This is a genomic window from Pandoraea captiosa (assembly GCF_902459775.1).
GTDB classification, from domain to species: domain Bacteria; phylum Pseudomonadota; class Gammaproteobacteria; order Burkholderiales; family Burkholderiaceae; genus Pandoraea; species Pandoraea captiosa.
Genome location: NZ_CABPSQ010000008.1, coordinates 173,015 through 229,816 on the forward strand (window position 1 = coordinate 173,015; position 56,802 = coordinate 229,816).

Consider the following 56,802-nt stretch of genomic DNA (forward strand, 5'->3'; position numbering starts at 1 on the left):
CTGACACGCGTCGAGGACATTCTGCGTGAACTCGGCACGAACCTCGAAAAACTGGAGTCGCAGGCTGTCGTTGCCAATCGATTCAAGGACTTGCAGCGCGACGGCGAAGAAAAGCAGCAACTGCTCTGGTTGCTTCGCAAGAACGAGGCGCAGAACGAACAGGAACGCCAGCAACGCGCGATCGAATCGGCGCAGGTCGATCTCGAAGCGCAGATGGCCCGTCTGCGCGGTTCGGAATCCGATCTCGAAACGCTGCGCGCGGCGCACTACACTGCGACCGACGCCGTGCAGGCCGCGCAAAGCGCGATGTACGAGGCGAATTCGGAAGTCAGCCGTCTCGAAGCGGAGATTCGCTACGTCGTCGAGTCCCGCAATCGCGTGCAGGCGCAACTGGCAGCGCTGACCTCGCAACGCGAGCAGTGGCAGGCCCGCTCGGCGCAGTCGGAAGAGGCCCTGGCGCTCGCGGAAGAAGAACTCATCATCGCGGAAGAGCGTGCCGCGACCGCACAGGATCAGGCGGCCGAGCAGAACGAGGCGCTGCCCGCGCTCGAAGCCGGGTGGCGCGACGCGCAAAACCTGCTCAACGAACAACGTAGCGAGATCGCTCAGGTTGAGCAGAGTCTGAAACTGGAAGCTGCGCATCAACGCAATGCCGATCAGGCCTTGCAGCAGTTGCAGCAGCGTCAGGAGCGCCTGCAGGGCGAAGCGCGCGGGCTCGACAAGCCCGACGAGGCTGAACTCGAGATGCAGCGCGCCGAGCTCGCCGAACATCAGGCCATGCTCGAAGACGCGCAGGCCGAGCTCGCCGACGCGCAGGAACGCTTGCCTCGGCTCGAAGCCGAGCGAGCCGAAGCGCAGGCGCGCGTGCAATCCGAAGCGGCGACCATTGCGCAGCTCGAAGCGCGTCTGGCGGCGCTCAAGCAACTTCAGGAAAGTGTCCAGACGGAGGGCAAGGTTCAGCCGTGGCTCGACAAGCACGAGCTGGGCCAATTGCCGCGTCTGTGGAAAAAGCTGCATATCGAGCCGGGCTGGGAAAACGCGCTCGAATCCGTGCTGCGCGAGCGTCTGGCGGCACTGGAGATCAGCAATCTCGATTGGGTCAAGGCCTTTGCGAGCGATGCGCCACCGGCCAAGCTGGCGTTCTACTCGCCGCCGCCGGCCGCCCGTGCACAGGAAGTTCCGCCTTCGCTGCGTCCGCTGCTGTCGTTGTTGCGCATTGACGATCCTGGCCTGCGTGCCGTATTGCAGGAATGGCTGGGTCAGACCTTCGTTGCCGACGATCTGGCGCAAGCGATGGTCGCGCGTGCGCAGTTGCCCGAAGGCGCGTCGATCGTCGTCAAGGCGGGCCATCAGGTCACGCGCGTTGGCGTGCAACTGTATGCTGCCGATTCCGAGCAAGCCGGTTTGCTCGCCCGCCAGCAGGAAATCGAGAATCTGGGCAAGCAGCTTCGCGCACAGGCGTTGCTCTCGGACGAGGCCAAGTCGGCTGCGGTTCGTGCCGAAGCGGCCTACAGCCAGGCCGCACAGTCGCTGACGGAAGTGCGCGGCCGTGCCGAGCGCGCCACGCAACGTGTGCATGCGTTGCAAATGGACGTGCTCAAGCTCACGCAAGCCCACGAGCGCTACAACGCTCGTAGCACGCAGATCGACGAGGAACTGCGTGAAATCGCAGCGCAAATCGAAGAGCAGCTGGCCATGCGCGCCGAATCGGAGGCCAACTTCGAGCAGAGCGATGCGCGTCTGGCCGAGTTGCAGGCGACGTTCGAAGACGGCCAGCTCGAATTTGAATCGCTCGACAGCCAGTTGTCCGATGCGCGCAACCGCGCACGTGAGCTTGAACGTCTGGCGCAAGAAGCGGCGTTTGGCCAGAAAGGCATTGCGAACCGGATCGACGAGCATCGCCGCAACATTCAGACTGCGCTGGAACAGGCGGAACGTCTGGTCGTCTCCATCGAGCAGGCGCAGGCCGAACTGGCGCAGATCACGGAACAGACGGCGGAAAACGGTTTGCAGGATGCGCTCGAATTGCGCGCCGAAAAGGAAGAGATTCTGGGCGCCGCGCGTATCGAGCTCGATGCCCTGACGCAGAAGCTGCGCCAGAGCGACGAGGAGCGTCTGGCCGCAGAGCGCGGCCTGCAGCCGCTGCGCGATCGCATCACCGAATTGCAGTTGAAGGAGCAGGCGGCGCGCCTGAACCGTGAGCAGTTCGTCGAGCAGCTCACGGCTGCCGAGGTCGACGAAGCGGCGCTCAGCGAGAAGCTCACGCCGGACATGAAGCCGTCGTACCTGCAGGGGGAAGTGACCCGCATCAACAACGCGATCAACGCGCTTGGCCCGGTCAATATGGCGGCGCTGGAAGAGTTGGAGACGGCGCGCGAGCGCAAGGTCTTCCTCGATGCGCAATCCGCCGATCTGAACGACGCAATCGAAACGCTCGAAGGCGCCATCCGCAAGATCGACGAAGAAACGCGTGTACTGCTCCAGGGCACGTTCGACGAAGTGAACAAGCATTTCGGCGAACTGTTCCCGATGCTGTTCGGCGGCGGACAGGCGAAGCTCATCATGACCGGCGACGAAATTCTCGATGCCGGTGTGCAGGTCATGGCGCAACCGCCGGGCAAGAAGAACTCCACCATTCATTTGTTGTCTGGTGGAGAGAAGGCGCTCACCGCCATTGCGCTGGTGTTCGGTATGTTTCAGCTCAACCCCGCGCCGTTCTGTCTGCTCGACGAGGTGGACGCGCCGCTCGACGATGCGAACACCGAGCGTTACGCCAAGATGGTGGCGCGCATGTCGGACCGTACCCAATTCGTATTTATTTCGCACAACAAAATCGCGATGGAAATGGCCAATCAGCTCATCGGCGTCACCATGCAGGAACAAGGGGTGTCGCGGATCGTGGCGGTGGACATGGAGTCTGCGATCAATCTGGCCGAGATCGCCTGACCCCGCGCCCACGATGGAGAAGAGAGAGGAACGCCGCGCATGAATGAACTGCAGCTGAGCTTGATTGCCGCAGGGGTAGTGGTACTGCTGGGAGTAGTGGCTTATAACGCCTGGCAGGGCAGCAAGGCACGCGCGCGCATACCGCGCCGCATGCCGGTCGATGGCGCCGGTATCGACGCGACCGCCGGCACGCCCGACGCCGATGACGACCGCCCGTTCATCGAACCTACGCTTTCGCCGCCGCGCGTGCCCGCGCAGTCGGGAGAACGTCGTGAGCCGACGCTCGGACCGGCGTCGTCGGGCACGTCGGGAACGTCGGTACAGGACGCCTTTGCAATCAACGAAGACGCATGGGATGCGCCGCCGGCAGCGCGCAAGCGCGCGGCTCAGGAAGCCGCCGCGCGGGCGGCAGCCGAAGGCGCCGACGCCGATGCGGCTGAAGTCGCCACGGCGCCTCGCGACGAGACGGGCGAGGAGCACGCACACCAAGCCCGCGATTTGCAGGACACCGCAACGGCAAGCGCCGTTGCGCGAGTAGACGCCGAACTGGCCGCCGACGACACGGTGGATGCCGCCACGGCAGGCGCTGCCGCAGCGGCCGCCGGGGCGCCCGATTTGGAGAGCGCGACGCCGAAGGCCGACGGTGTGCCGGCCGCTGGGGCGCAGGCATCGACGTCGGTCGCCTCGGCAGCTGCCGTCGAGTCAGTTGCCACCCCACCGGTGGCTGCGGCGCGACCTGCGGTGCCGAGCGGCCCGCCGCCGGTCATCGACGAGCGTATCGACTGTATCGTCGAAATGCCGTTGGCCAATATGGTGGCAGCGGAGCGGCTGATGCCGCTGACCGTGCGTATGCGTCGCGCGGGCAGCAAGCCCGTGAACGTGGAGGGGCGTCTGGATGAACACTCGTCCTGGGAGCCGATTCGCACGGGCGGACGTTATCAACAACTGCGCATGGCCGTGCAACTGGCCAATCGTGCCGGTGCGCTCAACGAAGTCGAGTTCTCGGAGTTTTCGAATCTCGTGCAAACGCTGGCCGATGCCGTCGACGCTTTGCCGGAGTTGCCCGACATGATGGAGACGGTCGCCCGCGGTCGCGAGCTCGATGCCTTCGCTGCACAGTGCGACGCCCAGTTGTCGGTCAACGTGCTGTCGGACGGTGCGCCATGGTCGGCCAACTACGTTCAGGCGGTTGCCACGCAAGACGGTCTGCTGCTCTCTCGCGACGGTATGCGTTTCGTCAAACTCGATGCGCGTCAGAACCCGGTGTTCATGCTGCAGTTCGGCGACACCAACTTCCTGCGCGACGATTTGACGTACAAGGGCGGCGATCTTATCACCATGCTGCTCGATGTGCCGGTCGCTGACGAAGACCTTTTGCCGTTCCGTCTGATGTGCGACTACGCGCGTTCGATCGGACAGCGAATCGGTGGTCGTGTGGTGGACGATCAACGCCGCCCGCTTTCCGATGCTGCATTGCAAAACGTCGACAAGCAGTTGCTCAAGCTTTACGAACGCCTTGAGGCACGGGGCCTGCCCGCCGGTTCGCCGGTCACGCGTCGCCTGTTCAGCCAGTAAATTCAAGGCAGTGCGCGGCACCGGGCAGTATCGGGTCGGCCGCGTTCGATGCACGCCGTTCACCGTCGGGTGAGCGGCGTTTTTGTTCCGATTGATTACGCCTATCGACGGCGCGCAGACGCGCACGTCGAAGGCATAATGTTCTGACTTCTCGTATCCCGAGTCTTGCACGCATGTCCCAAACTTCCGTTCCGGGTCAGGGCGCGAACGCCCATACGGCGGCCGACGCTACGGCCGCTGCACAACGCGCCGCAGAGCTGCGCATCGAACTGGCGCGTCACAATCGCGCCTATTACGAAGACGACGCGCCGCTGATTCCCGATGCCGAATACGACCGCCTGTTCGGCGAGCTCGTCGCGCTGGAAAATGACTTCCCCGAATTGCAGCGTCCGGACTCGCCGACGCAGCGCGTAGGGGGCAAACCCGTCGAGGGTTTCGCGCCTGTGGTTCACCGCGTGCCGATGCTCTCACTCAACAATGGCTTCGAAGACGAGGATGTCGAGGCGTTCGATCGCCGCGTGTCCGACGGGCTGCGCGATGCGACGCGCGCCGCCGCGCCGTCCGACGATCTGTTCGGACCCCAGGATGCGCCGGTCGAGTACGCTGCCGAGCTGAAGTTCGATGGGCTGGCAATCGCGTTGCGCTATGAGCAGGGGGTACTGGTGCAGGCCGCGACACGAGGCGATGGCACGACGGGGGAAGACGTTACGGCCAACATCCGGACCATCAAGAAGATTCCGCTGAAGCTCAGGTCGGACAATCCGCCCGACGTGCTGGAGGTGCGTGGGGAGGTGTTAATGTTCCGCGCCGACTTCGACAAGCTGAATCAGGCGCAGGAGGCGGCCGGCGAAAAGGTGTTCGTCAATCCGCGCAATGCGGCGGCGGGGAGCTTGCGACAGCTCGACTCCAAGATCACGGCTAAGCGCCCGCTGTCGTTCTTCGCCTATGGCGTAGGGGAGCTTGTTGGCGTGCCGATGCCCGAGACACATTCGGCGTTGCTCGACTGGTATGTCACGCTCGGCATTCCGGTGAACGACCGACGCGAAGTCGTGAAAGGGGCGGCGGGACTGCTGAAGTTCTATCGCGAAGTCGGCGAAGCACGGGTATCGCTGCCCTATGACATCGACGGTGTGGTCTACAAGGTCAATCGTCGCGACGAGCAGGATCGGCTCGGCTTCGTTTCGCGAGCGCCGCGCTTTGCCCTGGCGCACAAATTTCCGGCGCAAGAAGCGTTGACTACGCTGCTCGATATCGAGGTGCAGGTCGGGCGCACGGGAGCGATCACCCCGGTAGCCCGCCTGGCGCCGGTGTTTGTCGGCGGCGCAACGGTGACCAACGCCACGTTGCATAACGAGGACGAGATTCGCCGCAAGGACGTGATGATTGGCGATACCGTCATTGTGCGTCGAGCCGGTGACGTGATTCCCGAGGTCGTCGGGTCCGTGCTGGATCGTCGTCCGGCCGATGCCCGGGCTTTCGTCATGCCGGCGGCGTGTCCGGTGTGCGGGTCCGCCATCGAGAAATTGCCGGACGAGGCGATTGCCCGTTGCACGGGCGGATTGATTTGCGCGGCACAGCGCAAACAGGCGTTACTGCACTTCGCGCAACGGCGTGCGCTCGATATCGAGGGACTGGGCGACAAGTTGGTCGAACAACTCGTCGATCAGCAGATTATTCGGACGCCCGCAGATTTGTTCAAATTGGGCGTAGCGAAGCTGGCGGCACTCGACCGGATGGCGGACAAGTCGGCGACCAATCTCGTCGCCGCGCTGGACAAGGCACGTCATACGACGCTCGCACGCTTTATCTTCGCGCTGGGTATTCGTCATGTGGGCGAAGCGACGGCGAAGGATCTGGCGCGGCACTTCGGCAAGCTCGACAACCTGATCGGGGTGTGCAAACGTGACTCCGATCTGGCGGAACTGCTTGCGGTTCCGGACGTCGGACCCATTGTGGCCGAGTCGATCAACAATTTCTTCTGCGAAGATCATAATGTCGAAGTGATCGAGCAACTGCGTGCCGCCGGTGTCACATGGCCGGAGTCCGAGCCTGCCGCTGCAGCGCCGCTGCCGCTGGCGGGCAAAACGTTTGTGCTGACCGGCACGTTGCCGACACTGTCTCGCGACGAGGCGAAGGCCATGCTCGAAGCGCAGGGAGCAAAGGTTGCCGGCTCCGTTTCTGCAAAAACCGACTATGTCGTGGCGGGCGCGGAGGCGGGCAGCAAGTTGGCGAAGGCAGAGGCACTGGGCGTGCCGGTGCTCGACGAGGACGCTATGCGCGCGATGTTGGCCGCGCTTTGATGTGAGGACCCAACCCATGATTCGCGACATTCTGAAGATGGGCGATCCGCGCTTGCTGCGCATCGCCAAACCCGTCGAACAATTCAATACGCCTGAGCTCGACGAGCTCATCGCCGATATGTTCGAGACCATGAAGCACGCCAACGGCGCCGGGCTCGCCGCGCCCCAGATCGGTGTCGATCTGCAAGTGGTGATCTTCGGTTTCGAGCACAACGAGCGCTATCCGGACGCACCGGAAGTGCCCGAAACGGTGCTCATCAACCCGACGATCACGCCGCTTACGCAGGACATGGAGGAGGGCTGGGAGGGTTGCCTGTCCGTGCCCGGACTTCGCGGTGTGGTCAATCGCTATTCCATGCTGCGTTATGAAGGTTTCGATCAGCATGGGCACGCGATCGATCGCGTGGCGGAAGGGTTCCACGCGCGCGTGGTGCAGCATGAGTGCGATCACCTGATCGGCAAGTTGTATCCGATGCGCATTACCGATTTCAGCAAGTTCGGATTTACCGAGATCCTGTTCCCGGGACTTGACCCGAACAGCGACGATTGATCGTGCTGTCCCGAGCTTGGCTGACCGTGATGCGGCGCCTGGCCGTTCGATGAAAAAAAGCCCGCCTGAATGGCGGGCTTTCTCGTTGCATCGGCGCCGGACGTCTGTGCGCCAGTGCCTTAAGTCGGGGGAGGGATCAGAAGCCTTCGCCCGCACGCAGGTAGCGCCATTCGCCCACGGGAAGATTGCCAAGCGTAATGCGCCCCATGCGCACGCGCTTGAGGCCGGTCACGTGCAAGCCGACCAGTTCGCACATGCGGCGAATCTGGCGCTTCTTGCCTTCCTTGAGGACAAAGCGCAGTTGCTCCGGGTTCTGCCAGTCGACCTGGGCAGGCTTGAGCGGCTGATCGTCAAGTTCGAGGCCGTGGCGAAGCAATGCGAGACGATCCTCCGGGAAGTGAGCTTGCACGTTTTGCGTATGCTCGTTGTACGAGACGCGAACGAGGTACTCCTTCTCGATATCCGAATCTTCGCCAATCAGTTGCTTGGCAATGCGACCGTCCTGGGTCAGCACGAGCAGGCCGGTCGAATCGATGTCGAGGCGTCCTGCGGGGGCGAGACTGCGCAGATGCGACGGTGAAAAACGTACACCGGCATCGTCTTCGGCCCAATGGTGCTCGCTGGTGACGAGCACGACGGCGGGGTCGTAGCCGTCTTCTGCTTGCCCGGAAACATAGCCGACGGGCTTGTGCAGCAAGATGGTGACGCGATTGGCCTGTTCCTTTTGCGCGGCCTGGACGACGGTAATTTCCTGCGTCGGCAGAATCTTTGTGCCGAGTTCCTTCACGACCTTGCCGTCAACACGGACCCAGCCCTTGGCGATCCATTCGTCTGCCTCGCGACGCGAGCAGAGGCCAAGTTCCGACATGCGCTTGGACAGGCGAAGGGATCCTGCGGCGTCGTGATGAATCTTGATGTCGTCATCATCGTCGCGCTCCACGCGCGGTGCGCGAACCGAGCGGGTGGCGCGCTTCGCCTGATTGTCACGGTCATCGAAATCTCGCTTTGCCGGACGCGCGAAATCGCCACGTGCCCCGCCTTCGGTATTGCGACGCGGACGGTCTTCGTCAAAGCGACGCGGAGCGCGGTTGTCGAAGTCGCGCTTCACAGGACGCGCGAAATCGCCACGTGCCCCGCCTTCGGTATTGCGACGCGGACGGTCTTCGTCAAAGCGACGCGGAGCGCGGTTGTCGAAGTCGCGCTTTACGGGGCGTGCGAAGTCGCCACGTGCCCCGCCTTCGGTATTGCGGCGTGGACGGTCTTCGTCAAAGCGACGCGGTGCGCGGTTGTCGAAGTCACGCTTCACGGGACGCGCGAAATCGCCACGTGCCCCGCCTTCGGTATTGCGGCGTGGACGGTCTTCATCGAAGCGGGCAGGGCGCGCGCCGGCAACGCGTTCACGCTGACCGCGGGCGGGTGGGCGCTCTCCCACCGACCGCTTCTCGTAGGGGGCGCCGCCACCCACCGGCTTGCGCGGCGCCGCACCGCTACCGGAAGGGCGGCGGGGACCACCCGGCGTTGCGGCATCATCTGCCGGACGTGGACGCGCCGGCTTGCCGGAGGGCTTCTTCTTCGCGCCGCTAGCGTCGAGCATCGACGCGGGCACCGACTTGGTCGGCCGACGCAGCGCGCCAGCCGAGCGCACGGGCGCGCGAGTCTTGTCGAGGGTACGGGGGTGTTTGGCGCTCAGTTTGGCGCGCGGGGTATCGCTCATGGTTCCAATGCTTCGAGTAATTCGGTCTCAACGGCAATTTGCAGGCGGTTGTCCTGCAAGCGGCTGCCGTCGAGCAGGAACGTGTCTTCGACACGTTCGCCGAGGGTATTGATGCGGGCGGTTCGCACGCTCACGCCGTGACGCGCAAGCACGCGTGCGACCGCGTAAAGCAAACCGGTGCGGTCGTTGGCCGACACCGACAGCAGGTAATACTGGCCACGCTCGTCCGGACGCAGGTCAACACGAGGTGTCACCGGGAAGCTGCGCGAGCGCCGTGGCAGGCGGCCTTTGCTCGGCTCCGCCAGGGGTTCCGCGCGCGTGAGCAGCGACACCAGTTCGCTTTCCACCAGGTTGATGATGTCTCGATAACTGGTGTCCAGTCCGGGGTCGGTCAGCAGAAAGCTGTCGAGCGCAAAACCCTGACTGGTGGTGTGCACCTTGGCGTCGAGAATCGACAGCCCCTTGCGCTCGAAGTAGCCGCAAATGCGCGCGAACAAATCGACCTGATCGCGAACATAGACGAGCACTTGCAAGCCTTCACCGATCGGCGAGGGACGCGCCTTGACGATCGGTGAGGCGCTATCGACATGACGCCACAGATGACGCGTCTGCCAGGCAACGTCCGCAGGATCGTTGCGCAGGAAATACGCCACGTCCAGGGTGTTCCAGAGTGCCTCCTGGGCGCGCTCCGGAACGGTGTACAACCGCAAGAGCCCGAGTGCTTCCTCTTTGCGGGTTTTCAATTGCGAATGCGGATCCGGGCTGGCGCCTCCGAGCACTTGCAGCGTGACGCGGTAAAGATCCTCGAGCAACTTGCCCTTCCAGGCGTTCCACACCTTGGGGCTCGTGCCGCGAATGTCGGCCACGGTCAGAAGATACAGTGCCGTCAGACGTCGCTCGTTCTCGACCTTGTCCGCAAAACGGCGGATGACCTCCGGGTCCGTGGTGTCCTGCTTCTGCGCGACAGTACTCATCGTCAGATGCTCGCCCACCAGCCAGACGATCAGTTCCGTATCCTCTCTTGCGATGCCGTGACGCACGCAGAACGTGCGCGCGTCCACCATGCCGAGCGTCGAGTGGTCGCCGCCGCGTCCTTTCGCGATGTCATGGAAAAGCGCGGCGATCGTCAGCACCCATGGCCTGTCGAAGTTGGCGATCAACTGGCTGCAAAACGGATATTCGTGCGTATGTTCGGCCACGGCAAAGCGGCGGATGTTGCGCACGACCATCAAAATATGCTGATCGACGGTGTAGACGTGGTAAAGATCGTGCTGCATCTGACCAACGACGCGGCGGAAGTTGATCAGATAGCGTCCCAGTACACTTGTCTGATTCATCAGACGCAGCGCATGCGTAATGCCCTGCGGTTGCTGAAGAATCTCTAGGAACGTGCGACGGTTTTGCGGGTCGGAACGCCACTGCGCATTCATCAGCTCGCGGGCGTTGTACAGCGCGCGGAGTGTGCGCGCAGACAGGCCTTTCACACCGACGACCTGCTCGTACAGCAGGAACGTTTCGAGGATCGCATTCGGGTGACGCTCGTAAAGCTCGTCGTCCACGATCTCGATCATTCCCTGCTTTTCAACAAAGCGCTCGTTGATGACGCGCGTCACGCCACTGGTCTGCGGGAACAGCCGTGCTTCGACATTCAGCAACAACACCGTATTCAACTGTGAGACCGCTTTCGCTGCCCAGTAGTAACGTCGCATGAGCTGTTCGCTCGCGCGCTTGGTCGTCGTGGCGTTGAATCCGAGGCTTTGCGCAAGTGCCGTCTGAAGGTCGAAAACGAGCACATCCTGACGACGTCGCGCCAACAGGTGCAATCGCGCGCGCAGACCCTTCAGGAATTGCTCGTTGCGACGCAACTCCTTGAGTTCTCGATCGGTCAGCAGGTCGCGTGCGGACAATTCGGCCCAACTGTTGCCAAGACCTGCGGCCTTGGTCATCCACAGAATGACCTGCAAGTCGCGCAACCCGCCCGGACTTTCCTTGCAATTCGGCTCCAGACTGTAGGGGGTGTCCTGATACTTCGCGTGGCGCTGGCGAATCTCGAGTTGCTTGCTGCGGAAAAAGGCGAGCGGGTCCAGATCCGCGGAAAAGCGCTGCTGGAACGCCTGGAAGAGCGCTTCGTTTCCCGTGAGCAGGCGCGCTTCTAGCAGGCTGGTTTGCACCGTGATGTCCGCGTGTGCCTCCGAAATACACTCGTCGACGGTGCGCACCGACGAGCCGATTTCAAGGCCGATATCCCACAGAAATCCGATGAAGGGCTCGACGTGCGACGTCAGCGCGTCGCCGTCGGCGTTTTGATGCAACAGCAGGATGTCGACGTCCGAATAGGGATACAACTCGCCCCGACCGTACCCACCTACCGCCACCAGTGCAAAGTCGTCCGGCATCCGGCACTCGGCCCACGCGTCTTTCATGGACTGGTCGACGGCGTGACACAGGCCATGCAGAAGGGTGTCGATCTTGCCATGCGCGGTAAAGCGCTCGACGAGTTCGGCCTTGCGGTCCTTGAGGGCCTGACGTAGCGGAGACGGGGCGTGTGCACGTGCGTGCATGGCGGTTTCCAGGATAGGGTTGGACGAGTCAGGCCGGTACGGCCGGGTGCCTGCAGGCTAGGTGCCGAATTCAGGCGGCCGTGGCAAACGATGTGACATACGACGAACCGGGCGGCGGCGGCGGCGTCAGCGCCGAGTGCGTGAGCACCTCGTGACCGGTTTCCGTCACCAGCACCGTGTGCTCCCATTGGGCCGACAGGCTGCGATCGCGCGTCTTGACCGTCCACTGGTCGGGCATTGTGCGAATTTCACGCTTGCCTGCGTTGATCATCGGCTCGATGGTGAAGATCATGCCAGCCTGTAACTCAATGCCCGTTCCCTGACGGCCGTAATGCAGAATCTGGGGATCTTCGTGGAATACCTGACCGATGCCGTGGCCGCAGTATTCGCGCACAACGCTGTATCCCTGGGCTTCGGCATGCGTCTGGATCGCGTGACCGATGTCGCCCAGGTGCGCGCCCGGGCGAACCTGGTTGATGCCGAGCCACATGCATTCATACGTTACCTGCGCCAGGCGCTTCGCGAGAATCGTACCGTCGCCCACGATGAACATGCGGCTCGTGTCACCGAAATAGCCGTCCTTGATGACCGTGATATCGATGTTGAGCGCGTCGCCGTTCTTGAGCGTTTTGTCGCCGGGAATGCCGTGGCAAATCACGTCGTTCACGGAGATGCACGTCGCCTTGGGGTAGGGAGGGTAACCGGGGGGCTGGTAATTGAGCGGCGCTGGTACCGTGCCTTGCTCCTTGACCATGAACTCGTGGCAAAGACGGTCGAGTTCCCCGGTGGTCACGCCTGCACGCACGTGCGGCGTAATGAAATCAAGCACCTCGCTTGCCAGGCGGCAAGCAACGCGCATCATTTCGATGTCGTGGGCATTCTTGAGGGTGATGGCCATTGCGGAGTCGGGCAAATTGCGTAAATAGTGACGCATTATCGCATCAATGAGGGGTTTTGGCCTTGTCCGACGAGGATTTCGGAGCGTTCCGACGCTGAATTGCCGTGAATCCGATGACGTGCGTGAAACCGGTGCTGCGCACGCGCGCAGGCCGCGCAGATAGGGCATTCACGGTCTGTCATCGCAAGTTCACGTGCCGCTTGAGTGCCGGCGCACCCCGATGCTATAATCTCGGGCTAAGTCGAGGACGAGTTGTCAATAAGGTCAAGGGTTTCCCCTTGGTTTTTTGCGAGATTCGCCGAAGTTTTGGGGTGTTTAGCCCCAAAGTGGTGCCGAAAGGCGCCATTTTCGGTGGTCTTGAGCGGCAAGTCCGTCATCGGCTTGGAATTTTTGAAATCGCGGGCCGGCGCACCCAGGGTGTCCGATCTTCGCAGGCGGGTCATGCAAAGCTGTATGACAGTCTGACGAAACGGGTACGGCAGCCGGTCTAAGACCTAACCCTCACGGAGAATCACATGTCTGTCACGATGCGTCAGATGCTGGAAGCGGGCGTCCACTTTGGTCACCAAACCCGTTTCTGGAACCCCAAGATGGCCCCCTATATCTTCGGCCATCGCAACAAGATTCACATCATCAACCTCGAAAAGACGTTGCCGATGTACCAGGATGCACTGAAGTATGTGCGTCAACTGGCAGCAAACCGCGGCACGATCCTGTTCGTGGGCACGAAGCGTCAAGCGCGTGACATCGTTGCGGAAGCCGCAGCACGTGCCGGTATGCCTTACGTCAACAACCGTTGGCTGGGTGGCATGCTGACGAACTTCAAGACCCTGAAGTCGTCGATCAAGAAGCTCAAGGACATGGAGCAGGCTCTGGAAGCCGGCGAACAAGAGCGCATGAGCAAGAAGGAAGCGCTGCTGTTCGATCGCGAAATGGCCAAGCTGCAAAAGTCGATCGGTGGCGTGAAGGAAATGGGCGGCATGCCCGACGCCATTTTCGTCGTCGACGTCGGCTACCACAAGATCGCCATCACGGAAGCCAACAAGCTGGGCATTCCGGTGATCGCAGTGGTCGATACGAACCACTCGCCGGAAGGTGTGGATTACGTGATTCCGGGCAACGACGACTCGAGCAAGGCTGTCGAGCTGTACGTGCAAGGCGTTGCCGACGCGATCCTCGAAGGCCGTGCAAACGCCGTCAAGGAAGTCGTTGAAGCCGTTCGCGGCGAAGGCGACGAGTTCGTCGAAGTGAACGAAGAGGCGTAAGCGGCCACCGCTGCGTAACAAAAGGGGCTGCTTGTGGCGCCCCTTTTTTTTAGTCCGATTTCCCCGTGTGGGGTGTGCGGGCGCCAGGGGCGGGCAATGAGGCCGTCCTAGTGAAGCCCCCTCCCGACTGATTCGATATACAGGAGTAATGATATGCCGGCAATTACTGCAGCAATGGTGGGCGAACTGCGCGCCAAGACCGATGCGCCGATGATGGAATGCAAGAAGGCGCTGACCGAAGCCGACGGCGACATGGTCCGTGCTGAAGAAATCCTGCGTGTCAAGCTGGGTAGCAAGGCCAGCAAGGCCGCTAGCCGCATCACGGCTGAAGGCGTGATCTCGGCTTACATCGACGGCGGCAAGGGTGCCGTGGTCGAAATCAACTGCGAAACCGATTTCGTCTCGAAGAACGACGACTTCCTGAAGTTCGCCAACGACCTGGCCAAGCTGGTCGCCGAGAACAACCCGGCTGACGTCGCTGCCCTGTCGGCACTGCCGCTCGACGGCAAGACCGTCGACCAGGTGCGTGCCGACCTGATCGGCAAGATCGGCGAAAACATGACGATCCGTCGCTTCCAGCGCTACGAAACGTCGGGCAAGCTCGCCGCTTACCTGCACGGCACGCGCATCGGCGTGGTCGTCGAGTACGAAGGTGCGGACGCCGAAGTCGGCAAGAACGTCGCCATGCACATCGCCGCCATGAAGCCGGTGGCCGTGTCGGGTGACCAGGTGTCGCCGGAACTGATCGAAAAGGAACGCAAGGTTGCCGCAGAAAAGGCCGCCGAATCGGGCAAGCCGGCCGAGATCGTCGCCAAGATGGTGGAAGGCAGCGTGCAGAAGTTCCTGAAGGAAGTCTCGCTGTTCAACCAGACGTACGTGAAGGACGACAAGGCAACCGTCGAACAGATGCTCAAGGCCAACAACACGACGGTCAAGGGCTTCACCATGTACATCGTCGGCGAAGGCATCGAGAAGAAGCAAGACGACTTCGCTGCTGAAGTGGCTGCTCAGGTGGCCGCTGCAAAGCAGTCGTAATTCGCGCAGTACCGTAGTATCCGGGGGCGGCTGTGCCGTCCCCGTTGTTTCATCCAGAATACCCCCACAGTGCCCGACCAGACTCCTTAAGGACCGCCATGTCTACTCCTTACAAACGCGTACTTCTCAAGCTTTCTGGTGAAGCCCTCATGGGTGACGATTCGTTCGGCATCAATCGTGCAACCATCGAACGCATGGTTGGCGACATCGCCGAAGTCGTCCGCCTGGGCACGCAACTGGCCGTCGTGATCGGCGGTGGCAATATCTTCCGGGGTGTGGCAGGCGGCGCCGCCGGCATGGACCGGGCAACGGCCGACTACATGGGGATGCTTGCCACCATGATGAACGCGCTGGCGCTGCAAGACGCCATGCGTCACGCAGGCATCGAGGCGCGTGTGCAATCCGCGCTGCGCATGGACCAGGTCGTTGAGCCGTACATCCGTCCGCGCGCAATCCGTCAGCTCGAAGAGGGCAAAGTCGTGATCTTCGCCGCCGGTACGGGCAACCCGTTCTTCACGACCGACACGGCCGCCGCGTTGCGCGGCTCGGAAGTCGGCGCGGAAGTGGTGCTCAAGGCGACCAAGGTCGACGGTGTGTACTCGGCTGACCCCAAGAAGGATCCGAACGCTGTAAAGTACTCGACCATCAGCTTCGACGAGGCGATCTCGAAGAACCTGCAGGTCATGGACGCGACGGCTTTTGCCCTGTGCCGCGACCAGAAGATGCCGGTGCGCGTTTTCTCGATCGTGAAGCCGGGCGCGCTCAAGCACGTCATCCTCGGCGAAGACGAGGGAACGCTCGTCCACGTTTGAGTTCAAATTGCGGCGTCGGCGTGCATTGGCGCGCCGACGCCGTATCATTTATGTTTGCGTAACAAATTTCAAGGTTTGGAGGTTGCCATGAGCGTTGCTGACGTCAAAAAGAATGTCGAGCAGAAGATGACCAACTCGATCGAGTCGTTCAAGGGCCAACTGGCTAAAATCCGTACCGGTCGTGCACATACCGGGCTGCTCGACCACGTGCAGGTCGATTACTACGGTTCGATGGTGCCGATCAGCCAGGTCGCGAACGTGACGCTCGTCGACGCGCGTACGATCGGCGTTCAACCGTGGGAAAAGAACATGGTTGCCAAGGTCGAAAAGGCGATTCGCGAATCGGACCTCGGACTGAACCCGGCGACGCAAGGCGACCTGATTCGTGTGCCGATGCCCATGCTGACGGAAGAGCGTCGTCGCGAAATGACCAAGCTGGTCAAGAGCGAAGGGGAAGCCGCCAAGGTCGCCGTGCGTAACCTGCGTCGCGACGCGAACGATCAGGTCAAGAAGCTGGTGAAGGACAAGGAAGCGTCGGAAGACGATCAGCGTCGTTCGGATGACGACGTGCAGAAGTTGACCGACAAGTTCGTCGCAGAGATCGACAAGCTTGTTGCGCAGAAGGAAGCCGAGATCATGACGGTCTGAGTGCCTCGGCACTTACCGCAAGATCTCCGCAGACTTTCGCACTCGACTCCCGCGCCGTATCTCAATGGGTTTTCTAAGCTCTACGCTTTCTGCTCCCCAGACAGCGAGCATCCCGCGCCACGTCGCCATCGTTATGGATGGCAACGGGCGTTGGGCTACCAGTCGTAAATTACCTCGCGTCGCAGGGCACAAGCGTGGCGTCGATGCCGTGCGTGAAGCGGTGACGGCGTGTGCCGAACTCGGCGTCGAGTACCTGACCCTGTTCGCGTTCAGTTCCGAGAACTGGCGTCGTCCGCAGGATGAGGTCTCGACGCTGATGCAGTTGTTCATCCTGGCGCTCGAGCGCGAAGTGGGCAAGTTGCACAGCAACGGCATTCGACTGCGTGTGATTGGCGCACTCGAAGCGTTCGAGCCGCGTATTCAGGAACTTGTCCGGCGCGCGGAAGAACGTACCCAGGACAACAAAGGGCTGACCTTGACCATCGCTGCCAATTACGGCGGGCGCTGGGACATTCTCCAGGCAGCTCGAAAGCTCGCCGCCGCGCGTGTTGCGCAGGGCGGTGCAGCGGCGCTTGAGACATCGTTTTCTGAAGACGATCTCGCGCCTTATCTGAGCATGGCCTACGCGCCGGAGCCGGATCTCTTCATCCGCACCGGCGGCGATCAGCGCGTCAGTAATTTTCTGCTTTGGCAACTGGCGTACACTGAACTGTATTTCACCGAAGAATTCTGGCCGGACTTCAACGCCAACACGCTTAAACGGGCCGTCGCCGAGTTCCAGCAGCGCGAGCGCCGTTTCGGTCGTACCAGCGCACAAGTCCAGAACCCCTCGGGACAATCCGCCTGATGCTCAAGACACGCGTCATCACCGCTGTCGTACTTCTCGCCATTCTGTTGCCTGTGATCTTCGTCGGTACGCCGGCGCAGTTCGCGTTGCTCGCGGCCATTATTGTGGCGGCCGCCGGGTGGGAATGGGGTCGCCTTGTCGGGCTGAACGGCGCCGGCGCTATCTTCTATGGCGCACTCGCATTGCTGGGCGTCGGTATGACATGGGCTGGCGGGTGGACGCTGTCCTCGATCTGGCTCAAGCCCGCTGCGATTTTCTGGATTCTGGCCGGCCCATACACGCTTGCCCGCAAGCCGGCGACGCGAGGTGCCTGGCGCGGCCTGCTGCTGGTTGCCGGCCCCGTTCTGTTGATTGCGGCATGGCAAGCGCTTTGTCTCGCGCGTGAGCGCGGCGTGGCGTTTTTGCTGTCCGTACTTGTGATCGTCTGGTTGGCGGATACCGGTGCCTATTTTGCGGGCCGTGCCTTCGGCAAGCGCAAACTTGCACCGTCCATCAGTCCCGGCAAGTCGTGGGAAGGGGCGATCGGGGGATGGCTTCTGGTGCTTCTGGTTGCTGCGGTGGTATTCGTCAGCGGCCTGCAGGCCCCCACGATCGTGTCTTATCTCGCTGGCGCGCAAGGCTTGCTGGTCGGTGCTGTGACGCTGACGGTGCTGGTGGCCTTCTCGGTCGTGGGCGATTTGTTCGAATCTCAACTCAAGCGGCAAGCCGGCGTGAAGGATTCCAGTGCGCTGCTGCCCGGCCATGGCGGCGTGCTCGACAGAATCGACGCACTGCTTCCGGTGCTCCCGCTGGCTCTGCTCTTCGTCTGATCATGTCGCAACGTCTCTCCATTCTCGGCTCCACTGGCTCCATCGGCGTTAGCACGCTCGATGTCGTGGGTCGCCATCCCGACCGTTTTTCGGTCTACGCGCTGTCGGCGCACCGTAATCTGGACCGCCTTTTCGAGCAGTGTGTCGCCCATCGTCCGCAAGTGGCGGTCGTGGCCGATGCCGAAGGTGCGGCCGTATTGTCGGCGCGCCTGGTTCAGTCCGGTTTGAAGATCGACGTTGCCTACGGTCCGCAGGCACTCATCGATATCGCCGAGGCGGCGGAGCCGACGACAGTCGTCGCCGCCATTGTGGGCGCGGCCGGGCTTCAGTCGACGTTGGCAGCCGCGCGCGCGGGCAAGCGCATCCTGCTGGCGAACAAGGAGTCGCTGGTGCTCTCCGGTGCGCTGTTCATGGCGACCGCCGAGCGTGCCGGTGCAACGCTGTTACCGCTCGACAGCGAGCACAATGCCATCTTCCAATGCTTGCCGCAGGTTCCGTCCGAGAACCGCGCGACCACGCGCGGCGTGGAAAAGCTGGTGCTGACGGCGTCGGGCGGTCCGTTCCGCGAGCGCGAACTGGCATCGCTTGACGATGTGACGCCGGACGAGGCGTGCGCGCATCCGAATTGGGTCATGGGGCGCAAGATTTCGGTGGACTCCGCCAGCATGATGAACAAGGGGCTGGAAGTGATCGAAGCCCACTGGCTGTTCAATATGCCGCCGCAGAAGATCGAGGTGTTGATCCATCCGCAAAGCGTCATTCATTCGATGGCCACGTACACGGACGGCTCCACGCTGGCGCAACTCGGCAATCCCGATATGCGCACGCCGATCGCGCACGCGCTCGCCTTCCCTGATCGCGTAACGTCGGGCGTGGCTTCGCTCAATCTCGCGGATATCGGCAAGCTCACATTCGAGGCGCCGGATCTGCGTCGTTTCCCATGCCTGCGTCTGGCGTTCGATACGCTGCATCGCGGCGGCACCGCAGGTGCGCTGCTCAACGCATCCAATGAAATTGCCGTGGCGGCGTTCCTCGAAGGACGTATCCGGTTCACGGCGATCGCTCAGGTGGTCGAGCAGGTGCTCGACGCCTTGCCGGTGGGTGAGGCCACATCGCTCGATGTCGTGCTCGACGCTGACCGCCGTGCGCGGGAGCTGGCGGCGTCTATCGTCGCCCGGTTGCCCGCGCCGGCGCGTTCCTGACGCCGCTGATCATGTCGTAACCTCCCCGGGGCCTGTCCGCTCATGAATCTGCTGACCACGTTGCTTGCGTTCGCCATCGCCATTGGCGTTCTGGTGGTGTTCCATGAGTTGGGCCACTACACCGTCGCGCGGTTGTGCGGCGTGAAGGTGCTCCGGTTTTCTGTCGGGTTCGGTGCGCCGTTGCTCAAATGGACGATGGGCCGGGACCATACGGAGTGGACGGTTTGCGCGTTACCGCTCGGCGGTTATGTCCGCATGCTCGACGAACGCGACGAGACGCAGGTCGTGGCGCCCGAAGACCGCGCCAGGGCGTTCAACCGAAAATCGGTCTACCAACGTTTCGCCATCGTGGCGGCCGGGCCGGTCGCCAACTTCCTCCTTGCTATTGCCCTGTACGCCGGCCTGAACCTGGCAGGCGTGACCGAACCGGTCGCGCGCATTGCGTCGCCTGCGGCAGGAACCCTGGCCGCGCGTGCCGGCATGTCCGGCGGCGAGTTGATCACGGCGATCCGCGAGAGCGGGAGACATCCTGACGAGGCGGTTGGCGAAGAGGTCGCCGTCCGCTCCTGGGAGGACCTTCGCTGGCGTCTGGTCGACCCGATGATCGAAGGGCAGCGGGTGACACTGGTGGCCCGAACGCGCGATGGGCGAGCCGAATTCACGCTGGACGCAGCGGGACAACATTTCGACGCAGACGGCGAGCAGGACTTCATGCAGCGCCTGGGCCTCGTGCCGTCGGCGCGGGTCAAGGTCGGGCAGATCATGGCGGGCGGTGCGGCGGGCACTGCCGGGCTTCGCGTGGGTGACGAAATCACGGCTGTCGATGGGAGTCCCGTGACGTCGGCCAAGGGATTCGTGGATGCGGTGCGAGCCCATCCGGGTAAGCCGATGACGCTGACCGTGCGGCGAGACGGCAGCTTGCGCAGTGTCACGCTCACGCCGTTGGTGGACGCCGATCCGGCCGCAGGCGGTGCGCGTGTCGGCAAGATCGGGGCGGCGTTGGCGAGCCAGGTCGATTCGGTGACAGTTCGGTACGGGCTGTTCGAGGCGATCGGTCGAGGGGCGCAGCGTACGTGGGATGTGACGGCGTTCAGCGTTCGGATGTTTGGGAAGATGATCACCGGGCAGGCATCGCTGCGGAACTTGAGCGGGCCGGTCACGATTGCGGACTATGCCGGGCGTTCGGCGCGTCTCGGACTGGATTATTTCGTCGCCTTTCTGGCGCTTGTCAGCATTAGCCTGGGCGTATTGAATCTGTTGCCGATTCCGGTTTTGGACGGTGGCTATCTGTTATATTATGCGGTCGAAGCGATTACCGGTCGGGCAGTTTCCGAGCGGTGGCAGGGCGCGCTGCAACGAGTGGGCATCGTTTGCATCCTTGCGCTCTCTGCCGTAGCACTTTTCAACGACCTGTCGAAGTTGCTGCACTAGGACAGCGTCACGTGCCTGCCGGTCGCAGGCAAATCCGAGTTTTTACGATTCAATTGTTTCTTGGGGAAGCAAGTTGTCGAATAAATACCACCTTGTTCCGAAGACCCTGGTGATTGCGGTTCTGGCGGCACACAGTTTCCTGGCACGCGCCGTCGAGCCGTTCGTGGTCAAGGATATCCGAGTGGAGGGCTTGCAGCGCATCGAACCCGGTACCGTGTTCTCGTACCTGCCGGTCAAGCCGGGTGACAAGTTCAACGATGATAAGGGCACCGAAGCAATTCGTGCCCTTTATGCCACGGGCCTGTTCTCGGACGTGAGCGTTGAAGCGCAGGGCAGCGTGCTGGTGGTGCACGTCAACGAGCGTCCCGCAATTGCTTCCATTGACTTCCTCGGCATCAAGGAATTCGACAAAGACGGTTTGAAGAAGGCGTTGCGCTCGGTCGGCCTGACCGAAGGCCGCACCTTCGACCGCAACCTGCTGGACAAATCGGAGCAGGAACTCAAGCGTCAATATCTCACGCGCGGTTACTACGCTGCCGAAGTGAAGACGACGGTCACGCCGCTCGAGCGCAACCGTGTGGGCATCCAGTTCGCGGTGACGGAAGGCCCCAAGGCCACCATCCAGCAGATCAATTTCGTGGGTAACAAGGCGTTCTCCTCGTCGGACCTGATGTCCGAGATGGAACTGGGTACGCCGAACTGGCTGTCCTGGTATTCGAAGAACGATCTGTATTCCAAGGACAAGCTCACGGGCGACCTGGAAAAGCTTCGCTCGTTCTACCTGAATCGTGGTTACCTGGAATTCAACATCGACTCCACCGACGTCTCAATTACGCCGGACAAGGACGAGATGTTCCTCACCATCAATCTGCACGAAGGCGAGCCCTACAAGGTGTCGGATGTGAAGCTTTCGGGCGAGATGCTCGGCAAGCAGGACGACATCCAGAAGCTCGTGCAACTGAAGGCGGGCGATACGTTCTCCGCAGCCAAGCTGCAGGCCAGTACCAAGGCCATTTCGGACTTGCTCGGCAACTACGGTTTTGCGTTCGCGAACGTGAATGCGCAACCGACGATCGACCGCAACAACCACACCGTCGCGCTGACGATGACGATTGATCCGGGGCGTCGCGTGTATGTCCGCAAGATCAATATCGTGGGCAACTCGCGTACCCGTGACGAGGTGATTCGCCGTGAACTGCGCCAGCTCGAAAGCTCGTGGTACGACGCGGACCGTCTCAAGCTCTCGCAGGACCGTATCAACCGACTGGGCTACTTCACCGACGTCAACGTGACCACCGAGCCGGTCGCCGGATCGAACGACCAGGTCGATCTTCAGGTGAAGGTCGAAGAAAAGCCGACGGGTACCATCAACGTGGGTGCCGGCTTCTCGTCGACCGACAAGGTGGTGCTGCAGGCCGGTATCAGCCAGGACAACGTTTTCGGCTCGGGAACGTCGCTGTCGGTGAACGTGAACACCGGTAAGACGTACCGTACTCTGGCGGTCACGCAGGTCGATCCTTACTTCACGGTCGACGGTGTGAGCCGTATTACGGACATCTACTACCGCACGTATCAGCCGCTGCTGCTCACGAGCGATTCGGATTTCCGTATCAATACGCTCGGCGGCAACCTGAAGTTCGGTGTGCCGTTCTCCGAAGTCGATACGGTGTTCTTCGGTCTGGGCTTCGAACAGACGCGTCTGCACCTGACGAGCGACGGCACGACGCCGCAGCGTTATATCGACTACGCGAACCAGTTCGGCTATGTCAGCAACAACTATCCGCTGACGGTGGGTTGGTCGCGCGATTCGCGTGACAGCGCACTGATCCCGAACCGCGGTCATTATCAGCAAGCCAACCTTGAAATCGGTACGCCGATCGGGACGACCAAGTACTTCCGTGCGTACTACCAGCACCAGTACTACTACCCGGTGAGCCGCGGCTTCACGCTGGCGCTCAATGGTGAAGTCGGCTACGGTCACGGTCTGGGTGGCCAGCCGTTCCCGATCTTCAAGAACTACTTCGCCGGCGGTATCGGCTCGGTGCGTGGTTATGAACCGAGCTCGCTGGGTCCGAAGGATACCAACGGCGAACCGCTGGGTGGTGCATCGAAGCTGATCGGTAACATCGAACTTACGTTCCCGCTGCCGGGCACGGGTTATGACCGCACGCTCCGTATCTTCACTTTCCTCGACGGTGGTAACGTGTTCGATAACGGCCAGGCGATTACCTTCAATAACCTGCGCTATTCTTACGGTTTCGGTCTGTCGTGGATTTCACCGATTGGCCCGCTCAAGCTCTCGATGGGCTTCCCGCTCGTCAAGAAGACGGGCGACCAGTATCAGAAATTCCAGTTCCAGGTCGGTACGTCGTTCTAAAGACGACACGTCGACCGGTTCCGAACGTTTCATCGTTGTAAGGGGTAATACATTGAACGGTATCCGTAAGCATTGCCTTCGCGGCGTCGCCGCGGCGTTGCTGGCTGGTGCGGCTTTTGCTGCGTCGGCTCAGGATGCGCGCATCGCCGCTGTCAATTCGGATCGCATTCTGCGCGATTCCACGCCGGCCAAGGCTGCGCAGGCCAAACTCGAAGCCGAGTTCTCCTCGCGAGACAAGGCTCTGCAGGATATGGCCCAACGTCTCAAGGCGATGTCGGACAAGCTCGACAAGGACAATCCGACGTTGAGCGACGCCGAGCGCGCCAAGCGCCAGCGCGATCTGGCTGCGGCCGACACCGAGTTCCAGCGTAAGCAGCGCGAGTTTCGTGAAGACCTGAACCAGCGTCGCAACGAAGAACTCGCCGCAGTGCTCGATCGCGCCAATCGCGTGATCAAGCAAATCGCGGAGACGGACAAGTACGACCTGATCGTGCAGGAAGCGGTCTATGTCAGCCCGCGCATCGATATCACGGACAAGGTGCTCAAGACCCTGAACGCGAGTTCGGGCAGCACCAGCGGCAAGTGACGGGCGCGCAATCCAGGTCGGGAGCGTCGTCTGCCCCCGCCGTCACGCTCGCTCAGTTGATCGCTCGCTTCGGCGGCGATCTGGTGGGAAACGGCGAGGTTGCCATCGAAGGTCTGGCGCCGCTCGATCGGGCGGGCGCACGCCAACTCGCTTTCCTGTCCAATCCGCTTTATCTCGCGGAAGTGCCGAATTCAGGCGCCGCCGCGGTCATTCTCTCCAAAGCCGATTTCGACAAGCTACCGACGCATGAGGGCCGTGCGTGGATCATCGCGCCGAATCCCTACGCTTACTTCGCGCGTGTCGCGCAGATGTTTGCGCAGGCCGCAGCGCCGGTGCCGTCGGCAGGCGTTCATCCGAGTGCCACGGTCGATCCCTCTGCTGTGGTCCCCGCGTCGTGTGTGATTGGGCCGAACGTCGTGATCGAGGCGGGCGTGCGTCTGGGCGAACGCGTTCGGTTGATGGCCAATGTGTTTGTCGGTCGCGATACGACGCTGGGCGACGACGTACTCGTCTATCCAAACGTGACGCTCTATCACACGACCGTCATCGGTGCGCGCTGCGTGATTCACGCGGGCGCCGTGATCGGCTCCGATGGGTTCGGCTTTGCGCCGGATTTCTCTGCCACGGGCGGCGAGTGGGTGAAAATTCCGCAGGTCGGCCGGGCGGTGATCGAAGATGATGTCGAGATCGGGGCGTCCACGTCGATCGATCGTGGCGCCATGGCCGATACGGTCATCGAACACGGGTGCAAGATCGATAACCAGGTGCAGATTGCGCACAACGTGCGTGTCGGCGCCTTCACCGTGATTGCTGCATGCACGGGCATTGCCGGCAGTAGCACGATCGGAAAATTCTGCATGTTGGGAGGCAACGTCGGCATTGCCGGACACGTGACGCTTGGAGACAAAGTCATCGTGACCGCCAAGTCGGGGGTGTCCAAGTCGCTTCCCGGCCCGGGCACCTATACCAGCGCATTTCCGGCGATTCCGAACGCCGAATGGAACAAAAACGCGGCCATCATGCGCAATCTGGACAAGATGCGCGAGCGCGTGCGACAACTTGAAGCGAAGGTCAAGGACCTGCAAGACAAATGAGCGAGACCACTATCAATATCGACATCCACAAGATCATGAAGCTGCTGCCGCATCGGTACCCGATGCTGATGGTGGATCGTGTGATCGGGTTGGAGCCGCACAAAAATATCAAGGTCATCAAGAACGTCACGATCAATGAGCCGTACTTCACTGGCCATTACCCGCAGCGACCGGTCATGCCGGGCGTGCTGATCGTCGAAGCGCTGGCGCAGGCCGCTGCGCTGCTCACGTTCTCGGACGAACCCGTTCACGACGAAAACACGCTGTATTATTTCGTCGGTATCGAGAACGTTCGATTCAAGCGTCCGGTCGAACCGGGCGATCAACTCATCCTCTCGGTTGACTTCATCAGCCACAAGCGCGGCTTTTTCAAGTTCAAGGGTGTGGCAACGGTGGATGGCAAGCTTGCTGCCGAAGCCGAGTTCATGTGCATGGTCAAGAAAAACGGCGAATAACCGGAACCAAGACGCTCATGACGAACATTCATTCCACTGCAGTCGTCGATCCGAAGGCGCAACTGGCGAGCGACGTCGTCGTTGGTCCGTACGCGATTGTCGGTCCGAACGTGACGATCGGCGCGGGTTCGCAAATTCTCGCGCATACGGTCGTCGACGGTCACACGACGTTGGGCGAGGGCAACAAGATCGGCCCGTTCGCATCGATCGGCGGGAATCCGCAGGATATGAAGTACGCGGGCGAGCCGACCAAGCTCGTCATCGGTGATCGCAACACCATCCGTGAATTCACGACCATCCACACCGGCACGGTGCAGGACGGTGGCCTGACGAGTGTCGGCAACGACAACTGGATCATGGCTTATGTGCACATCGCGCACGATTGCCATGTGGCCAATCACACGGTGTTCTCGAGCAACGCGCAACTGGCCGGGCACGTTCATGTCGACGACTGGGCAATCATCGGCGGTATGACCGGCGTGCATCAGTTTGTGCGCATTGGCGCCCACTCGATGGTGGGTGGTGCGTCGGTGCTGGTGCAGGACGTTCCGCCATTTGTCATTGCGTCGGGCGACCGCGCCGTGCCCTACGGTATCAACGTCGAGGGGCTTCGCCGTCGTGGCTTCAGCGCCGATGCGATTACGGCGTTGCGCCATGCGTACAAGCTCCTTTACAAGAGCGGGTTGACACTCGACGAGGCGAAGGTGCAGATTGAAGCCTTCGGCAATGCCGGTGCACCGGACGTTTTCGAGGCGGTGCGCGCACTGCTCGACTTCCTCAACGCAAGCACGCGCGGTATCGTGCGCTGACCTATGTCGCCGACTCTTCCCGGCGCCGGCCAGCGAACCCTGGCGATGGTGGCCGGGGAGCTGTCAGGCGATCTCATTGCCGGCAACGTGCTTGCCGGTCTCAAGCAGAGCCTTCCCTCCGACATTGCATACGCTGGTGTCGGTGGCCCGCACATGGCGGAAGAGGGCTTCGATGCCTATTGGCCCATCGACAAGCTCTCCGTCATGGGCTACGTCGAAGTCATCAAGCATCTGCGCGAAATCCTTTCGATCCGCAAGCAACTGCGCGAGCGCTGGTTGGCTGAGAAGCCGCTGGCGTTCGTCGGTTTCGATGCGCCCGATTTCAATTTCGATCTCGAAATCAAGCTGCGCGAGGCAGGCATTCCCACGATTCACTTCGTGAGTCCGTCGATTTGGGCGTGGCGCGGCGGACGGATCAAGAAGATCAAGCGCGCGGTCGATCACATGCTGTGCTTGTTTCCCTTCGAGCCAGAGATCTATCACCGTGCCGGCATCGACGCGACGTTTGTCGGCCACCCGATGGCCGACAAGATTCCGATGGTGCCGGATGTCGTGGGGGCGCGAGCCAAGCTTGGGCTCGTCGGTGATGGGCCGGTCGTCGCGATTCTGCCGGGCAGCCGTACTTCCGAGGTGCAACGACTGACACCGGTGTTCTTCGCGGCCATGCGTTTGCTTGCTGCACGAAATCCCTCGATTCGGTTCGTATTGCCGGCGGCCACGCCGCGTCTGCGTACGTTGATGCAGCCGATTTTCGATGCACATAGCGACCTTCATCTCACGGTCATCGATGGACGTGCACCGCTCGCGTTGGAGGCTGCCGACAGCGTATTGCTCGCCAGCGGAACGGCAACGCTCGAAGCGGCGCTGTACAAGAAACCGATGGTGATCTCGTACAAGGTGCCCTGGCTGACTGCGCAGATCATGAAGCGGCAGGGGTATTTGCCGTACGTGGGTTTGCCCAATATTCTGTGCGGAGAGTTCGTCGTGCCGGAGCTGTTGCAGCATTTCGCAACGCCGCAAGCGCTGGCGGACGCCGTATGGCAGCAACTGACCGATCCCGCGCTTCGCGAATCTTTGCAGGCGCGCTTCACGAAGATCCATGAACAGCTTCGTCAGAACACGGCGGCACGTTCGGCAGAGGTGATCGAGCGCGTGCTGAGGGAAAAGGGGCGGATATGACCGAAGACGTTAAGGTGCGTCGTACCATGCGCAAATCGACGTCTGGCGATGGCGCATCACCTGCCTCCGCGTCGGGCACCCGTGCACGCGCGAAGGCGACACCGCCGCAAATGGTGTTCGACCTGTTTGCCGACGTCGCCCCCGAATTGACTTGCGGCGTGGACGAGGTCGGCCGCGGGCCGCTTGCCGGTCCCGTCGTCACGGCGGCCGTCATTCTCGATCCGTCGCGTCCGATCAAGGGGCTTGCCGATTCGAAGAAGCTGACGGCGCTGCGTCGCGAAGCGCTCTATGAGGAAATCGTCGAGCGGTCGCTGGCGTTTTGTATCGCCGAGGCGAGCGTGGCGGAGATCGATTCGCTGAATATCCTCCATGCCACCATGCTTGCAATGCAACGCGCGGTACGCGGGTTGTCGCGTGTGCCGACGCTCGCGCTCATTGACGGCAATCGTTGCCCGGTCTTGCCGATGCGTGCCGAGGCCGTCATCAAGGGCGACGACAAGGTGCCGGCGATTTCGGCGGCATCGATTCTGGCGAAGGTCGCGCGCGATCGTCAGTTGGCCGCACTGCATGACGAATTTCCGCAGTATGGTTTCGACGAGCACGTTGGCTACGGCACCCCCAGGCATCTCGAAGCCTTGCGTACGCATGGTCCGAGTCCACACCATCGGCAGTCGTTCGCGCCGGTGCGTGAGGCGTTTGAAATTTTCGGCACGCTTACGGTGTCACGCGCGGTCCGTTCGTCATGAAGCTCATCAGTTCCAAAGACAACCCGTTCTACAAGCGTCTGAAGCAACTGGCGCAGTCGAATCAGCAGCGTCGCAAGGTGGGGCAGACGCTGCTCGAAGGCGTGCACCTGGCCGACGCTTATCTCGGCACGCTGGGGCAGCCGCTAGTTTGCGTGGCGGCGGAATCGGCGTTGGAGAACGACGAGGTCGAGCAGATCTGGGCGCGCGTCGAGGCGGATCGCCGCGTATGCCTGCCTGCGGCGTTGTTCGAGCCGCTATCGACACTCGTCAACGGTGTCTCGCTGCTGTTCGTCGTGGAAATGCCGTCCGGCCATTTGCCCGCGTCGCAGACGACAGACTGCGTCATTCTCGACGCGGTGCAAGACGCGGGTAACGTTGGCTCCATTCTACGAAGTGCGGCAGCGGCGGGGGTGCGCGACGTGTACTGCATGTCCGGTACGGCGCTCACATGGTCGAGCAAAGTGCTGCGCGCCGGGATGGGGGCGCATTTCTCGTTGAATATCGTCGAGCATTGCACGCCGGATTCGCTTGCGCCGCGCCTTGCGGTGCCGTTGCTGGCGACCAGCTTGCAGGCGAGCACGTCGCTTTACGCGCAGGATTTGCGCACGCCGGTGGCCTGGGTGTTCGGTAACGAAGGGGCGGGGGTGTCGCCGCACTGGCTCGAACGGGTGCAGACACCTGTTCGCATCCCGCAGCCGGGCGGCATGGAGTCGCTGAATGTTGCGGCGTGTGCGGCGATCTGTCTATTCGAAGCGGTGCGTCAGCGCTTGTCCTGACCCTGCGTGCCGTGCTCAGCAAAAAGGGACGCCTTGGGCGTCCCTTTTTGCTTTCGGGTTTGGCGGTGCATCAGTAGACGTCGCGCTCCAACTTGATTTCCTGCAGGATCGTCGTTGCGATCTCTTCGATCGACTTGTGCGTAGACGACAGCCACTTGATGCCTTCGCGGCGCATCATCGCTTCGGCTTCGTTGACTTCATAGCGGCAGTTCTCCAGCGATGCGTACTTGCTGCCCGGACGCCGCTCGTTACGGATCTCGGAGAGGCGTTGGGGATCGATGGAAAGTCCGAAAATCTTGTCCTTGTACTGATCGAGCGTGGACGGCAGTTTCTCGCGCTCGAAGTCGTCCGGGATCAACGGGTAGTTCGCCGCCTTCACGCCGTATTGCATGGCGAGATACAACGTTGTCGGCGTCTTTCCGCTGCGCGACACCCCGACAAGAATGACATCGGCACTTTGCAGATTCTTGTTGGACTGCCCGTCGTCGTGCGCCAGTGAAAAGTTCACCGCCTCGATCCGGTTCTTGTACGCCTCGCTGTCTGCGTTCTGATGCACGCGGCCGATGGCATGCATGGACTTGAGCCCCAACTCCAGTTCCAGCGGTTCGATGAACGTCTGGAACATGTCGAGGATGACGCCCTGGCAATTGCGCAGAATCTCGTTCGCGCGCGCGTCCACCAACGTGCTGAAAATGATCGGACGGACGCCGTCGGTCCGATACATTTCATTGATCCGTTGCGCCGTTTCATAGGCTTTATCGACGGAATCCACGAACGGTACGCGAATCTGACGGAAACGCATCTCGAACTGCGCAAGAATCGAATGCGCGAAGGTTTCCGCCGTGATCCCCGTGCCGTCCGACACGATGAAAACGGGTCGTGCGGTGACCGGTTTGGCCGCGGCGGCGGGGGTGCCCGGGGCGGGCGTCGGGGAATTTCCGGGAGTGGAGGCTTCGCTCATGCGCAGAATCGCAAAATGGTGCATTGCACGGTAGAATAGCGGCAACTTGTTGGATAAGCAATTGCGCGTCCATCGCATTCCGTTCCCGGTCAGCCCCGTCTGACGGGGCGTTTCGGGAAGCGGCGATGGCTTGGCGCAGGTCGTCGGGCGCTAGCCCCTGGTACTCGACGATGCTCCGGCGTGAGCAAAGCGCGATTCCTTATCCAACAGGTCGACCGGCCCGTGTCAGTCCCAGCCGGTCCTCCGAGAATTTTTTTTCTTACCTTAGGGGCTTTTATGACTAACGCAGCACACAACGGCGCCTACGTGGTGCCGTTTGAGCATCTGCGCATGACCGACGTCGAGTCGGTCGGCGGCAAGAATGCATCGCTTGGCGAAATGATCAGCCAGCTGGCTAACGCAGGGGTTCGCGTGCCGGGCGGCTTCGCCACGACGTCTTTCGCATTCCGCGAGTTCCTCCAGCACAACAATCTGACCGAGCGTGTCGCCAAGCGTCTCGAGGGCCTCGACGTCGACAACGTCAAGGCGCTCGCAGAGGCAGGTGCCGAAATCCGTCAATGGATCGTCGACGCGCCGCTGCAACCGCAGCTCGAGAAGGAGATTCGCGAGCAGTTCGCGCGCATCAGCGCCGACCAGCCGGACGCCTCGTTCGCCGTGCGCTCGTCGGCCACCGCCGAAGACCTGCCGGACGCTTCGTTCGCCGGTCAGCAGGAAAGCTATCTGAACGTCGTCGGTATCGACGACGTGCTCGATCGCATGAAGCACGTGTTCGCGTCCCTGTACAACGATCGCGCGATTTCGTATCGCGTTCACAAGGGCTTCACGCACGCCGAAGTGGCGCTGTCGGCCGGCGTGCAGCGCATGGTGCGTTCGGACTGCGGCGCATCGGGCGTGATGTTCACGATCGACACCGAGTCGGGTTTCCAGGACGTCGTATTCATCACGGCCAGCTACGGTCTGGGTGAGACGGTCGTGCAAGGTGCCGTGAATCCGGACGAATTCTACGTCTTCAAGCCCACGCTCAACGCCGGCAAGTATCCGATCATCCGCCGCACGCTGGGGTCCAAGCTCGTCAAGATGGAATTCACCCAGCCGGGCGAACCGGGCCGTGTGAAGACCATCGATGTGCCGATGGAGTTGCGCAACCGCTACTCGATCACGGACGACGATTGCGTCGAACTGGCCAAGTTCGCGCTGATCATCGAAAAGCACTACGGTCGTCCGATGGACATCGAGTGGGGCAAGGATGGTAAGGATGGCAAGATCTACATCCTCCAGGCGCGTCCGGAAACGGTGAAGAGCCAGTCGGCCGGCAAGGCCGAGCAACGTTTCAAGCTCAAGGGCGATGCCCCGGTGCTGGCCACGGGCCGTGCAATCGGCCAGAAGATCGGCGCCGGTCCCGTGCGCGTGATCATGGATCCGAGCGAGATGGAACGTGTGCAGCCGGGCGACGTGCTGGTTGCCGACATGACCGACCCGAACTGGGAGCCGGTCATGAAGCGTGCGTCGGCAATCGTGACCAACCGCGGTGGCCGTACGTGCCACGCGGCCATCATCGCGCGTGAGCTCGGTGTGCCGGCCGTTGTGGGTTGCGGCGATGCGACCGAAGTCCTCAAGGACGGCGCACTCGTGACCGTTTCGTGCGCAGAAGGCGACGAAGGCAAGATTTACGACGGTCTGCTCGAGACCGAAGTGACCGAGATCCAGCGCGGTGAAATGCCGAAGATCCCGGTGAAGATCACGATGAACGTGGGCAACCCCCAGCTGGCCTTCGATTTCGCGCAACTGCCGAACAGCGGTGTGGGTCTGGCGCGTCTGGAATTCATCATCAACAACAACATTGGTGTGCATCCGCGCGCCATCCTCGAGTACCCGAACATCGACGCCGACCTGAAGAAGGCGGTCGAGTCGGTCGCTCGCGGTCATGCCTCGCCGCGCGCGTTCTACGTCGACAAGCTCGCCGAGGGCGTCGCCACGATTGCGGCGGCTTTCTACCCGAAGAGCGTGATCGTGCGTCTGTCGGACTTCAAGTCGAACGAGTACAAGAAGCTTATCGGTGGTTCGCGCTACGAGCCGGATGAAGAGAACCCGATGCTGGGCTTCCGTGGCGCCTCGCGCTACATTTCGGAAGACTTTGCCGAAGCGTTCGAAATGGAGTGCCGTGCCCTCAAGCGTGTGCGCGACGAGATGGGCCTGACGAACGTGGAAATCATGGTGCCGTTCGTGCGTACGCTGGGCCAGGCCGAGCGCGTGGTCAACATGCTGGCCGGGTATGGCCTGAAGCGTGGCGAGAACGGTCTCAAGCTCATCATGATGTGCGAAGTGCCGTCGAACGCGATTCTGGCAGACCAGTTCCTTGAGTACTTCGATGGCTTCTCGATTGGTTCGAACGACTTGACGCAGCTCACGCTGGGTCTGGATCGCGACTCGGGCATGGAGTTGCTGGCGAAGGACTTCGACGAGCGCGATCCGGCAGTGCAGTTCATGCTGAGCCGTGCCATCAAGGCGTGTCTGTCCAAGGGCAAGTACGTCGGCATCTGCGGGCAGGGCCCGTCGGACCATCCGGATCTGGCCGAATGGCTGGTGAAGGAAGGCATTGTGTCCATGTCGCTCAACCCGGACACCGTGGTTGAAACGTGGCAGCAGCTTGCCAAGGTGACGAAGTAATCGGTCACACGAAACGTCTGAAATAGGACGCGTCCGAGCAGCATCTCGGACGCAGCTGAAAAGTGCGGCAACCCTTGGGAAGCCCGCGCCGATCAGTGGGTTTCATGCTATAAACCCCGGTATTACACCGGGGTTTTTTTGTGTCTGGGTATCTGGGAGCGGCGATGGAACAGGCTTGGCTTTGGTTCGGCGTGGCCGGATTGATCGTGGTGCTGGAACTGGCGAGCGGGACGTTCTATCTCCTGATGGTGGCGTTGGGCGTGGCGGCGGGCGGTATTGCCGCGTTGCTGCGGGCGGATTGGCCGTTGCAGTGGGTGAGCGCGGCGATCGTGGCCGGTGTGGCCGTCTGGTTGCTGCGACGCAGCCGGTTCGGTCAGCGGCGCATCAAGGTCGATGTTTCGGCCGACCCGAACACCATCCTCGACATTGGTCAGCGTCTGCATGTGCAGGCGTGGCGACCGGACGGTCAGGCGCGCGCCATGTATCGCGGTGCCGAATGGGACGTCGAACTGCTTCCCGGTGAGTCGCCGGATGCCGGATGGTTCGTTATCCGAGAGATTCGTGGTAGCCGTTTGTACGTCGCCCACGCGCCGGCGCAGTAGGGGGGGCGTTGCCACTGTCAGTTTCGACAGTGGGCGTGCGCAACGGGACCATCGCAGCGAACACTTGGGTTTCGCCGCAGTCAGACAGCAAGTCCCGCATTCGCGGGTGACGGGGAACCAGCCGGCCGGTCAGGTCGGCGTATTCGGGGGAAACCATGTTATCCAACGTCGCATTCATTCTCTTTATCATCGCGGTGATCATCGCGGCGCGCTCGATCAAGATCGTGCCGCAGCAACATGCCTGGGTGGTGGAGCGTCTCGGCAAATTCCACGCGACGCTCACGCCGGGGCTGTCGATCGTCGTGCCGTTCGTGGATCGGGTGGCTTACAAGCACGTGCTCAAGGAGATTCCGCTCGACGTACCGAGTCAGATCTGTATCACCAAAGACAATACCCAGTTGCAGGTCGACGGCATCTTGTATTTCCAGGTGACGGATCCGATGAAGGCGTCCTACGGTTCGAGCAACTTTATCGTCGCCATCACACAGCTTGCCCAAACGACGCTGCGCAGCGTGGTCGGCAAGCTCGAACTCGACAAGACGTTCGAAGAGCGCGAGTTCATCAATCACAGCGTGGTGAACGCGCTCGACGAGGCCGCGGCGAACTGGGGCGTGAAGGTGCTGCGCTATGAGATCAAGGACCTCACGCCGCCGAAGGAAATTCTGCATGCCATGCAGGCGCAGATTACGGCCGAGCGTGAGAAGCGGGCGCTGATTGCGGCTTCCGAGGGGAAAAAGCAGGAGCAGATCAACCTGGCATCCGGCGCGCGTGAGGCCGCGATCCAGAAGTCGGAAGGTGAGCGCCAGGCCGCCATTAACCAGGCGCAGGGTGAGGCCGCAGCGATTCTTGCCGTGGCGGAAGCTAACGCTGAGGCCATTCACAAGATTGCGACGGCGATTCAGACGCAAGGGGGCATGGAGGCCGTCAACCTGAAAGTGGCCGAGCAGTATGTCGATGCGTTCAGCAAGATCGCGAAGACGAATAACACGCTGATCGTGCCGGGAAACCTTTCGGATATGAGCGGCATGATTGCCTCGGCACTCAAGATTGTGCGCGGCACCGAAGGTGGCTCGAACGCGCCCGCGGACGGTAGCACTACGGGATTCGGTAATTCGGGCTCGCGCCGTTGAGTGTTGTGACGTGGCCCGGACGCCAGTCGTCAAGAAAAACGGCCCGAAAGGGCCGTTTTTTCGTTGAGAGACGTTTGTCGCAGCGACGCTCGCGATATCGGTTGGTGCGTTATGTCGGGTTGCGCATCAGGCGAGCTTTCTCACGATTCCAGTCGCGTTCTTTTTCCGTCTCACGCTTGTCGTGTTGCTTCTTGCCCTTGCCCAATCCGATCTCGCATTTCACAAGCCCCTTGCTGTAGTGCAGGTTGAGCGGGACGAGCGTATAGCCGCGCTGCTCGACCTTGCCGATGAGCTTTTTGATTTCGTCGGCCTTGAGAAGCAGCTTGCGAGTGCGTACCGGGTCGGGCTTGATGTGCGTCGATGCCGATTGCAGCGGGCTGATGTGCGCGCCGATCAGGAAAATCTCGCCGTTTTTGATCACGACGTAGCCTTCCTTGATTTGCGCCCGCCCGGCGCGAATGGCCTTGACTTCCCATCCCTCGAGCACGATCCCGGCTTCGTACCGGTCCTCGATGAAGTAGTCGAAGAAGGCCTTTCTGTTGTCGATGATGCTCATGGATCCTTGGCGGGTAACTTGGTCGGACCCGGTGAGTCGGGCTCGGGTAAAATAGCGATTTTAACAAAGAGTCTCGGCGAGAGGCGGCCAGCGGCACACGCGTACCGACGCAGCGTCGAGAGCGAGCGCGCCGTGAGCATACCTCGCCCGACCGACGATGGCTGAAGTCAGTAAAACCGTTCTCGTGCATTTCTCCGATGAGCAAATGTACGATCTGGTGACCAATGTCGCCGATTACCCCAAGTTCCTGCCCTGGTGCGGTGGTGTCGATATTCGGCATCAGGACGAGCACAGCATGGAAGCGTCGTTGATCATCGATTTCAAGGGGCTGAAGCATTCGTTCGCGACGCGCAATATCCAGGAGCGTCCGCACTCCATCCAGATGACCTTCGTCGAAGGGCCTTTCAAGCGTTTTCACGGCACGTGGAAATTCACTGCGCTGCGCGAAAACGCCTGCAAGATCGAGTTCAGCCTGCACTACGAATTTGCGAATTTCCTGCTCGAGAAGGTCATCGGGCCGGTATTCAGTCATATCGCCAACACGTTTGTCGATGCCTTTGTGAAGCGTGCGGAGACCGTGTATGTCAAGTGAGGTGAAGGTCGAGGTCTGCTACGCATTGCCGAGCGAGCAAACGATCGTGCCGCTCGCGCTGCCCGCTGGCGCGACAATGCGCGACGCGATCGAGCGTAGCGGCTTGTTGCAGCGGTTCCCCGAGTTGGACCTGACGCGGATGAAAGCTGGCGTGTTCGGGAAGGTCCGCGCGTTGGATGCATTCCTTGAGACGGGGGATCGCGTCGAGATTTACCGCACGCTCAAGGCGGACCCGAAACTCGCGCGTCAGCGCCGGGTCGAGAAAGTCCGCAACGAAGGCAGCAGAGAAGGGCAGAAATGGCTCGGGAGCAGCCGTCGCGGAAGTTGAACTGAAGCGGCGGGGTCGGGGTTTGGCGCGATGGCTCCATGGCGCCGTTTCCCCGAATTCAGTCATTGTGCCGATCCTCGTGCATGCTGCCGAACCGAAGCGCTCACGCCCACCAGCAACAGCACGATGGCCGCGACTTCCAGCAAGCGCGGAAGCCGGTGTTCGTAAATAAATCCATAGACGAGCGCGAACAGCGTTTCGAACACGATCATCTGCCCGGAGAGGGTTAAGGGCAACTGACGGCTTGCCGCGTTCCAGAATGCGTTGCCGATCGTCGATGCGCCAATGGCCACCGCAGCATTCACGATCAGGAACATCTGCCAGTCGCGGGGCGCGTCGGCTGCGACCGGGTGCGGCAGCAACATGGCCGGGATCGCCAGCGCCACGGCCAGCACGCCGGTCGCGACGCCGGTCAACAGCGACCATTCCTGACTGGTGAAGTGGCCGAACTTTGCGAGATACCGGGCGTTCGCGACCGCATACCAGGTCCAGCTGAGCAAGGCGCCAATGGCGCAGACGATGCCGACCAGCGTTACCCGCCAGTCGCCGCCAGTGGCAGATGCGTGGGCAAAAACATCCACGTTGATACAGACGATGCCCGCCGCAATCAGCGTCAGCGGGCCGACCAGCTTCGACAAGGGCAGGGCGCCGTGGTCACGGCTGCCCACGAGCGTCACGGTCACGGGAAGCACGCCGACGATCAACGATGCCGGCGCGATACCCGCCATCTGTACAGCGCCTGCGAGAAACAGGTAATAGACGAGGTTGCCAACGAGGCTCAAGCGAAACAGGGCACGCCAATCGTTGCCGGTGACCGTGTGACGCAGGCGGGGCCAGAGTGGCGCGAGGAAGACGGCGGACACGAGTCCGTAAAGCACGTAGCGGGCGGCCGAGAGTTCCAGTGGCGAGAAACCGGGCAACAGTTGAGGGGCCAGAAACACCAGCCCCCACAATGCGCCCGCCGCCAATCCGTAAGCAATGCCTTTCCCCATGAAATTCGTTGTCCGTGTTGAATAATGCCGAGCCGCCGAGCCGCCGAGCCGCCGAGCCGCCGAGCCGCCGAGCCGCCGAGGGGCGGTATGTCGGTACGTCAGGTTACCCCGTCAACCTTGCTGCGGCGTTGCTACTGACCGGCGCGCGCGTTGCATCGAAGCGGCAAGGAGGGCGCAAGAATAGCATTCGAGGTTCGCGTCGATATTGTGAAATCCGGCACTTGGCCTCGATGCGGTGCGGTCCGGCGTTGCGTCCCGGAAATACCGACTGGTAGTCAGTCCGGCGCGTAATGCGTGCCTGGTCCGCATGGCACCGAGGCCTCGGGGAAAAAGCCCCTTGACATGTGGGGCAGACGTGCCATGCATCCCGCGATTTCTGTATAATTCGGTTTTGCGCCTATAGGATTTGCCATGCGTCTGATCCAAAAAGCACTCACATTCGATGACGTGCTCCTCGTCCCGGCCTACTCTGCCGTTCTCCCGCGCGACACCAGCCTGAAAACCAAGCTCACGCGCAACATTACCCTGAACATGCCTTTGCTGTCGGCCGCCATGGATACGGTGACCGAAGCGCGTCTGGCCATTGCCATGGCGCAACAGGGCGGTATCGGCATCATTCACAAGAATCTGAAGCCGGCCGAGCAGGCGCGGGAAGTCTCGAAGGTCAAGCGTTTCGAGTCGGGCGTTCTGCGCGATCCGATCACGATTCCGCCGCACATGAAGGTGCGCGATGTGATCGCTCTGTCGCGTCAGCATGGTATTTCCGGCTTCCCGGTCGTCGAAGGCGCACAGCTCATCGGTATCGTCACGAACCGTGACCTGCGTTTCGAGAGCCGCCTGGACGAACCGGTGCGCGTGATCATGACCCCGAAGGAAAAGCTCATTACCGTACGCGAAGGCGCGTCGCCCGCAGACGCCGAGCGTCTGATGCACGACCACCGCCTCGAGCGCGTGCTGGTCGTGAACGACGCCTTCGAACTGCGCGGTCTGATGACGGTCAAGGACATTACCAAGGCGACGGAATACCCGTTGGCGAGCAAGGACGAACACGGCAAGCTGCGTGTCGGTGCCGCAGTCGGCGTGGGTCCGGACAATGAAGAGCGCGTCGAATTGCTGGTGGCTGCCGGGGTCGACGTGATCGTGGTCGATACGGCGCATGGCCATAGCCAGGGCGTGCTCGACCGGGTGCAATGGGTCAAGAAGCATTTCCCGCAGATCGAAGTCGTGGGCGGCAACATCGCGACGGCAAGCGCAGCGCTGGCACTGGTCGAACACGGTGCAGACGCCGTCAAGGTCGGTATCGGCCCGGGCTCGATCTGCACGACGCGTATCGTCGCCGGTGTCGGTGTGCCGCAGATCACGGCGATCGCCAACGTGGCCGAAGCGCTCAAGGATACGGGCGTTCCGCTGATCGCCGACGGTGGCATTCGTTACTCGGGCGACGTTGCCAAGGCGCTCGCCGCCGGTGCGCACACCGTGATGATGGGCAGCATGTTCTCTGGCACCGAAGAAGCGCCGGGCGAAGTGTTCCTGTACCAAGGTCGTTCGTACAAGAGCTATCGCGGCATGGGCTCGGTCGGTGCGATGAAGGACGGCGCCGCAGACCGTTACTTCCAGGATCCGGCCAACAATGCCGACAAGCTGGTGCCCGAAGGTATCGAAGGCCGAGTGGCTTACAAGGGCAGCGTGAACGCTATCCTGCACCAACTGACTGGCGGTATCCGCTCGTCGATGGGCTACCTGGGTTGCCCGTCGATCAAGGATCTGCACGAAAAGGCAGAGTTTGTGGAAATCACGGCCGCGGGCATGCGCGAATCGCACGTGCACGACGTCCAGATCATGAAGGAAGCCCCCAACTACCACGTGGAGTAATTGCCCATGAAGGCCATGTTGCGTACGGTACTGTTCCTCGATGCGGCGTTGAATCTGGCACTTGGCGTGCTCTTGATCGCGTCGTTCTGGTCATCGCTGTATGCGGCCATTGATGTGCCTGCGCCGTCGCCCGTGCTTTATGCACAGGTGCTCGGCGTGGCCTTCATCGGCGTGGCCTGGCTGCAATGGCACGCCACCGTGAACGGGCAGTTGACGGCCACCGTTGCGAAGGTGACGGGGCATATCAACTGGGTAAGCGGTGCGTTCGTGCTGGGCTGGCTGATCTCCGGCCAGCTGGTGGTGTCGACCGGTGGCAAGCTGATGCTGGCCACGCTTGGCGCCGTTCTGCTGGTGGTAGGCGGTATTCTCGTCAAGCTGGCGTCGAGTGTGCGCACGAAAGAGCGTGTGCAGGCGGCGCAACAGGCTGGCGAGCGGGTGCGTGGAGGTGTCGTGAGCGACACGCGGCGCGACACGCCCCATGATTATTCCGATGCCCGGGTCGTCGACGAGACCCGTGGCGCGCGCGCTGAGCCGCGCATGGAGACGCCTCGCGGCAGCTCCACTTCCGTCAATACCACGCCGGTCGCGCCTGTGGGCGCCACCGGCATTGTCACGCCCGTGCCTTCGACCACGGCGCCGACGTCCAACGAATCCACTTCATCCGTACCTCACGATGCACGACAAAATCCTCATTCTTGACTTCGGCTCGCAAGTCACCCAGCTCATCGGACGCCGCGTTCGCGAAGCGCACGTCTACTGCGAGATTCACCCGAACGACGTTTCGGACGAATTCATCCGCGAATTCAACCCGAAGGCGATCATTCTGTCGGGCAGCCACGCGAGCACGTACGAGGATCAGGATCTGCGCGCGCCGCAGGCGGTCTGGGATCTGGGCGTGCCGGTCCTGGGCATCTGCTATGGCATGTTCGCGATGACGGTTCAGTTGGGCGGTCAGGTGGAAGCCAGCAACCACCGCGAGTTCGGTTATGCGGAAGTGCGCGCGCATGGCCACACGCCGTTGCTCGACGGGCTTGAGGACTTCCGTACGGCCGAAGGGCACGGCATGCTCAAGGTGTGGATGAGCCATGGCGACAAGGTCACGCAGTTGCCGGAAGGTTTTGCGCTGATGGCGTCCACGCCGAGCTGCCCGATCGCGGGTATGGCGGACGTGAAGCGTCATTACTACGCTGTGCAGTTCCACCCGGAAGTGACGCACACCGTGAAGGGCCGTGAACTGCTCGAGCGCTTCGTGCTGGAAATTGCCGGTGCGAAGCCGGACTGGATCATGCGCGACCACATCGAGGAAGCCGTGAAGGCGATCCGCGAGCAGGTGGGCGACGAGGAAGTGATTCTCGGCCTGTCGGGCGGTGTCGATTCGAGCGTGGCGGCGGCGCTGATTCACCGTGCGATCGGCGATCAGCTGACGTGCGTGTTCGTCGATCACGGTCTGCTGCGTCTTAACGAAGGCAAGATGGTCATGGAGATGTTCGAGGGCCGACTGCATGCGAAGGTCGTGCACGTCGACGCCACCGCGCAGTTCATGGGGCATCTCAAGGGCGTGACGGATCCGGAGCAAAAGCGCAAGATCATCGGTCGCGAGTTTGTCGAAGTGTTCCAGGCGGAAGCGAAGAAGCTGAAGAACGCGAAGTGGCTGGCGCAGGGCACGATTTATCCGGACGTGATCGAATCGGGCGGCGCGAAGACGAAGAAGGCGACGACGATCAAGAGCCACCACAACGTGGGCGGCTTGCCGGAGACGCTGGGTCTGAAGCTGCTCGAACCGCTGCGCGATCTGTTCAAGGACGAGGTGCGCGAACTGGGTGTGGCGCTGGGCTTGCCGCACGACATGGTCTACCGTCACCCGTTCCCGGGTCCGGGTCTGGGCGTGCGTATTCTTGGCGAAGTGAAGCAGGAATACGCCGATCTGCTGCGCCGTGCCGATGCGATCTTCATCGAAGAACTGCGCAATACGGTCGAGCCGAATAGTGGCAAGACCTGGTACGAACTGACGAGCCAGGCGTTCGCCGTGTTCCTGCCGGTCAAGAGCGTGGGCGTGATGGGCGATGGCCGCACCTACGAGTGGGTCGTGGCGCTGCGTGCGGTGCAGACGCAAGACTTCATGACGGCCCACTGGGCCCACCTGCCGCACGAGTTGCTCGGCAAGGTCTCGAACCGCATCATCAACGAAGTGCGTGGCCTGAACCGGGTCGTGTACGACATCTCGGGCAAGCCGCCTGCGACGATCGAGTGGGAATGAAAATCTCCAGATAATCAATCACTTGCTTCGATTAATCAGGTTGCCAACGTCGTCGCTGTCGCAGTGGTGGTGACTCGATTCTCGGTTTAGTCTGCTCTTGATCCAAACTCAAATTTGGACAAGAGTTGGACAGGAAAACGGCTTGGCGGTTGCCAGGCCGTTTTCTATTGTAGTCCCATCTCGGCTCTCGGGGACATGGCGATGACGGTGATAGCGGTGGGGTGTGCCGGCCGTGTCCGCTCAACTGGATTGGGAGGTACGGTCAAGTTTTTTTGCCTTACCGAGGTTCTTTGCGTTGCCGGCTTACGGTTGGGATACGCATGCAGTGCCCTTTAGTTCTGACCTTCGGTGGGCCGTTGAGTTATGCATCAACTACATCACGGTGGAGCATGAGTGAACTTCTCATACAAGACAGCGACCTGGACGGCTTTGCTCTCGAAAAGTATCTCGAGCTAGAGCATTTTACGTATACGCAATGGCGTGACCTCATTCTGCACCGAGCGCTGCTCTGGGATCTGGCAAGTGAGTGGAAAGAGCAATTCAAGGGTGGGGCAGACCCAATTTCGTCGCATTGGGAGTCCGTACGACTGGATGCGAATGAGCGTGGGCTCGGCGACGCATGGACTACAGCGAAGTCACGTTTCAGTCTGGACGCCTTGCGAACTCAAATTGCGGCGATCGTGACTGCATTGCTTCACAGCCCGTTGCACCAAGCGTTCACTCTTCCCGAATATGTCGAGAGCGGGAACCTGCTCGCAACGGCATCCATCAGACTCCGTCCGCAACCGTACGCTGGCGATGCACCTCTACGACCTGACGAATTTAATGCAGCGCTTTTCGGCGCTCTTGATGACGTACCTCTGGCGCAAGCTTTTGAGAGCACGAGCGAGCCACACCGCGTTCTGCTGGAAGTGGACGTCGACGTACCGAATGAGCAGTTGGTGGCAGATTTCCGGAGATGGCTCAGGGCCTGGCGACAAGTGACGGGAGGGAGGGACACGGGGATCCGAAAAATTCATTCCCCCGATTGGATCAAAACGTCTATCGGCCGTTGGCTGGACGACGGGCTCGTAGCGTACATTGATCTCAAAGTTGTCTCCAAATTTTTACGACGTGACTTTCCTAAGGGGCGTCTGGCGAGGGCGTTGGGGTTTGATGAGTACCAGTGGGATAGCGCTGAAGAGAGGCTTGAAAACTATGTGCAGGAATTCTTTGGGCCAACCATGAGGGACTGGATGTACTTCTTGTCTTTCGACGAAGAGTGGCGTGTGGGGGCAAAAAAACGGACGTAAATCTGCATCTCGACCCCTCCCTATCGGAACAGTAAATTTGCTTCAGAGGTGGCGCCGCTGCCTCACGTCCTTGAATTCGGAGCAAAAATGCTTTCCAATAATTTCGCTCATAATGGTGACGCTATTGCGTCGCACCTCCAAGCCGTTCCCGCTGGTACCGATGCGCAAGTTGGCGCTGTCGAATGTGCAACCAGGGGCCGCAAACGCCGCTTCACGAAACTCAGAGCCTCGGAGCTGGTCGGGCTGCCCGGCGCGACTTCGGCTGTCACGAAACCCGTGGAGCGAGATGTGGCATTCATCCAGTTTGCGGTGCCCGTTACAAATTCAGTCGGTACCGCCGCGGAATCGCTCGAAATTGTGGAATTCTCCAGCGGCCTCAACGAGCAAGGGCGAACATTGCAGATCGGCTCGGTCTGCAAGGTCGGATTTGGCGAAGGTACGGCGGACGTCGTATTGAAGCTCGACGCACCTGTTGATCCTACGAACCACGGCTCGGCAGTTGCGGATGCTTTCGGCAAGCTCAACGACTTCCTGACCTCCGCCCAGGTCTTGCGTGCTGATCGGAGTGGGCGTCGAGCAACGTGGCGGGCCAAGATCAACGGCACGACCATTGCCGACGGGCGCTACTAATCGGCCGAGGAACGAGATCGTCGGTGTTCAGGATTCCTGATATCCACGGTCTCACTTCGAGACCGCGCCTTCTCCAAGGTTCGCAGCCTTCATCTGCGCCTCCCCAAAAATATCTCGCATCTCGTCATCGCTCCTGAACCCTCGAACTAAGATAGGTCATGGGTCGAGAACATGTGCGGCATTTCTTCCGCGCATCCGACCGAATCACTTACGAGGAAAAAATGACGACGAAGAATTTCGTGAAAGAGGCGGTGCAGATTGCTGGCGGCGCTACACGTGTAGCCGCACAACTGAAGGTCTCAAGCAGAGCTGTTAGCACGTGGCAGTTGCAGGGGTTCGTGCCGAACTACTACCGGGCCGAGGAACTTGCCGCGCTGGCTAATGTTCCTGTTTCGGTATTGCGCAGACCCAGTTAGAAGTGCAACCCATAAGTGCTACGGAGACACCTATAGCGCAAAAAATGAAAGGCCCAGCGAAGTGCAAATTCAGCCGGGCCCGCAGTACAACTATCATCCTACTATGTATCTTAACCCGGCATCCATGGGCAGTATGTCACTGCCATCGGCGGCATCCCGCCAATCGCAAGCGGTTTCATTTCCCGTCGCCAAAGGCACTCCCACGACGGAAGTTACAGTCCTGACTTCGCGGGACCATCCGGTCAATAAACGTTTCTATCTCGACGAGAACGAGCGGGTAACGAAGCAGAATTTTCAGAATGCATATATCTTCAATGCCGACAAGGTTCCCGTTGGTGGTCTCGACGACCTTGCTGCACTGATCGAGTTTTGCAGCGAAGACAACCGACACATTCTCATCCGCGGACTACCGGTCAATGTCAATGCCAACGGAATGCGCAGGACCGGTGATAATTTCAAAGAGCACGAGGAGGGCACGCCGTGGGTCATGCTCGACTTCGACAACGTTGGGGTACCTGAGGGGACGGATCCGCTGTCGATCGAAGCCATCGAGTGGGTGATTTCGAAGCTGCCTCTTGAATTCCAAAACGTGACGTATTTCTACCAGCATAGCGGAAGCGCTGGTGTGCTTGACCATGACGGCAACCCACTGAAGTCTGGATTGAACGTCCATATCTTCTTTTGGCTTGATCGACGAGTGCCGGGCAAAAGATTGTCGGCCTACCTGTCGCTGCACTGCATGGAAACGGACTTCTACACGCTGGCAGAAAACGCCGGCGGTGATGTCGCTCTGACTTTCGGCATTGATCCGGCCCCGCTTCGCAGCGAAGTTCAGGCGCACTATATCGCAGCTCCGACAGTCGAAGCTGGGGTCCGTTGTTGGCTGACATCCGAAAGCCGGCAGGGCTTGGTTCGTAAAGCCAACGAGGCAGTTTCCATTCCGACTATCGCAGCCGACGTAGAATTTACCGCCCAGTCCTTCAAGCGCCGTCTCGTCGATGAGTACAAGCGCCGTCACGGTTATCAGACGAAGGTCATGCAGACCAACGTCCAAGGCAAGGTCGCCGTCACTCGGTACAGCGTAGCACCTCAACGAGACGGAGATGCCCCACGTCGTGGCCGCTCCTTTGCCAAAGCAAAGTTGAGCAACGACAAACAATTCCTGACCCTGTACTTTACCGATGAGGGTTCACCTGGCTCATGGTACGTCCATAAAGACCTTCCTCAGATGGGAATTCGCCATGGCGATGGAGAAACCGTACCGCTCAAGGAGCTTTCTTGCGGCGCTCATGACTACGTTCGGGATGTGCTTGGCTGGTTTTCTGAAGTGCCGCATCGCCACCTGGATCTCGTCAATGGTTACCTCCGGCCCCTGGCCGATTTTGCAACCGCTAAGGTGTCGCTGATCGTTTCTCCGACGGGCTCGGGAAAAACCACGGCAACGATCGACTGGATTCGCAGCCGCATTGAATGCCGTCAGCTTGTCCTGTATGCAGCGCCGACTATCGCTCTCGTCAAGCAGATGCGGGCCGATCTGACGCAAGCCGGTCTCACGCCAGCCTACTACGTGGACGTATGGGGGCCGAACTCTCCCCAGCACGGAGTCATAGTAACAACCTACGACTCGCTGCCTCGGCTACTCAAGGACGCCTATAGCAACGGCACGCCGCATGCTCTAATTTTCGATGAGATACATCAAGGTCTAGACCGTTTCATGGAGAGTAGCAACGGCATGAAAAACCTGGATTCAGCGCTAAGCAAGGCTCGACAGTCGTTGCTTCTGACGGGAACGTTGACAGACGTTCAGCGACATGCTCTCGTTGATATTGCCAAGCATGCTCTCGGAAGCCTGACGGAAAGCGACTATTGTTGTTACGAATTCGCATCGGTCAAAAGCAACGCCCTCGAAGTACGTCCCACAGCATATTTTGATTCCGATCTCGCTACGTTGTTTGAATGCTTCAAGGAGAGACTTGGACGGGGAGAGTCTCTGCCTCGTCTCGTGATGCTTCTCGATACGTCGAAGATGGAGGTGTATCGCAATCTAGTTGCGCAATACGAATTGGCCGACCAAGCGGTGATTGTTTCCCGGCCAGAAAGCACTGAAGAGGAAATCGAGGCGGCAAGAATCAGCAAGCGTCCGATTCTGATTTCTAGTCCATTGTTTGGCCTGGGGCTCAACTTTGCTCGTGAACCCGACATTCTGTGGGCTCATTTCGGTCACGTTGATGCTGACACCAGCCAGATTATTCAAGCGGTGAATCGTGCCAATCGAGGGCAAACCGAATGTGACGTAAGAATTTACGGCAATGTGTGCGCCGACGCCGATTTTTCTCTTCCCAATACGCTCAAGTTGAAGATCGAAGTTGTCGAGCGCCTACAGGCTGAGGCGTCCGTCGCTGGATATCTTGAAGAGCATTTTCAGCTCGACCAGATAACGTACCAGTTGCTTCGCCAAGCGGAGCGTAACAGTTCGGTTGCTTTGAGTGCTCTGGTTCGAGACAACGCCATTCAGAACTTCGACGTTGTCGTTCGTGATGACTTGCCGGAGATCAATAAAGACAAAGCCAAGGTTGTAAAGACGGCTCGTGCCGAAGCTCGTGCTAGCTACAAGCAGGCCGTGGTTGATCAGGGGGCTGAGTTTTCAGGGTGTAGCCCCGTGCAAGCTCTCATCAAGTTGGAGCAACTGCACTGCGAGCGGCGGAACAACTGGCTTAGCGACGAACCACGGCTCGAGCGAGAGTTGAAAAACGAAGCGGCTGGGATTTTCATGGGCAGCTTCGGCATTGCTGATCCAAGCGCTGCGCAGAAGGTGAAGACTGCTAAGGTAATGCGCCTGTTTGGTGAAGTGTCGCCGTGGATTTCGAGTCAGTTCGCACGTGAGCGTCATCCGGAATGGGCGAAGGTGGAAGCTGAGAAGACGGACGCATACATCGTGCTCTTGGAGAAGCTGCAGGACTTTACGGATGGACGGATCGATGTCGATGCTCTTTCCGCAGCATTGACGAGAAATGGTCAGATCGGCGATGCCTTCAAAGCTCTAGCCAGTGGTGACCTCGAATTTCAGACGATCGGGCGGAAAATTGAAGCGTTAGCGAAAGCACGAGAAAAGATCCGAACGAAAGGCGGCACCAAGGAGCGTGCGAGTGTTCGGGAGAAGGGGTTGGAGTTGCTGCGAGAGTTGCTCGAACCGCTGGGGGTGACCTACGGGAAGAAGTTGAGCCGTGGACGTCAAGTGACGGACAGCACGAAGCCCATCGTGCCGGCGAGATGGGACCTGCCGGAGATGATCCTGAACTTACGACGGCAGTCTGCGAGATTGCGAGCGTTGCCGAACAGTCAGAAAGCACCAATCGCCCCGACACGTGAGGAGGATAGTTGCTTCGGTGAGGCACCGATGCCTCGACAGATTTGCGAGTCGTGCGTGTTCTTTCATCAGAACGCCTGCAGCCAAGGCCGTCCGATGGATTGGCAAAGCTTCGGACGCATCGATTCTGATCTAAAGTGTGATGCGTTCAAGCGGATCAAGGTCGAACTAATGTTGGAATGATGAGAGTGCCGGCGCCCACCAGTTTTGAAAATTCGTGGGTGAGGAAACGCTTGAAATCCATACACTGCAAAGCGTTTCGGCCTCGAGCATTTCCTAATATAAATATAGGGAATGGAGACGAAGTGGACCTGAATGCAGCAGGCGCCGCCACTTCGTTTTTTGAGGCGAGCATTTCCTAATATTTATAGTAGATATGCTGCGACGTCTGGCCGGTCCATTGTCCTTTACCGATACATTATAAAACCCGCAGCAGAGCGAAGTGGGCGCCCGAATCTTCTGTAGGTCGTATCACACGGCGTGTTCAGGGCAAAGGAAGTCGGTGACCAGTGGGTTGCGAGGTTCCCAACAGTTCTCGTCGAAGCAAGGGCCCGAAGCCGTTCTTCATGCGGAGAGGATTCTGCGGAACGATCCAACTTGCGCACGACGGGCAGGACAAACGGCTTAACCACACATTGCGCTGAATTGACCTGCAACGCATCCGGGCCGCACGAGGCCGTGCGAACGGCAGGTTTCTTTCATTGTGCCTTCGATGCATCAAACTGACCGGCCCACCTTCTGGAGCCAGCCCCCGTTGGCGGGACAGTTGGTGATCAAGCTGGGCATGGATGATAGCGGTCCATTAAAAAAATAACGAATCGTTATTTTTTTAATGTGGTACTATGGTGCATTGTTAGGCATGGAGGTTCTATGGAAAAGCACCACGAGGCTCAGTTGAATCAGGCCTTGGATGATTTATACCTTGTTGGTCATGTATCGATCCGATGGGACTATTTTTACCACTGGTACAACATTGACAGACTTGCGAAGGCGCCTTGGCGAGATATCGAGACTCGTTGGGCTGAGCTGTGTGAGGCAAAAGGGTTTAAGAAGCCGGTGGGCATTGTGGTGGTCCAGAAGCCACATTTCGCAGTGTTCCGGCGCAATCTGCTTGCTTCGGAGAAAGAGCAAACTTTGAGTGACCTTGCTAGTTAAGCATCGCTCGTACTGTTTAAGTGAGCCTATAGGCAAGAGGGGAGATAATGGCAGTCTGGACGGAATGTGAAATGGCGACGCTTTTTTACTCTGGCGAGGAAGCGTCCGAGCATTATCGCTGTACTGTGAAGATTGATGACGAGCGGATCATCGTTGAGTACGAAGATGGGTACGGCGGGACGATCCAATATCTCGGCGAGAATCAACGAAATGGTCATTTTTTGTTGACATCTGCTCAGGTCAAGGGGCGGGCAAGTTTGCATCGGTTCCCCGATTCTTCCATTCTGGAAGGTTCGTGGATAGAGGAAGGTGAGCGGGGCATGTGGCGTATCGAGTTGGCTGGCGAAATCTCGTGTGTGTAAGCTGGATCGCCATTGTCGGTGAGCGAGTAAGCTGGCGACTAAAAAAAAGCTCTCACGACGTGGGAGCTAATCGAGCGCGTCAGCGCCCGAGGATACAGACCAGCAGCTTGTGCCCGAGATACAGCCAGATCGAGCCGACAACAATCAGGGCGAACGGAGCGACGACGAGTACGAGGAGGGCGCTCAGAAAAATCATTGTTCGCCTCCCTGTTGCGTGGCAGCCCACCGGTCAAGCTTCGCCTTCAGGCTCGTGGCCGCAGGAGCGTCGCCAGCGCTGTCACCGGCTTGAGATCCGCCTTCGCCGTCGTTCTCGGGATAGAACTCCTCGACGACTGCCGGAACGTCTTCGCCCGATTCCTCGAACGCGCCATTGCCAAAACCCAGGCGTGCCGCCTCGTCGAGAGCCGCTTGATCGAAGCCCGAAGCCTTGCGCAGGCTGTCCAGTTCTCGAGCCCGGGCAATGGCATCCTCCAGCGTAAGCCCGGACTGCACGACGAGATCGACGTAGTAGATAGCCGAGCGATAGCTCTGCGTCGTCGACTTGCGCCGTAGCTTCAGTTCCAGGGGCATCGTCGCCAGCAACCCGCCCGAAACAGCGCTGAAGTAATGCAGCCGTGCGGCTAGGGTACGGATGGAGTTGAACGACGTGGTTCTGAAAATGAACGAACCGAGTTCGTCTTCGTCGCCGATTACGACGTTCAACCGACCGTATGGCTTGCAGCCTCCGTTGCTATATTGACAGGCGTCCGGGGACGGACATGGCAACGGGACCGTGCCCTCCTCGGTAACACGCCTGCAAGTCTCACCGTTGCCAACACACACTGGCCTTCCGGTTTCCCGGTCGAACAGCGAGTATTCAGCACGAAGGTTCAGATCCGGATCGTTGAACAACACCCGGACCGGGATCGACCTCAGCTTGCCACTACCCCCCTTGCGCAATGCATCGTCGAACGGATGAAGTATCCACCCGTCTCGGTTCTGCATCTGCGTCGTGATCGTGAACTGGTCGTCTTTCTCAGGCAACCGCTTACCGTTCTTCTCTACGACACGGCCAATCGAAATCCGTGCGATGACCGGCGGCGTAACCGCCAAACCTTTCAACATGATTACCTCCGTTGGTTAGACTGATACCAGGAACCGGCGAGAACCGGGCTTCGTGATGCCGTACTGTTCCTGTAGCTCGGGGTGATCGGCGAGAAGCCTCTTCAAATCGACGCTGGAGCCATCCTTGCTACGCTTGAACGTGATCTCGCCCGTCTCGAACAAAGCCCGTGACGCGTCTCCCATGGCCTGCAGGAGGCATTGTTTGAGCTTCGATTCGAGCTGTTCCCGTGACTCGATTTCGGCACGGACCGTAACAAGGTCGGAGAACGTGGCGGACAGGGTGCGATCGTCGGTGAAGTCAACCGTGCTTCCGGCGTCTCTCGGAAACAAGCAACGCAACGCTCGATCTGCAGATTCCGAACCGTCAGCCGGTGGTGGCGTATCGCTTTCCACGTATTGCCAGAACCGGGCTTCGAGTTCGATCAGTCTTGCGATCAGCTCGTCGTCACGCTCGATGCGATAAACGTCCAACTTCTGGCCGCAGAGCAACACCGCAACGTGGGCTGCTCGTTTTCCCGTCACGGCAAGCTGATGCTGTACCTGCAACTGCACGTACTCCGGAACTCCATCACGCCACATGCGAGAGCCGAATTCGCCGGCGGTCTTGCACTCCAGAATTTGCACGTCGGGCACGCCGGTCACTTCTCGGTCGAGATTGGCCAACATGAAAGGCACCGTCGGATGTCGCAGCACTGCATTGACCTTGCGCACACGGTTGCCGGTCTGCTGGCTATATGCGGCGGCGACGATGGGTTCGAGCAACGTTCCCCAAAAGACTGGATGAGTGGTGTCATTGGCGTCCGGTTTTTCGAGGTTTGCGTCTCGCCCCGTTTTATCAAGCCAGAGTTCCAGCATCGATTTATACGGATTCAAGCCAACCGCGGCGGCTGCGTCGGATCCACCGATACCCGTTTTGCGAACCGCCAGCCAATCTTCACGGTCCAGATTCAGCGTGTTGATCAATCGAAGCGCAGGCCGATTCCTGGCGGACTTTTCTATACTGATTGCAGTGCTCATGTTCAGCTCCTTCAATGAAGAAAAGCCCGGCGAATACAAGGTTCAACCGGGCTTCGGTATTGCGGTGAATGAGGCGTAGCTAGGCGACGAGTCGGATCGCTTCATCCCATGCCTTTTGCTTCAGCGTGGCACCGGCACCAAACCATGCTGCATCGAGGCGGTGTTCGTTGCTGCGTGCCCGGCGTTGGTGGTCGACGTACTCGGTAACAGCGTTGACGAGACCCCACGCAGTGCCAGAAGCAGAAGCAAGGTCCGCACCTTTGCCACGGCCAGAGAACAGCTCATGCACGGCCTTGATAGCCCGTTCGTTGGTCGTTGTCGTCGCGTTGCCCGAATCCGTGGTTGTCGGATAGGTCAGCACACGTCGGAAATAGGCCTCTGCCGTTTCATGCTTGACCTTCCGCTCAGAAAGAGCCTTCATCCGCACCATGAATTCGTCCCATGAGGAGATTGCGATACCAAGCTGGCGCTTGACTGCTTGAGCGTCGAACTGACTTCGGTGCGGGACCTTGATGGCACCTGAGTTGTCGCCCAACGCTATGGCAAGGGTGTTATTGCAAACGACACGAACGGACGTGAACTGAGCTGTGGTGGCAAGCGTGCCGTCACACGCAGTGGCGAGCAGCAAGTAGCCATTCACTTCGTCCCGGCCCTTGAGTGATACCGACTGCCCGGTGCGAGCCAAGGCCCATAGTTTCTTTCCCCCCTTCAAGACACCAGCGGTTTCGAGTTCAAAGCCGCCGACTTCGATGAGATCCCTGTAGAACTCGAGTATCGCCCTAGGTTGCACCGTCCGGTACCGAGTGGACACGACCGAGAGAGGCTCTTTCGTATCACTCCGATACAGCACCTTGTGCTGAGGGAATGCATGGATCGATCCAAGTCCGTTGTTTCCATCGGCGAAGCGAACTTCGGCTTCTTCGATTTTCCAATCCATACCGGCCTGTTGGGCCCAGACTTCGAGCGGCTGGTTCTGTGCCAACCGGTTCCCCAGTCCGTGCCAGGGTTCGGCTCCAACATAGGCTATTGATTGCACGAGATGCATTTTGAACTCCTGAAAGTGGATGAACGCATCTGGCCCGGCGATGCCAGGCGGAGCTGCGATTAGATTGGGGAGAGGTACTGAGGCGGCTATGGGGCCGCAGGGGAGGAACTAGACGAATTCGCGGTGATTCGCCCACGGCTCGTTAGCGCTGTTCAGGATACTCATTAGCAGGCCCTCCAGATAGGTCACGATGGCCGTTACGGCGTCGATCAGAATAGCGAGCAGAAGGTTGAGAACATATTGGGGCATGATGGCTACTAGTCCTTTGAAGAAGCGGAATGCTTCCTGTATAGTTCTTTTACCAAGGTTTCCAGATAAGATTGATGCCTATTGATGCCGGTGCCGGTTGAGATTTTTTGTCCAGGATTCCAACGAGGTAGGGCTCCCACCGCGACATCTAGTGCCTCCGCATGAGTGCTAGTCTCCACGACGACTTCACCACGCTTAATCAAAAAATAACGGTGGAAAAATGGCAGTTAATCCAGAGGTCGGGTTTACCGCAGATGTAATTCGTGATCCGAGTAGGTTTGTAGGTCGGACTGACCTTATCCGCGATTGCATTCTGGCTGTGAACGCTCCCACAGGACTCATTTCGGTGTTCGGTAAGCGTGGGGTGGGTAAATCTTCCCTTCTGCGGCAGATCCAGCAAATGGCGCTGGGAGATTACACGCTTGCAAAACGTGCGGGACTTAGCCGCATCGTTCCCGACAAGCCGCGGACTTATTTAACAGCCTTCTATACGTGTGATTCGCTGATCTCGGACGGGAAGGACTTGCTCTCTCGCCTCTGTAACGACCAAAGTGTCGAGGATAGTGTCCTTCGATTGGTTCCCGACGATGGAAAGGAAATCGTAGAGTTCACGCGAACCAAGGAAGTCTCAGGCGGGGCCGACCTAAAGGTCGTGAGTTGGGGAGCAAAGGGTATTGAGAGTACCAAGTACGCTAAAGTTGTCCCGAACGATATCGTTCAGACATTCAGGAATTTTGTCGACTCAATCGTCACGCATCAAGTGAAGAAGCGGATGAAGCGTGATGGGTTGCTAATTATCCTTGATGAGTTCGATGTGATTCAAGACAAGGCGGGGATTGGTTCCTTGATAAAGTCCCTGACCACCCCGGAAGTAAAATTTGCAATTTGCGGTATTGGGCGGGACTTAGCCGATCTGGTGCTGGATCATGCATCCGTCGAACGGCTTATTGAGCAAGGTGTTCTGCCCGTCAAGCCGATGCCCAAGGAAGAGTCCGAAGGGATCGTGATTCGAGCTAGCGAACTCTTCGATGGTGCGATGCGTTTTGAGCCCGGCATCGCGGGGAGAGTCGCGGATCTTGCTCAAGGATACCCCTATTTTGTCCAACTAATCGGGAAGCAATGTGTGAATGAGGCCAACATTTCTGGCACCACCGTTGTCGACGAACAAGTCTTAGGCAGAGTATTGGATGCCCTCAAAGCCGGCAAAGCGTTCCCGACCTTGGAGTCGGCGTATCAAAGGGCAATTGGGAACTCTGCCGATCGGCAGCTACTGCTGCATCTTTTGGCGGATCAGGCTGCGGAGGAAGCCCTCTTCTCTGATGAGGTCGGGCGTATCGTACTAAAGGCGGCTCGTCAAGACGCTGAAGATCTCGACATACAGTACATTGACCAGCTAATTCCCAGGTTGGTGGAAAAGAAGTATGGGCCGGTGTTGGAGCGAGTTGCGGAGCGGCAAGGAACATATGAGTTCGTTAATCCGGTACTCCGTCAGTACATTCGGTTAAGACAATTCTGAGAAAGGTTCCTTAGGGGGGGCGTCGCCCCACTACCCGGCGCACTGCGATTTTGCTTACTCCTTCCAAACCTCGCCGTCCAGACTAAACTGCTCGATGACACCTTCAACAAGCTGACGACGGTAGGCCGACAGGCCACGTAGGCGGCGAAGCAACTCCAACTCATCCGCCGTCGGTTTAACCTCGGCATCGGTGGCGCTCGCACCCTTCTCAGGACGGGGGCGCTTCATGTCTGTTATGCCAAATCGCAACCACTGCTCGGAGACGTCCAGCCACTCTGATAGCGTCTTGATCTTGTCGATCGTAGGGCGTGCCGTTCCGGCCATCCATTTCTGAGCCGCCTGAGGCGTGATCGGCTCGACCGGGTGGCGGAGATTGAACTGCGTTGCGAGTTCTGACGCAGTCTCGATCTTCTTCGGACTGCGTTTCAGGGCTTGCTTGAGGCGGGCGGCGAACGCCTTCTTTTCGTCCAGTGTCGGCATGAACCGAGTGTGGAATACCAGCCGCTAAACGTGATAACCTATTGGTTGTTATTGAAAACCATTTGGTTTATTGAAGGTGCTCTGCGTAGCTGGTGGCGCGGCAGATTGTCCTCGCTTGCATAGTCGATTTTCGGGCTGAGCTTTGCTCTTATATAGGATGGGCGGCATGCAGAATCAGAAGGCGGCGAAAGTCATTGTCCAATGCGCAAAAGTGGGATTGGCCTCCGGACTTTTCGGGGCTATGCTGACCGTGACTTTCTTCGTTGGTGGCAGTTCGATCACGTCGATCGACGTTGGCACTGCCGGTATCTTGAGGGCGGCGCTGCTTGCAGGTGCGACCGGCGTCGGAGCATACCTCTTCATATTGCAGCGGCGTTTGGCGGGCGAGGGCGATACCACCTCGCGTCGAGTCATATCTGCCCGCAGAGTTCCGAGAAAGGCCGTGACGTGTCTTGTCGCCTTATTGATGCTGAGCACGCTATGCGTGGTGTTGGATCGAGCTACGAAACGGCGGTTGCAGACGTACCTAGCGTCCACTACAGCTTCATCCTCGGAAACGGAGGTACTTAGAGCAATGGGAATCGGTCACAGCGATCAGCTCCCAGGGATGTATCTATGGCAAGGGGACGAGGACAGTGTGGGACGACGGTTGGATGAGATACGTCGTCAGGAGGCGCAACTCTTTGAGCAAAGCATCGGTTTTGCCATACCGTTCGGTACTACGGCGGTATTGAAATCGTGCGCCCGCAATTTGTACGAGCGGCGTTTAGCTAGTCTGGATGTGATGGTCCGCTTAGCCGGGAATCGATATGGGCCGGACTCGTTAATCGAGAGTTACATGGACGCTCGGCGCGTGCTTCACGACCAGTGGGCGAAGTGCTACAAGATAGCAAATAATCTTTCTGCTGACTGAGCTTGAGATTCCTCGCTATGGAAATTTCAGACGAGTTGCTCCCGCGACGTTCTCCACGCATACCTAAGGTATGCAGTCTCACTTTCGTTGCGGCAATCGTTGTCGTCGCTTCCGCCTCGACGGCGGCTGCAGAATACGACGCATGTATGGCGCGTGCTCAAGCTATCCAAATAACGGCTCAGGTGAGGGACAACGGCGTTAGTCGGCATGAGTATGAGACTGGCTACGCTAAGCAATGGGGACGGCCGCCGAATGCAGCAGAAAACGAAGTTTTGACCATCGTTTACGCAACGCCGAACTATTCTCCTGCCCAGTTGTATCAGATCACAGTCGCCGGATGCCAGCGGTTGGTGCGCTGATTTGCATCGAGCATCGGCGTTTGACGCAATCGCATCGTAAATTTCCAAAATTCCAATCTACCTTCTGAGAGTCATTATGCCCCGCTTTGACGACATGGAATTTACGCGGTATGACGAAGAGGAGGCGCTGCGCCGCTATACGGAGGAACGTGAGCGTGAGGAGGAGGACGAGCGCAGGAAAAAGAACGAAAGAATCGAGGCCATGTATGAAGACGATCGTCGCCGGAATGACGAGGAAGACGATGAGAAACGCGACCGTGAGTCCGAAAGTCGCGGTCACAAGACGAGAACGCCGGAGGAATCGGCACGTATTGGCCGCTCTAATGCTCTGATTGTTAAAGGTCTTCTAACAGTGGCTGCCGCAGCGGTGGGAGCGTGTTTGACGCTCGTTGTTGCGGCTGTTGCAGAGAATGTACGTCAAACGCCCAAGCGCGGGTAATCACTGACAGGCCACACCGGAAGGATTGCCGCAGCTATTTTTGCTTTAGCTGCGCCGACGCCTCCCATGTTCACGGCTCTCAGTCACGGAACGCTATTTATCACAGAGGACGACATTGCAACGAAATTTTGGACACGATCAAGGCTGGTGGCAGCGAACATCAGACGCCAGCAATGATAAGCCTTCGGCGAGTGCCTAGGTCGTCACGATCTTGCAACAAATGCCACGGAATCCTACTTTGGCTGACCCCACGAAAAATTTCGTCTGATCCTACGCGCTTGCCGCCGCCGAACTAAGATAAATATAGACAAGCAATTATCAAAAAATTGACTTGCGCTTCTCAATAAAAAGGAAAAAACAGCGCATGTACATCACATCAAATCACGTGAAAATCGCCGTTGACAGGCTCGGCGGCCCCACCAAGACTGCCCATGCCTGCGCGGTCAGTAACGCCACGGTTCATTTGTGGCTGAACGCAGGTCGGATTCCAAACATCGACAAGGCTCTAGTCGTCGCAAAGGCGGCCGGAATGGACGTACAGTTGCTGCGAGGGACGAGATGAACGACAAACTCATCCAAGCGAAAGCACAGGCGCTCGTTCAAGAAGGAATCGCCCTATATAGCGGAGGTGACCGTCGTCATCCGAATAGAGAGCTCAACAGCGGCACCGTTCACGAACTCAGCCACCAACAGGTAGTGCAAGGCGTCATTGCGCTGCTCCTTCAATGCAATATCGCCTCCGGTTCGGCGGGGGATATCGACCTCTACAAGCTCAATAGCCTGTACCTGCGAGAGCTAGATGTGCGTCGGAAGGTCAATGAAATTCTACAAGGGCGGCGCTTGTAACGTGAACGGGGGCAGTGTCTCGCCCCCTTAGAGCAATGAAGGCCGGATAGCGAGCACGCAGTGGTTAGCTGTCCGATTTGCTCGCCTCGTTAGGTAGCATCGTTTTTGACATTCCGTCCAGCTTGTCAATAAGCATGCTTGTTTGCAAGTGACTATATCGTTTCAGGCATTGCATCGTCCGGTGCCCGGAAATCGCGGCCACTTCGATAAGGTTGAACCCACCTTCTACCAAAGAGCTAATGCGCTCGTGCCGAAGATCGTGGAATCGTAGATCTTGCAGAAACGGATCCCGTGCCAGATCGTCGAGTGCCGATCCGGCATTGTTCTTGTCAAGTTCATATGTTTGTCTGGCACGCTTAACCGCTCGCTGGAATGCGGCCGATAGACTCGTGCCGTTCTTTGAGAAAAGTTTTCCATCCACCCGAAGGGGAAGGGCAGCGATGGTGCGGGTCGCTTCTCGGGACAGTGGAACAGTTCGTGTATCGCCGTTCTTGGTGAGAGGGAGCCAGACCACCCTTTTTTCGAGGTCGACAAATCGCCATTCCAAACTGAGAATTTCGGAGCGGCGCATGCCAGTCTCCAGAGCAATACGAATCATTGCCTGGAGGTCTGGCGAGAAGCGAGCGGCGTGGAGTAAGTAGCCGAGCTCTTTAGGGGCGACGCGGCGCTCCCTCGGCTTACTATTTGAGGGTTTGCGAATCTGGCTCATCGGGTTTGTTTCAAGCAACATCCAGTCACGGCAGCACGCAGTCAGCACCGCAGACAGACAATCCAAATACCGACGGGCGCTAGCCGGTGCAAGCGAGGATCGAAGGAGTTTGTCCCGTTCGGCGACAAGATCTTGGCGGGTTATCGTGTCTACACGGCGCTTCGCAAGCGCTGCGATTTTCCAATACTTCAGAAGATATTGCTCGGAGTCCCGCCCTCGTTTGATAGGTAGGATTTCGGCGGTGTACCGGTCGATTGCATCTGCCAGCGTGAGCTTCAGTGATATCGTAGCTCGAAGCCTTTGCTCCACCACGCCGCACGCAAACAATACC

At 59.8% G+C, this 56,802-nt stretch carries 50 protein-coding genes and 1 pseudogene (2 of these 51 only partly in view); 39 read left to right on the forward strand and 12 right to left on the reverse strand.

Annotated elements, in window-relative coordinates:
• The 4 genes from smc to def all read left to right on the forward strand — a co-directional run.
• Positions 1 to 2,946, forward strand: the 3' portion of a protein-coding gene (smc, locus tag PCA31118_RS19345; RefSeq protein WP_150626702.1) for a chromosome segregation protein SMC. 570 nt of this gene lie to the left of the window's left edge; 2,946 of the gene's 3,516 nt are visible here — the last part of the coding sequence; the start codon falls outside the window, past its left edge; it ends in the stop codon at positions 2,944 to 2,946.
• 39 nt (positions 2,947 to 2,985) lie between these two features.
• Positions 2,986 to 4,521, forward strand: coding sequence for a cell division protein ZipA C-terminal FtsZ-binding domain-containing protein (locus PCA31118_RS19350; RefSeq protein WP_246190317.1), 1,536 nt, complete (start codon positions 2,986 to 2,988; stop codon positions 4,519 to 4,521).
• A gap of 173 nt (positions 4,522 to 4,694) precedes the next feature.
• A complete protein-coding gene (gene ligA / locus PCA31118_RS19355; RefSeq protein ID WP_150626703.1) occupies positions 4,695 to 6,821 on the forward strand; it encodes an NAD-dependent DNA ligase LigA in 2,127 nt (708 codons plus the stop codon).
• A gap of 16 nt (positions 6,822 to 6,837) precedes the next feature.
• Entirely contained in the window at positions 6,838 to 7,371 is a 534-nt protein-coding gene (def, locus tag PCA31118_RS19360) for a peptide deformylase (protein WP_150626704.1), read from the forward strand.
• Positions 7,372 to 7,507: 136 nt separating this feature from the next.
• Here the strand turns inward: def and PCA31118_RS19365 are convergent, their stop codons facing one another.
• The 3 genes from PCA31118_RS19365 to map all read right to left on the reverse strand — a co-directional run bounded on the left by PCA31118_RS19365 (position 7,508) and on the right by map (position 12,580).
• On the reverse strand, positions 7,508 to 9,085 hold the full coding sequence (locus PCA31118_RS19365; protein WP_150626705.1) for a pseudouridine synthase: 1,578 nt from the start codon (positions 9,083 to 9,085) through the stop codon (positions 7,508 to 7,510).
• Positions 9,082 to 11,646, reverse strand: a complete 2,565-nt coding sequence (locus tag PCA31118_RS19370; RefSeq protein ID WP_150626706.1) for a [protein-PII] uridylyltransferase — start codon at positions 11,644 to 11,646, stop codon at positions 9,082 to 9,084. The genes PCA31118_RS19365 and PCA31118_RS19370 overlap by 4 nt, the downstream gene beginning before the upstream one ends.
• A gap of 70 nt (positions 11,647 to 11,716) precedes the next feature.
• Positions 11,717 to 12,580 (reverse strand): type I methionyl aminopeptidase, encoded by an 864-nt coding sequence (map, locus tag PCA31118_RS19375; RefSeq protein WP_150626707.1) that lies wholly within the window; start codon positions 12,578 to 12,580, stop codon positions 11,717 to 11,719.
• A gap of 479 nt (positions 12,581 to 13,059) precedes the next feature.
• On the opposite strand from map, the gene rpsB reads away from it, so the two are divergent.
• The 16 genes from rpsB to PCA31118_RS19455 all read left to right on the forward strand — a co-directional run bounded on the left by rpsB (position 13,060) and on the right by PCA31118_RS19455 (position 28,615).
• Positions 13,060 to 13,809: a 30S ribosomal protein S2 gene (gene rpsB / locus PCA31118_RS19380; protein WP_039398738.1), complete on the forward strand. Its 750-nt coding sequence runs from the start codon at positions 13,060 to 13,062 to the stop codon at positions 13,807 to 13,809.
• Positions 13,810 to 13,962: 153 nt separating this feature from the next.
• Positions 13,963 to 14,844 (forward strand): translation elongation factor Ts, encoded by an 882-nt coding sequence (tsf, locus tag PCA31118_RS19385; protein ID WP_044455585.1) that lies wholly within the window; start codon positions 13,963 to 13,965, stop codon positions 14,842 to 14,844.
• Positions 14,845 to 14,942: 98 nt separating this feature from the next.
• Positions 14,943 to 15,656: a UMP kinase gene (gene pyrH, locus PCA31118_RS19390; RefSeq protein WP_044455586.1), complete on the forward strand. Its 714-nt coding sequence runs from the start codon at positions 14,943 to 14,945 to the stop codon at positions 15,654 to 15,656.
• Positions 15,657 to 15,743: 87 nt separating this feature from the next.
• On the forward strand, positions 15,744 to 16,304 hold the full coding sequence (gene frr / locus PCA31118_RS19395; protein ID WP_044455587.1) for a ribosome recycling factor: 561 nt from the start codon (positions 15,744 to 15,746) through the stop codon (positions 16,302 to 16,304).
• Between the two features lie 64 nt (positions 16,305 to 16,368).
• Entirely contained in the window at positions 16,369 to 17,151 is a 783-nt protein-coding gene (gene uppS, locus PCA31118_RS19400) for a polyprenyl diphosphate synthase (protein ID WP_150626708.1), read from the forward strand.
• Positions 17,151 to 17,960, forward strand: a complete 810-nt coding sequence (locus tag PCA31118_RS19405) for a phosphatidate cytidylyltransferase (RefSeq protein ID WP_150626709.1) — start codon at positions 17,151 to 17,153, stop codon at positions 17,958 to 17,960. Before uppS ends, PCA31118_RS19405 begins: the two co-directional genes overlap by 1 nt.
• A 2-nt stretch (positions 17,961 to 17,962) precedes the next feature.
• Positions 17,963 to 19,162 carry a 1-deoxy-D-xylulose-5-phosphate reductoisomerase gene (gene ispC / locus PCA31118_RS19410; RefSeq protein WP_150626710.1) on the forward strand — a complete coding sequence of 400 codons (1,200 nt, stop codon included), beginning with the start codon at positions 17,963 to 17,965 and terminating at the stop codon, positions 19,160 to 19,162.
• Between the two features lie 42 nt (positions 19,163 to 19,204).
• Complete coding sequence (rseP, locus tag PCA31118_RS19415; protein WP_150626711.1) at positions 19,205 to 20,593, forward strand: RIP metalloprotease RseP; 1,389 nt, start codon at positions 19,205 to 19,207, stop codon at positions 20,591 to 20,593.
• A gap of 73 nt (positions 20,594 to 20,666) precedes the next feature.
• On the forward strand, positions 20,667 to 22,970 hold the full coding sequence (gene bamA, locus PCA31118_RS19420; RefSeq protein ID WP_174990533.1) for an outer membrane protein assembly factor BamA: 2,304 nt from the start codon (positions 20,667 to 20,669) through the stop codon (positions 22,968 to 22,970).
• A 52-nt stretch (positions 22,971 to 23,022) separates the two neighbouring features.
• On the forward strand, positions 23,023 to 23,556 hold the full coding sequence (locus tag PCA31118_RS19425) for an OmpH/Skp family outer membrane protein (protein WP_425495381.1): 534 nt from the start codon (positions 23,023 to 23,025) through the stop codon (positions 23,554 to 23,556).
• Complete coding sequence (lpxD, locus tag PCA31118_RS19430) at positions 23,553 to 24,650, forward strand: UDP-3-O-(3-hydroxymyristoyl)glucosamine N-acyltransferase (protein ID WP_150626713.1); 1,098 nt, start codon at positions 23,553 to 23,555, stop codon at positions 24,648 to 24,650. Before PCA31118_RS19425 ends, lpxD begins: the two co-directional genes overlap by 4 nt.
• Complete coding sequence (gene fabZ, locus PCA31118_RS19435; RefSeq protein ID WP_150626714.1) at positions 24,647 to 25,105, forward strand: 3-hydroxyacyl-ACP dehydratase FabZ; 459 nt, start codon at positions 24,647 to 24,649, stop codon at positions 25,103 to 25,105. The genes lpxD and fabZ overlap by 4 nt, the downstream gene beginning before the upstream one ends.
• Positions 25,106 to 25,122: 17 nt before the next feature.
• The gene (gene lpxA, locus PCA31118_RS19440) at positions 25,123 to 25,914 is read left to right on the forward strand and encodes an acyl-ACP--UDP-N-acetylglucosamine O-acyltransferase (protein ID WP_150626715.1); all 792 of its coding nucleotides are present in this window, start codon (positions 25,123 to 25,125) and stop codon (positions 25,912 to 25,914) included.
• 3 nt (positions 25,915 to 25,917) lie between these two features.
• Positions 25,918 to 27,093 (forward strand): lipid-A-disaccharide synthase, encoded by a 1,176-nt coding sequence (gene lpxB / locus PCA31118_RS19445; RefSeq protein WP_174990534.1) that lies wholly within the window; start codon positions 25,918 to 25,920, stop codon positions 27,091 to 27,093.
• A gap of 110 nt (positions 27,094 to 27,203) precedes the next feature.
• Positions 27,204 to 27,839, forward strand: a complete 636-nt coding sequence (rnhB, locus tag PCA31118_RS19450; RefSeq protein ID WP_174990540.1) for a ribonuclease HII — start codon at positions 27,204 to 27,206, stop codon at positions 27,837 to 27,839.
• The gene (locus tag PCA31118_RS19455; RefSeq protein WP_150626717.1) at positions 27,836 to 28,615 is read left to right on the forward strand and encodes a TrmH family RNA methyltransferase; all 780 of its coding nucleotides are present in this window, start codon (positions 27,836 to 27,838) and stop codon (positions 28,613 to 28,615) included. The genes rnhB and PCA31118_RS19455 overlap by 4 nt, the downstream gene beginning before the upstream one ends.
• 70 nt (positions 28,616 to 28,685) lie before the next feature.
• On the opposite strand, the gene ppsR is transcribed toward PCA31118_RS19455, so the two are convergent.
• Positions 28,686 to 29,576, reverse strand: coding sequence for a posphoenolpyruvate synthetase regulatory kinase/phosphorylase PpsR (gene ppsR / locus PCA31118_RS19460; RefSeq protein ID WP_150626718.1), 891 nt, complete (start codon positions 29,574 to 29,576; stop codon positions 28,686 to 28,688).
• A 276-nt stretch (positions 29,577 to 29,852) separates the two neighbouring features.
• Here ppsR and ppsA point away from each other — a divergent pair, with 276 nt between their 5' ends.
• From ppsA to PCA31118_RS19475, 3 genes are all read left to right on the forward strand, one after another.
• The gene (gene ppsA / locus PCA31118_RS19465; RefSeq protein ID WP_150626719.1) at positions 29,853 to 32,243 is read left to right on the forward strand and encodes a phosphoenolpyruvate synthase; all 2,391 of its coding nucleotides are present in this window, start codon (positions 29,853 to 29,855) and stop codon (positions 32,241 to 32,243) included.
• Positions 32,244 to 32,407: 164 nt separating this feature from the next.
• On the forward strand, positions 32,408 to 32,845 hold the full coding sequence (locus PCA31118_RS19470; RefSeq protein ID WP_150626720.1) for an NfeD family protein: 438 nt from the start codon (positions 32,408 to 32,410) through the stop codon (positions 32,843 to 32,845).
• 155 nt (positions 32,846 to 33,000) lie between these two features.
• Positions 33,001 to 33,975, forward strand: a complete 975-nt coding sequence (locus PCA31118_RS19475) for an SPFH domain-containing protein (RefSeq protein WP_150626721.1) — start codon at positions 33,001 to 33,003, stop codon at positions 33,973 to 33,975.
• A 109-nt stretch (positions 33,976 to 34,084) separates the two neighbouring features.
• On the opposite strand, the pseudogene smpB reads toward PCA31118_RS19475, so the two are convergent.
• Positions 34,085 to 34,534, reverse strand: a pseudogene (smpB, locus tag PCA31118_RS19480) (SsrA-binding protein SmpB); the annotation flags it as partial.
• 154 nt (positions 34,535 to 34,688) lie between these two features.
• Between smpB and PCA31118_RS19485 the strand changes: the two are divergent.
• Positions 34,689 to 35,123 (forward strand): type II toxin-antitoxin system RatA family toxin, encoded by a 435-nt coding sequence (locus tag PCA31118_RS19485; RefSeq protein WP_044455601.1) that lies wholly within the window; start codon positions 34,689 to 34,691, stop codon positions 35,121 to 35,123.
• Positions 35,113 to 35,451, forward strand: coding sequence for an RnfH family protein (locus tag PCA31118_RS19490; protein ID WP_150626722.1), 339 nt, complete (start codon positions 35,113 to 35,115; stop codon positions 35,449 to 35,451). Before PCA31118_RS19485 ends, PCA31118_RS19490 begins: the two co-directional genes overlap by 11 nt.
• A 62-nt stretch (positions 35,452 to 35,513) precedes the next feature.
• On the opposite strand, the gene PCA31118_RS19495 is transcribed toward PCA31118_RS19490, so the two are convergent.
• Complete coding sequence (locus PCA31118_RS19495) at positions 35,514 to 36,443, reverse strand: DMT family transporter (RefSeq protein ID WP_150626723.1); 930 nt, start codon at positions 36,441 to 36,443, stop codon at positions 35,514 to 35,516.
• A 411-nt stretch (positions 36,444 to 36,854) separates the two neighbouring features.
• Here PCA31118_RS19495 and guaB point away from each other — a divergent pair, with 411 nt between their 5' ends.
• The 9 genes from guaB (at position 36,855) to PCA31118_RS19540 (ending at position 47,794) form a co-directional block, all read left to right on the forward strand.
• Positions 36,855 to 38,315: an IMP dehydrogenase gene (guaB, locus tag PCA31118_RS19500; RefSeq protein WP_044455604.1), complete on the forward strand. Its 1,461-nt coding sequence runs from the start codon at positions 36,855 to 36,857 to the stop codon at positions 38,313 to 38,315.
• Between the two features lie 6 nt (positions 38,316 to 38,321).
• Positions 38,322 to 39,014: a hypothetical protein gene (locus PCA31118_RS19505; protein WP_150626724.1), complete on the forward strand. Its 693-nt coding sequence runs from the start codon at positions 38,322 to 38,324 to the stop codon at positions 39,012 to 39,014.
• On the forward strand, positions 38,989 to 40,572 hold the full coding sequence (guaA, locus tag PCA31118_RS19510; RefSeq protein ID WP_150626725.1) for a glutamine-hydrolyzing GMP synthase: 1,584 nt from the start codon (positions 38,989 to 38,991) through the stop codon (positions 40,570 to 40,572). The genes PCA31118_RS19505 and guaA overlap by 26 nt, the downstream gene beginning before the upstream one ends.
• Positions 40,573 to 40,961: 389 nt before the next feature.
• A complete protein-coding gene (locus PCA31118_RS19515) occupies positions 40,962 to 41,864 on the forward strand; it encodes a DUF6387 family protein (RefSeq protein WP_150626726.1) in 903 nt (300 codons plus the stop codon).
• A gap of 87 nt (positions 41,865 to 41,951) precedes the next feature.
• On the forward strand, positions 41,952 to 42,494 hold the full coding sequence (locus tag PCA31118_RS19520) for a hypothetical protein (protein WP_150626727.1): 543 nt from the start codon (positions 41,952 to 41,954) through the stop codon (positions 42,492 to 42,494).
• Positions 42,495 to 42,652: 158 nt separating this feature from the next.
• Positions 42,653 to 42,910, forward strand: a complete 258-nt coding sequence (locus PCA31118_RS19525) for a helix-turn-helix domain-containing protein (RefSeq protein ID WP_150626728.1) — start codon at positions 42,653 to 42,655, stop codon at positions 42,908 to 42,910.
• A gap of 61 nt (positions 42,911 to 42,971) precedes the next feature.
• Entirely contained in the window at positions 42,972 to 46,460 is a 3,489-nt protein-coding gene (locus PCA31118_RS19530; RefSeq protein WP_174990535.1) for a DEAD/DEAH box helicase family protein, read from the forward strand.
• 687 nt (positions 46,461 to 47,147) lie between these two features.
• Positions 47,148 to 47,432 (forward strand): hypothetical protein, encoded by a 285-nt coding sequence (locus PCA31118_RS19535; RefSeq protein ID WP_150626730.1) that lies wholly within the window; start codon positions 47,148 to 47,150, stop codon positions 47,430 to 47,432.
• A 47-nt stretch (positions 47,433 to 47,479) separates the two neighbouring features.
• Positions 47,480 to 47,794, forward strand: a complete 315-nt coding sequence (locus PCA31118_RS19540; protein ID WP_217431285.1) for a hypothetical protein — start codon at positions 47,480 to 47,482, stop codon at positions 47,792 to 47,794.
• A gap of 192 nt (positions 47,795 to 47,986) precedes the next feature.
• On the opposite strand, the gene PCA31118_RS19545 is transcribed toward PCA31118_RS19540, so the two are convergent.
• From PCA31118_RS19545 to PCA31118_RS27080, 4 genes are all read right to left on the reverse strand, one after another.
• Positions 47,987 to 48,898 (reverse strand): recombination directionality factor, encoded by a 912-nt coding sequence (locus PCA31118_RS19545; RefSeq protein ID WP_150626731.1) that lies wholly within the window; start codon positions 48,896 to 48,898, stop codon positions 47,987 to 47,989.
• A gap of 15 nt (positions 48,899 to 48,913) precedes the next feature.
• A complete protein-coding gene (locus PCA31118_RS19550) occupies positions 48,914 to 49,915 on the reverse strand; it encodes a YqaJ viral recombinase family nuclease (protein ID WP_150626732.1) in 1,002 nt (333 codons plus the stop codon).
• A gap of 79 nt (positions 49,916 to 49,994) precedes the next feature.
• Entirely contained in the window at positions 49,995 to 50,960 is a 966-nt protein-coding gene (locus PCA31118_RS19555; protein ID WP_150626733.1) for a DUF932 domain-containing protein, read from the reverse strand.
• A 108-nt stretch (positions 50,961 to 51,068) separates the two neighbouring features.
• Entirely contained in the window at positions 51,069 to 51,209 is a 141-nt protein-coding gene (locus PCA31118_RS27080; RefSeq protein WP_174990536.1) for a hypothetical protein, read from the reverse strand.
• A gap of 220 nt (positions 51,210 to 51,429) precedes the next feature.
• Here PCA31118_RS27080 and PCA31118_RS19560 point away from each other — a divergent pair, with 220 nt between their 5' ends.
• On the forward strand, positions 51,430 to 52,725 hold the full coding sequence (locus PCA31118_RS19560; RefSeq protein ID WP_150626734.1) for an nSTAND1 domain-containing NTPase: 1,296 nt from the start codon (positions 51,430 to 51,432) through the stop codon (positions 52,723 to 52,725).
• A gap of 54 nt (positions 52,726 to 52,779) precedes the next feature.
• On the opposite strand, the gene PCA31118_RS19565 is transcribed toward PCA31118_RS19560, so the two are convergent.
• On the reverse strand, positions 52,780 to 53,205 hold the full coding sequence (locus PCA31118_RS19565) for a transcriptional regulator (RefSeq protein ID WP_150626735.1): 426 nt from the start codon (positions 53,203 to 53,205) through the stop codon (positions 52,780 to 52,782).
• A gap of 166 nt (positions 53,206 to 53,371) precedes the next feature.
• Between PCA31118_RS19565 and PCA31118_RS19570 the strand changes: the two genes are divergently transcribed.
• The 4 genes from PCA31118_RS19570 to PCA31118_RS19585 all read left to right on the forward strand — a co-directional run bounded on the left by PCA31118_RS19570 (position 53,372) and on the right by PCA31118_RS19585 (position 55,762).
• Positions 53,372 to 54,118: a hypothetical protein gene (locus tag PCA31118_RS19570; protein WP_150626736.1), complete on the forward strand. Its 747-nt coding sequence runs from the start codon at positions 53,372 to 53,374 to the stop codon at positions 54,116 to 54,118.
• 435 nt (positions 54,119 to 54,553) lie between these two features.
• On the forward strand, positions 54,554 to 54,916 hold the full coding sequence (locus PCA31118_RS19575) for a hypothetical protein (RefSeq protein ID WP_150626737.1): 363 nt from the start codon (positions 54,554 to 54,556) through the stop codon (positions 54,914 to 54,916).
• A 364-nt stretch (positions 54,917 to 55,280) separates the two neighbouring features.
• The gene (locus tag PCA31118_RS19580; protein WP_150626738.1) at positions 55,281 to 55,478 is read left to right on the forward strand and encodes a helix-turn-helix domain-containing protein; all 198 of its coding nucleotides are present in this window, start codon (positions 55,281 to 55,283) and stop codon (positions 55,476 to 55,478) included.
• Positions 55,475 to 55,762, forward strand: coding sequence for a hypothetical protein (locus PCA31118_RS19585; protein WP_150626739.1), 288 nt, complete (start codon positions 55,475 to 55,477; stop codon positions 55,760 to 55,762). Before PCA31118_RS19580 ends, PCA31118_RS19585 begins: the two co-directional genes overlap by 4 nt.
• Before the next feature lie 64 nt (positions 55,763 to 55,826).
• Here PCA31118_RS19585 and PCA31118_RS19590 read toward each other — a convergent pair whose 3' ends face one another.
• Positions 55,827 to 56,802 carry the 3' portion of a tyrosine-type recombinase/integrase gene (locus tag PCA31118_RS19590; protein ID WP_150626740.1) on the reverse strand. It continues 116 nt past the right edge of the window, so 976 of the gene's 1,092 nt are visible here — the last part of the coding sequence; its start codon lies off the right edge, out of view; its stop codon occupies positions 55,827 to 55,829.

What these genes read in the sequence shown, in the direction of transcription:
- PCA31118_RS19350 (WP_246190317.1), top strand. Translation starts at nt 2,986, where the DNA reads ATGAATGAACTGCAGCTGAGCTTGATTGCCGCAGGGGTAGTGGTACTG.
- ligA (WP_150626703.1), top strand. Translation starts at nt 4,695, where the DNA reads ATGTCCCAAACTTCCGTTCCGGGTCAGGGCGCGAACGCCCATACGGCG.
- def (WP_150626704.1), top strand. Translation starts at nt 6,838, where the DNA reads ATGATTCGCGACATTCTGAAGATGGGCGATCCGCGCTTGCTGCGCATC.
- PCA31118_RS19365 (WP_150626705.1), bottom strand. Translation starts at nt 9,085, where the DNA reads ATGAGCGATACCCCGCGCGCCAAACTGAGCGCCAAACACCCCCGTACC.
- PCA31118_RS19370 (WP_150626706.1), bottom strand. Translation starts at nt 11,646, where the DNA reads ATGCACGCACGTGCACACGCCCCGTCTCCGCTACGTCAGGCCCTCAAG.
- map (WP_150626707.1), bottom strand. Translation starts at nt 12,580, where the DNA reads ATGCGTCACTATTTACGCAATTTGCCCGACTCCGCAATGGCCATCACC.
- rpsB (WP_039398738.1), top strand. Translation starts at nt 13,060, where the DNA reads ATGTCTGTCACGATGCGTCAGATGCTGGAAGCGGGCGTCCACTTTGGT.
- tsf (WP_044455585.1), top strand. Translation starts at nt 13,963, where the DNA reads ATGCCGGCAATTACTGCAGCAATGGTGGGCGAACTGCGCGCCAAGACC.
- pyrH (WP_044455586.1), top strand. Translation starts at nt 14,943, where the DNA reads ATGTCTACTCCTTACAAACGCGTACTTCTCAAGCTTTCTGGTGAAGCC.
- frr (WP_044455587.1), top strand. Translation starts at nt 15,744, where the DNA reads ATGAGCGTTGCTGACGTCAAAAAGAATGTCGAGCAGAAGATGACCAAC.
- uppS (WP_150626708.1), top strand. Translation starts at nt 16,369, where the DNA reads ATGGGTTTTCTAAGCTCTACGCTTTCTGCTCCCCAGACAGCGAGCATC.
- PCA31118_RS19405 (WP_150626709.1), top strand. Translation starts at nt 17,151, where the DNA reads ATGCTCAAGACACGCGTCATCACCGCTGTCGTACTTCTCGCCATTCTG.
- ispC (WP_150626710.1), top strand. Translation starts at nt 17,963, where the DNA reads ATGTCGCAACGTCTCTCCATTCTCGGCTCCACTGGCTCCATCGGCGTT.
- rseP (WP_150626711.1), top strand. Translation starts at nt 19,205, where the DNA reads ATGAATCTGCTGACCACGTTGCTTGCGTTCGCCATCGCCATTGGCGTT.
- fabZ (WP_150626714.1), top strand. Translation starts at nt 24,647, where the DNA reads ATGAGCGAGACCACTATCAATATCGACATCCACAAGATCATGAAGCTG.
- lpxA (WP_150626715.1), top strand. Translation starts at nt 25,123, where the DNA reads ATGACGAACATTCATTCCACTGCAGTCGTCGATCCGAAGGCGCAACTG.
- lpxB (WP_174990534.1), top strand. Translation starts at nt 25,918, where the DNA reads ATGTCGCCGACTCTTCCCGGCGCCGGCCAGCGAACCCTGGCGATGGTG.
- rnhB (WP_174990540.1), top strand. Translation starts at nt 27,204, where the DNA reads ATGGTGTTCGACCTGTTTGCCGACGTCGCCCCCGAATTGACTTGCGGC.
- PCA31118_RS19455 (WP_150626717.1), top strand. Translation starts at nt 27,836, where the DNA reads ATGAAGCTCATCAGTTCCAAAGACAACCCGTTCTACAAGCGTCTGAAG.
- ppsR (WP_150626718.1), bottom strand. Translation starts at nt 29,576, where the DNA reads ATGAGCGAAGCCTCCACTCCCGGAAATTCCCCGACGCCCGCCCCGGGC.
- ppsA (WP_150626719.1), top strand. Translation starts at nt 29,853, where the DNA reads ATGACTAACGCAGCACACAACGGCGCCTACGTGGTGCCGTTTGAGCAT.
- PCA31118_RS19470 (WP_150626720.1), top strand. Translation starts at nt 32,408, where the DNA reads ATGGAACAGGCTTGGCTTTGGTTCGGCGTGGCCGGATTGATCGTGGTG.
- PCA31118_RS19475 (WP_150626721.1), top strand. Translation starts at nt 33,001, where the DNA reads ATGTTATCCAACGTCGCATTCATTCTCTTTATCATCGCGGTGATCATC.
- PCA31118_RS19485 (WP_044455601.1), top strand. Translation starts at nt 34,689, where the DNA reads ATGGCTGAAGTCAGTAAAACCGTTCTCGTGCATTTCTCCGATGAGCAA.
- PCA31118_RS19490 (WP_150626722.1), top strand. Translation starts at nt 35,113, where the DNA reads ATGTCAAGTGAGGTGAAGGTCGAGGTCTGCTACGCATTGCCGAGCGAG.
- PCA31118_RS19495 (WP_150626723.1), bottom strand. Translation starts at nt 36,443, where the DNA reads ATGGGGAAAGGCATTGCTTACGGATTGGCGGCGGGCGCATTGTGGGGG.
- guaB (WP_044455604.1), top strand. Translation starts at nt 36,855, where the DNA reads ATGCGTCTGATCCAAAAAGCACTCACATTCGATGACGTGCTCCTCGTC.
- PCA31118_RS19505 (WP_150626724.1), top strand. Translation starts at nt 38,322, where the DNA reads ATGAAGGCCATGTTGCGTACGGTACTGTTCCTCGATGCGGCGTTGAAT.
- guaA (WP_150626725.1), top strand. Translation starts at nt 38,989, where the DNA reads ATGCACGACAAAATCCTCATTCTTGACTTCGGCTCGCAAGTCACCCAG.
- PCA31118_RS19515 (WP_150626726.1), top strand. Translation starts at nt 40,962, where the DNA reads ATGAGTGAACTTCTCATACAAGACAGCGACCTGGACGGCTTTGCTCTC.
- PCA31118_RS19520 (WP_150626727.1), top strand. Translation starts at nt 41,952, where the DNA reads ATGCTTTCCAATAATTTCGCTCATAATGGTGACGCTATTGCGTCGCAC.
- PCA31118_RS19525 (WP_150626728.1), top strand. Translation starts at nt 42,653, where the DNA reads ATGGGTCGAGAACATGTGCGGCATTTCTTCCGCGCATCCGACCGAATC.
- PCA31118_RS19535 (WP_150626730.1), top strand. Translation starts at nt 47,148, where the DNA reads ATGGAAAAGCACCACGAGGCTCAGTTGAATCAGGCCTTGGATGATTTA.
- PCA31118_RS19540 (WP_217431285.1), top strand. Translation starts at nt 47,480, where the DNA reads ATGGCAGTCTGGACGGAATGTGAAATGGCGACGCTTTTTTACTCTGGC.
- PCA31118_RS19545 (WP_150626731.1), bottom strand. Translation starts at nt 48,898, where the DNA reads ATGTTGAAAGGTTTGGCGGTTACGCCGCCGGTCATCGCACGGATTTCG.
- PCA31118_RS19550 (WP_150626732.1), bottom strand. Translation starts at nt 49,915, where the DNA reads ATGAGCACTGCAATCAGTATAGAAAAGTCCGCCAGGAATCGGCCTGCG.
- PCA31118_RS19555 (WP_150626733.1), bottom strand. Translation starts at nt 50,960, where the DNA reads ATGCATCTCGTGCAATCAATAGCCTATGTTGGAGCCGAACCCTGGCAC.
- PCA31118_RS27080 (WP_174990536.1), bottom strand. Translation starts at nt 51,209, where the DNA reads ATGCCCCAATATGTTCTCAACCTTCTGCTCGCTATTCTGATCGACGCC.
- PCA31118_RS19560 (WP_150626734.1), top strand. Translation starts at nt 51,430, where the DNA reads ATGGCAGTTAATCCAGAGGTCGGGTTTACCGCAGATGTAATTCGTGAT.
- PCA31118_RS19565 (WP_150626735.1), bottom strand. Translation starts at nt 53,205, where the DNA reads ATGCCGACACTGGACGAAAAGAAGGCGTTCGCCGCCCGCCTCAAGCAA.
- PCA31118_RS19570 (WP_150626736.1), top strand. Translation starts at nt 53,372, where the DNA reads ATGCAGAATCAGAAGGCGGCGAAAGTCATTGTCCAATGCGCAAAAGTG.
- PCA31118_RS19575 (WP_150626737.1), top strand. Translation starts at nt 54,554, where the DNA reads ATGCCCCGCTTTGACGACATGGAATTTACGCGGTATGACGAAGAGGAG.
- PCA31118_RS19580 (WP_150626738.1), top strand. Translation starts at nt 55,281, where the DNA reads ATGTACATCACATCAAATCACGTGAAAATCGCCGTTGACAGGCTCGGC.
- PCA31118_RS19585 (WP_150626739.1), top strand. Translation starts at nt 55,475, where the DNA reads ATGAACGACAAACTCATCCAAGCGAAAGCACAGGCGCTCGTTCAAGAA.